Raw genomic sequence first — 57671 nt, 5'->3', positions numbered from 1 at the left:
CCGATTGCGATTGCGCCGCCATTAACATTGACCTTGTCCGGACGGATCCCAAGCTCCTTCAATACCGCAACTGCTTGCGCGGCGAAGGCTTCATTAATTTCAAAAAGATCGATGTCATCGATGGACATTCCCTGGCGTTTAAGAAGCGACGAAATGGCTTTCACCGGTCCCATTCCCATATAGGCGGGATCGACGCCGACCAACGAGTAACCCTTGATATATGCCAGCGGTTTTAACGCAAGCCCTTTACATTTGTCTTCCGATACGACGAGTACGGCCGCCGCACCATCATTGATTCCCGAAGCATTTCCCGCGGTAACCGTTCCGTCCTTCTTAAACGCGGGCTTTAAACTGGAGAGTTTTTCCTTGGTGGTATCTCCTCTTACGTGTTCGTCTTCCGCGAAACTGATCGTTTCTTTTTTGGTTTTGATCGTGACCGGAACGATCTGTTCCGCAAAAACCTTTTTGTTTCTGGCTTCCGCGGCCTTTATCTGGCTTTGGTAGGAAAATCCATCCTGTTCAAGTCTAGAAATTTTATATTTTTCGGCAACATTTTCTGCGGTAATTCCCATATGGTATTTGTTGATCGGGCACGTAAGGCCGTCGTTCACCAAGGAGTCGACCAGTTCGCCGTTGCCCAGTCTGTAGCCGTTTCGGGCATCGCTTAGCAGATAAGGGGCGTTGGACATGCTCTCCATGCCTCCGGCCATGACGATGCTGCTTTGCTCCGCCAATATGGATTCGTAAGCTAATGCAATGGCATGAAGTCCTGAACCGCAAACCGTGTTGATCGTTGATGCGGGCACATCGATGGGGATGTCGGCTTTGAGCGCCGCCTGTCTGGCGGGGTTCTGGCCAACGCCCGCCTGAAGGACATTTCCCAGAAAGACTTGATCAATCTTAGCCGGCTCTAGTTTGCTTTGCTGAAGGCATGCTGTCATCACGTTGGCCCCCAGTTCGGGAGCGCTTAAAGGCGCAAGGGTTTTGTTAAAGGAGCCGACCGCCGTTCTCAATGGGCTTACTAGTGCAACTTTTTTCATAAACACTCACAATCCTTTCGTTGTGTTTAAGACAAAAAAATCCGTGACTGCATTTTATTTCGTGTTTTCCTCAGATTTAAGAACCACACCTGCTTTGAGTTCCATGGCATCGGAAATTACAGCGAAAAAAACACTGAGCATGACGACCTTGCGTTATCCATCATTTTTTGACAGTCTTCCCTTCTTCCTTTAATTGGAATTTTGTAGCGGTTTTAATCTTAGTTCTAATGCCCAATTTGCTCAATGTTTAAATATAAACATAAAATTTAAAAATAATATATATAATGCCAAATAATACAATATATCTCATTATTGCTTATATTTCCTGGATTTTTCTGAATTTTTCTGAATGTTTCTGCAAATAAAGGAACGAATGTTATATAATGGGAGAAAATGATTGCTGATTGCCATGTGGAGAACGATTTTAAGCTTTCCTGAACTTTGAGGGGAATATCTGAAAATAAACAGAATTTATAGATATAACCGAAATATCAATTTGGAGGAGCCGTGATGGATTGGACTAGGGGCAGCGGTTTAATTGAATATGTCGGGGAGGCGAGATTGGTTTTCGACCACCCGGATTTCCGCATGGAAAAAGCGGACCTTAACCAGATTTTCGCAAACTATGACGGCATTGGGTCAATTTTTTTACGGCGCGAGCCTTTGGTTGGGAACGGACACCGTGATTATCCTTCCGGCGGAAGACGAAGAGATGCGCGTTTATTAAGCTAATCGTTGATGGGGACACCTATCAGATACTATCGCTGGAGTTGTCCAGGGAAGAGATCAGGCACCCCGTTCAGTTAACGGAGGTCAATTTATCAGCACCGCGCAGCCCCAAAAAACTGCTTGTATTTACTTGGCGGAGGTTTGGTTCAGGTGACTTATTTGGCCGGACAGGCTTCGGTTCGTTTCTGGCAGGATTTGAAAAAATGCGAGTTCTTCCAACTTGCCGAAAATGAGAGGTTTGCGGATTTCGATCATGAGTGGCGTAACGGGTTCCGAAGGGAGTCAGTATTTTGTTGGACCAGGATTCCATCCAGGCGATGCTTGACGCGGTGAACCGGGTGTTGGGCGAATAGCGGGGTGAAGCCATGTCGTTCAAAAAGATGGGGCGTCCTCCATCTGACAATCCCAAAAGTGAAAAGATTGAAGTACGTGTCGATCAAGAAATGATGAGCAAGCTCGATGCTTCCGCTGAGAAGCTGAATATGACATGTTAAGATATCGTGAGCAGAGGGATTGAGATGGAATATAACGATCTCCAAAAATAAAGAAGGAAGCGGCTCGTAAACGAAGCGAGTTGCTTTCAGGATTTCAAGTAAGATAAGCGAAGAGGAGCTTGCTCGAACTAACGAAAGCTCCTCTTCTCCGTTTTTTTAAATCCGTTGGTACACGGTTGGTACATTCAGCGTTTTTGAGCATAAAAAAGTTGCGGTCAAAAGCCCCGCAACCGTTGATTTTATAATGGTCGAGACGACAGGATTTGAACCTGCGACCTCTTGCTCCCGAAGCAAGCGCTCTACCAAGCTGAGCCACGTCTCGGCAACGAAAAAATAAATGGTGGAAACATTAATAAATTATACTCCTTTCCCTCGAACTGTAAAGGGGGTTTTTCATGTTTTTTGTGGGCTTGCGATTCAGTCCGGCCCCATTGACGGCGGCTGTTTGGTTTTATATAATGGATGGTGATTTAATTGCAAATTGATTAAACTTTGAAGAGGAATATTAGTTTTCGATTCTGCCACCCAGAGAGCCGGTGTTTGGTGCAAGCCGGTTGGAGAATGGAGATGAACTCGCCTCGGAGTTATGATGCAAAACATCATCGTCTTACCCGCGTTAAGGGTGTAAAGGGAGCGAACGACAAAGCATGTCCGACGCTAACTAGGGTGGTACCACGGGAAATTTCCTCTCGTCCCTAGCGATGATACGCTATGGATCGGGAGGTTTTTTTATATTCTGCACAGGATATATTTGACAATGAATGATTTTAGGGAGGATTACATTATGGCGGACAAAAACGTGCCACACGACGTTTACCAAGCCCAAAACATCGAACCGAAATGGCAAGCTTACTGGGAGAACAATAAAACGTTTAAAACGAAAGAAGATGAGGGGAAACCGAAGTTTTACGCGTTGGATATGTTCCCTTACCCTTCCGGCGCGGGGCTGCATGTAGGCCATCCGGAAGGCTATACGGCTACGGATATCGTATCCCGCTTCAAGCGGATGCGCGGCTATAATGTGCTTCATCCGATGGGCTGGGATGCCTTCGGTCTGCCGGCGGAGCAGCACGCCCTGGATACCGGCGAGCACCCGCGGGATATCACGGTCAAGAATATCAACAACTTCCGGCGCCAGATCAAATCGCTCGGTTTCTCGTACGATTGGGACCGGGAGATCAGTACGACCGATCCGGAGTACTATAAATGGACGCAGTGGATTTTCATCCAGCTTTACAAGAAGGGCTTGGCTTACGTGGCCGAAGTGCCGGTGAACTGGTGCCCTGCCCTCGGAACAGTGTTGGCCAACGAGGAAGTCATCGACGGCAAGAGCGAACGCGGCGGACATCCGGTCATCCGGAAGCCGATGCGCCAGTGGGTGTTGAAAATTACGGAGTATGCCGAGCGTTTGCTCGAGGATCTGGAAGAGCTTGATTGGTCCGAAAGCATCAAGGATATGCAGCGCAACTGGATCGGCAAATCCGAAGGCGCGGAAGTGGTATTCTCGATTGAGGGGAATGAGGACTCGCTCACCGTGTTTACGACCCGCCCCGACACCTTGTTTGGCGCAAGCTACGCGGTGCTGGCTCCCGAGCATGAATTGGTGGAGAAGATCACGACCGAAGCGCAGCGCGAAGCCGTAAAGGCTTACCAGGAGCAGGCGGCGCGCAAGAGCGATCTGGAGCGGACCGATTTGGCGAAGGAGAAGACCGGTGTATTCACCGGCGCTTATGCCGTAAACCCGGTGAACGGGGCCAAGCTGCCGATCTGGATTGCGGATTACGTGCTTGCCGGATACGGGACCGGAGCGATAATGGCCGTGCCGGGTCATGATGAGCGCGACTACGAATTCGCCAAGCAGTTCGATCTGCCGATTATCGAAGTGGTGGAAGGCGGCGATTTGTCCAAAGAGGCATATGCCGGGGACGGACCGCATGTGAATTCCGACTTCCTCAACGGATTGCGCAATGAAGAGGCGATCAAGAAAATGATAGCCTGGCTCGAAGAGAACGGTAAGGGGAAAGGCAAAATAACCTACCGTCTGCGCGATTGGCTGTTCAGCCGGCAGCGGTACTGGGGCGAGCCGATTCCGATTCTCCATCTGGAAGACGGCACGATGAAGCCGGTGCCGGAAGATCAGCTTCCGCTCGTTCTGCCGGATGTGGAAGCGATCAAGCCGTCCGGTACGGGAGAATCCCCGCTGGCCAATGTAACCGAGTGGGTGAACACGACCGATCCGGAAACCGGGATGCCGGCCCGCCGGGAAACGAATACGATGCCGCAGTGGGCGGGAAGCTGCTGGTACTACTTGCGGTATATTGATCCGCACAATGACAAGGAGCTTTGCTCCATGGAGAAGCAGCAGGAATGGCTGCCGGTCGATTTGTACATCGGCGGAGCCGAACACGCGGTTCTTCACCTGCTGTATGCGCGGTTCTGGCATAAAGTCCTCTACGATCTCGGCGTCGTGTCGACGAAGGAACCGTTCCACAAGCTGGTCAACCAAGGGATGATTCTCGGTACGAACAATGAGAAGATGAGCAAGTCGCGCGGGAATGTCATCAATCCGGACGAAATTGTGAACGAGTACGGGGCGGATACGCTGCGGGTTTACGAAATGTTCATGGGGCCGCTGGAAGCGACCAAGCCTTGGAACGCCAACGGCGTTGAAGGGACTCACCGCTTCTTGTCCCGCGTTTGGCGCTTGTTTGTGGCCGAGGACGGTGGTCTGAACGCGAAGATTGTGGACGGCGAAGGCAGCGACGAATTCAAGCGGACCTGGCATAAGACGGTCAAAAAGGTAACGGAAGATTTCGAAGCATTGCGTTTCAACACGGCGATCAGCCAACTGATGATTTTTGTCAACGAAGCCTATAAGACTGATGTTGTTCCGAAAGCGGCGGCGGAGAACTTCGTGCAAATGCTGTCCCCGTTGGCGCCGCATCTGGCGGAAGAATTGTGGGAGAGCCTGGGCCACAAAGAGACGGTGACCTATGAACCATGGCCGACTTATGACGAGGCTTGGACGGTGGACGCCGAAGTGGAAATCGTCGTCCAGGTCAACGGCAAAATCGTCGACCGGACGAAGATTTCCAAGGACCTGGACCAAGCGGCCATGCAGGAGCATGCGTTTGCCCTTCCGAACGTGAAGCAGGCGGTGGAAGGCAAGACGGTCCGGAAAGTGATCGCCGTGCCCGGCAAGCTTGTAAACATCGTCGTCGGCTAAGCTTCCTTGTCCGGGGCGATTCCCGGTTCCGTGCCGAACAGAACATCGAGCCGGCCCAGATCCTCGTCGTACTTCCGGTGGGTCGTTTGAATGAGCCGCTGAAAAACATCCTGAAGCCCGTTTTCCAGCACGGCGATGCCTTCCGCGGTCACGCCGCCCGGGACCGCGACCCGCCGTTGCAGTTCCTGCGGTGTGAAGCCGCCCTCGGTCAACAGTTTGCCCGTGCCGTGCAGCATTTCTGCCCCCAGCCTGACCGCCTCGGGGAGGGTGATTCCCGTGAGTCTTGCGGCCTCTTGCGCCCATTGCTGAAGAATAAAAGCGATGAAGGCCGGACCGCAGCTGGCGATGTCCGAGGCGATTCTCGTCTCGCTCTCCCGGATGGCTACCGGCAGGCTGACCGAGGACATGAGCTGCTCCAGCAGCAGCCGGTCCTCGGGCAGGATACGGCTGCCGTAAACGCAGAGCGATGCTCCGGCCAGGGCAGAGTGCGTAATGCTGGGGATGATCTTGGCGACCTTGGAGGGAATGCGTCCCTCCAGCACGGCAATCCCCACAGGGCTGGTAATGGATACGACGATTTGCCCTTCGTTTAATACGCCCGTCAGCTCTGAGACGACGGACGGATAATCGAGCGGCTTCACGCATAAAAAGACGATATGGCTCCCGTTTACGGCGTCCGCATTACAGTCGGTAATGCGAAGTCCGGGATGCCGATTCGCCAGCAGTTCCGCTTTCGGCATGGAACGGTTGCTGGCGCAAATATGATGCGGGTGCAGTGCACCGGAACGCAGGAAAGCTTCGATCAGCAAGCTTCCCATTGATCCTGTTCCGATGAAAGCTACTTTCATCCCGGTTCCCCCTTCCGTGCGCAACCTGTTTTTATGCACAACCTATTTATATATATGCATCTTGATGGGATTTTCATGACCATGACCTCGGTGTGAATGTGAATAATATAAGAAGCAGAAAGGTGTGTACAGGTTGAAGAGGGGATATGTGATGACGGCGATCGTATCGGCGGTGATCGGAGCGGGTCTGATGCTCTTGGCGCTTGGCGCGGGCCAACCATCCGGGATCGAAGGATGGACGCCGTTAAACGAGAGCGTCGCCGATGCGGTGGCAAGAGTGGGAATCGACGGCGAGGGGCCTGCCGGGAAGGCGCCTTCCGGCGGTCTGAGTGCGGACAAACCTGAGACGAATGCGGGCTCCCTACAAAAGAATGCCGCCGCTTCAAGTCAGGATGCTCCGGTTGCAGCAGGAGGGCAGGCCCTCGGGAACAAATCCGATACCGAACCAAGCACGCTTGGGCAAAGCGGCTTGATCAGCATCAATACCGCCGGAACGGACCAATTGCAGGAAATTCCCGGTATCGGCGAGAAGAAGGCGAAGGCAATCGTGGACTACAGGAACGAACACGGGCCGTTTAAATCGGTGAATGAGTTGACGAATGTCAAGGGAATCGGCGAGAAAATGCTGGAAAAAATGAAGCCTCATATCGGGCTGTAAGAACAGGGGTTATGGCAGGGATGATACCGGATCATCGTAAAGATTGGGATACGTATTTCATGGATATCGCTTATATGGTGTCGACGCGTTCCCAGTGCAGCCGCCGCCATGTCGGCGCTGTGCTGGTCCAGGGTAAAAAGCTGCTGGGCACCGCCTATAACGGAGCTCCGTCGGGCGTCCCCGATTGCTCCGAGGCCGGCTGCATGATTGCCGAGGAATATGAACTTTCCGTGGTGGATGGCAAGGAGACCATGATCAAGAAGCAGCGCTGTGTCCGTACAATTCATGCGGAACAGAATCTGCTGTTGTTTACGGATCGGATCGACCGCGAAGGATCGAGCGTCTACGTGACGGACGAGCCTTGTTGGACCTGCGCCAACATGCTGGCCAACAGCGGGATCACGGAAGTGGTGTTCCATCGGCCTTACCCGAAGGATACGGGGAAAGTCACGGCAATGATGGGACAGAAGGGCATCACGTTCCGGCGCCTCGAATCGTATGAGCCGCCGCGCGAAACCGCGACTCAAATTGAAAACTGAATCACTTCGGATTTCGGTCAATGGATGCAGGAAGAACCTCATCTGCTTGGGAGCAGAGGGGGTTCTTTTTTGTGGCAAACTTTTTTGACGGACAGGAGCGAGGACGATGGAGCGCAGACCTCTAGCGGCAATCGCCTGCTGTTGGATTGCCGGCAGCGGCTTGCTTTACTGCTTTGGAGGCTATACATTTTTGCTGTTATGGGGCGGATTGACTTTGATCGTTCCGCTGCCGGCGGCACTGGGGCGGGTGCCTTGGAAGCGGGTGGTGTTAATGTGGGCGGCCTTTTCACTCGGTGCGGCCTATTGGATTTACAATGATGCCGGAAACGTCAGTCATATAGAAGAGAGGCCGACACAGCCGGGGAATGATCTCCTGGCGGAAAAAGCGGTGGGCAGCGTGGAGGGAACCATTGTGTCCGCGGTCAAAGTGGACGGGGATCGGGCCGATTTCATTCTGCGCCTTAGCCGGTATTCCTGGTCGGATAAACCGGACAGTACTCCGAATGCAGGGCAAAAACGGTCGCCATGGGTTAACAGCCCCCGGGAAAAGGTGGCCGTTCAGGTCCGCTTGTCCTCGAAGGAGGAAGCCAAGGAGGCATCCGCCTGGAAGCGGGGACAGCGGATCTCGATGCACGGTACGTTCGAACGTCCGGGGAACGCCCGGAACTACGGAGGTTTTGATTACTGCAACTATTTGCACAACCAGCGGATTCATTGGCTATTCAAGGTGAAGGGGGCCTCCGGGATCAACTTCCTTCCGCCGGACAATTTCGACATCCCCGTTTGGCTAGGCAAGGTCGACGGCCTTCGGGAAGCGCTCGGCAGGCGGGTACAAGAGCTGTTTCCGGGGTGGCAGGCCGGCTACATGCAAGGGCTGATCATCGGTCTGGAAGATGAGCTCGAGCCCGAGAAGTATGCTCAATTTACCAATCTGGGTCTCACACACATTTTGGCGATTTCCGGGAGCCATGTCGCGATTAACGTGGGACTTATTTTTGGCTTGCTCCGCTTATGCCGCGTCAGCCGTGAAACCTCACTGTTGATCGTGATGGCCTTTGTTCCGGCCTATGTGCTGTTAACCGGCTTCTCTCCATCCGTCATCCGGTCGGGAGTGATGACCCTGCTGGGTCTATATCTGCTGCGAAAGCGGCTGATCAAGGACGGCATGAACATGCTGTCGGCCGCGGCGCTGCTGATGCTGGTGTGGGAGCCGTATTTTTTATTGAACGTCAGCTTCCAGTTGTCCTTTGCCGTCACGGCCGGGCTGATGCTTTATGTACCGCTTTTGACCTCTCATCTCCATTGGCTTCCCGAGCGGATCCGGGGGGCTGTCGCTATAACGGTGGCGGCCCAGCTCGTTTCTTTTCCGCCCACCATTTTTTACTTTAATCAGTTTTCCTTGCTTTCATTGGCGGCCAATCTGCTGATCGTCCCGCTGGTAAGTCTGGTGGCTCTGCCGCTCGGCACCTTTGCCCTGCTGTTGAGCGGGGTATGGCTCCGTTTGGGGCAATGGCTGGCCTATCCGGTGCGTTGCGTTAATGCGCTGACCTTTGTAGCCGCGGAATGGCTGGATGCGCGAAGCGGATTTATGACTTTCTGGAAATCGCCATCCTTGCTATGGATCGCTTTCTTCTATATAGTGACATATTGGCTATTAAAAAGAACTATCCCGGACATCCGGCGGGGCGGTCCGTTTGCGGCAGCATCATGCCTGCAGGATACCGCTCCCCTTCCGGCAAAGCCGGAGGCAGCGCATCCGGCCGTTCCGTTTTTGTCCAACCATCCCCGCGACCGCGTCCGGAAAAGGGCGGCTTTCAACGGCTGCCTTGCGCTCTGCCTGCTCGCTCTTCTTATCCTGGGGTACCAGCCGGATTTCAAGCGGGGGATCGGCTATATTCAATTCATCGATGTGGGGCAAGGAGATTGCGCTTTAATCACGACACCCGGCGGTTTGCACCTCCTGGTCGACGGCGGGGGCACCGTATCTTTTCGCAGACCGAAGGAGGCGTGGCGGGACCGGAGGGTTCCGTTTGAGGTCGGCGCCAAGACGGTAGTTCCTTTGTTGAAGAAGCGGGGGGTCCACCGGCTGGACGCCATAATTCTAACGCATGGGGACCAGGATCATATCGGCGGCCTGCAAGCGGTCGTTGACCAATTCCCGGTTGAAGCTCTAATCACGAACGGATCGCTTGCGGAATCCGCCACCATGAACAAGCTGATGAAGACGGCGCTATCCAAGGAAATTCCCATATATGCCGCATATAAAGGCATGAGGCTTACCCCCGACGCGCGCACGACCCTTGAGTTTTTATCGCCCTCCCCGGATCGCGTTTCGCCGGGAGCGGGCATTCCTTACGTAAAAGACCAGAACCGGAGATCGGTGGTGTTTCGGTTGAAGATGGATGGCAGGACTTTTATGTTTACCGGTGATATGGATGAGGCGGCCGAGCGGGAAGTGCTGGAAATCAAGGAACTGGCGACAGGAAAAGAAACCACCGATGTGCTGAAAGTGGCGCATCACGGCAGCAAAACCTCCACCTCGGCCGATTGGCTTCAGGCGATCCGACCCGGAGCATCCGTCATTTCAGTCGGGGCCGCCAATACATACGGACATCCCAATGGGGATGTGCTGAAGCGCCTTACGGAAGGCGGGAGCGCGGTTTACCGGACGGATCGGATGGGGGAGGTTCAGATAGTCATCAACAAAGGTGAGATTTTTGTAAGAACAAAGCTCGTCGCTCCCGCCCCCTAGCATAAATTATAGAGAGCAGTTAAGAATGGCGCGGATGACGCGTCCCCTTTTTTTTGGTATTCTTAGGTGAGGTTAATGAAGAAACCTAGCTATCGTACTTATTTCCTATATGTAATTAAAAAATAGTAACATAATTGCAACATCTTGAAGGGCGATCACGTCTGTAATGTTGCAAGGAAGGGGGAGCCTTAGTGGTAGAGCAGGGACTCATCAGAGCCGCTCAAACGGGCGATCGCGACGCTCTAATCACCCTATTGCGAGAAATAGAGACACACGTTTACAGGACAGCCTATTATATTTTGAATAATGAGCAGGATGCGTTGGATGCGGCGCAAGAAGCATTGATTCGGATTTATACCAAAATCGATTCTTATGAGGAAAAAGCCCAGTTCAAAACCTGGGTGCAACGGATTGTTACCAACATCTGCATCGATAAATTCCGCAGGAAGAAGCCAACCGTTTCCATTGAAGAGCATGAACTGGTTTTCCAGGGAAAGGAAAGCGTGGAACGTGAGGTCATGAGCGGATATTTGGCGCAGGATATCCGCGAAGCGATCGACCAGTTGCCTGAGCATCACCGGACGGTTGTAGTTTTGAGATATTTGCAGGATTTTTCTTATAACGAAATTGCGGATAGCCTGAATTTGCCGCTGAATACGGTGAAATCCTATTTATTCAGGGCGAGGCAGCAGCTTCAACACTTACTCCAAGATTATCAGAAAGGTGGTGTATCGGGATGAATTGCTCGGAGGCGGTGGAATGGATGCATCGTTATATCGATCATGATCTGGACGAAGAACAAAGTTCAGTTCTGTTTGAACATATGGAGGGCTGCCCGGAATGCGCGGAGAAATTTGCTCTGCTGCAGGAGCTTTCGGCCAAGCTGGAAGATCTTCCTAAAGTGACCCCTCCCTTTAGTCTTGTCGATGCGATTCTGCCTCAGTTGGATGAGATCGACAGAGCACGCCGGGAAGGCGGAGCCGGATTTGAGGTTCTTCCTGCTTCCATGGTCGCGGAAGGGACGGCGAGCGAGCTTAGCCGGAATGAACGGCGCCGGGAATCCGGCCAGCGGCGCGGGCGAATTTACCGGGCGGGTGCTCTTGGCGTGGCGGCTGCGGCCATTTTGGGCATATTCATTTATCAATACGAGCCGCAGAGCGTGCCTGAAGCCGAAATTACTTCCCAGACCGCGCAGGATAACAGCGCGAATGGCACCGCTTCGTCCATGAATGATTCCGGCGATAAAGCGAACGACGCGGGGGAAAGCGCTCCTTCGGAGCAAGCCGGTCGCGGTTCCGAGTCCGGTACGGGGCCGCAAGGAGACGGTTCCGCGCCGTCCGCTCAATTAGCACCTCCATCCTCGGAAACTCCGGTTCCTTCTTCCGGGGAATCCAAAGAGGCCGATTCGCAGCGAGGGGGCAAAGACGCCGCTCCTCCCCGGGAAACGGGGAATGCGGATGCTCCTAAGCAGAAGGCCCTTATCCCTCCGGCACGGAGTAAAGACGAAGGCACCGCGGACGGCACGAAGTCAGGCCAAGCCGGGAATAGCCAGCCCGCGGGCCAGCGGGGAGCAACGGATGGCAACGGTGAAGCGGCTAATCCGGATGAGGGCGTGGCCGATTCCATGATGGCCCAGGAGCTTCTTCCCCCGCAATCCGATTTAGATCAGGGCAAGATGTACGGGATTACCCAGGCTCCGCCGACGTCGGAATGGACCTCTTCGGACGGCAAGTATACGGCAGAGCTTCGCGATAACCGCTTGTATGTTTACCAGAATGTGGAAGGAGAACGTCAGCTTCTCACCGAGCAGTCTGTGGACGGCAAATGGTTGAGCGGAGAATGGTCAGATGACGGCAAAACATTTACCTTCGAAACGGAAAAAGATGGCGCTTCGTCCTCGCATCAGATTGAGCCGTCTCCGCAGGAGCCAACACCGGACAGCGGTTCAAACGGAAGCGAGCCCTAATCGCCAGAATCAAGAGAGATAAAATTTGACAAAATCCGCAACATGCTTTTTTTAACGGATAGTCACCTTTTCGGGAGATATGGAATAGGTTATATAGATAATAGAGAGCAAGATGAAGTGCCCCTGATCGTCGTATGACCGCCGGCGGGAAAGTTTCTAGAGCTTTTCCGCCCGCGTTTATATAGATGCTCCGGGACAAAGGGACCTTTCGCCGCGTGCAGAGGTCCCTTTGTTGCCTTATCGGCCTCTTGGACGAATCGGGATTTTCACAGTATCATAAGAAGGAGAACATGGATAATCATATGTTGAAGTAAGGGAGTTGCGGAAATGGATATTAAAGCCGCAGTCAAGCAATTGAAACAGGGGCAGGTCTCCCCTTTATACTTATGCTATGGCACGGAGAAATACCAGATTCAAGAGTTCGTCGCTCTTCTGGAAGAACAAGTGGTGGACCGAGAACAGCGAGATTTTTCGCTCGCTGCGTTTGATCTGGCGGAAACCCCCATTGAAGCGGTGATTGAAGAAGCGGAAACCTTGCCTTTCCTGGCAGAGCGCAAGCTGATCGTCGTCCGCGACTCCGCGCTTTTTACCGCGGCGGCCAAGGAGGGCGGGAAAGTTGAACATAAAGTGGAAGCTTTGCTGGACTACATGGACAACCCGGCGGAGCATAGCGTCATCGTCTTCGTGGCTCATCATGAGAAATTGGATGAGCGGAAAAAAATCGTCAAAGCGATAAAGTCGGCGGGGACCGTCCTTTCCTTTATGCCGCTGGGCGGGAACGAGCTGACCCTTTGGGTTGTGCGCGAGGTGGAGAAGCGCGGCTGCCGTATCGGCCGGGATGCCGCCGAGGCGTTGATCGCGGCCTGCGGCGTGCAGATGTCGGCGCTATCGGTCGAGGTGGACAAGCTTTGCTTGTATGCCGGAGCGAACGGCATGATCGATACTGCCGCCGTCGACCAACTCGTAGCCCGCACCACCGAGCAAAACGTATTCGCGATGGTGGAGCACATCGCCGGACTTAAACTGGAACGGGCACTAGGCATTTTCTATGAACTGCTCAAGCAGCGCGAGGAACCGATCAAAATTGCGGCGCTGATCGCCAGGCAGTTCCGGATCATGCTGCAGGTGAAGGATCTGGCGCGCCAGAGCTATTCCCAGCAACAGATTGCTTCCCAATTGGGACTGCACCCGTACGCGGTTAAAATTGCCGGAGAGCAGGCGCGAAAGTTCGAGCAGGCCCGTTTAAAGCAAATCCTTGCCGATTTGGCGCAGCTCGACTATCAGATGAAAAGCGGCGGCATTGACAAGGTGCTGGGGCTGGAGCTGTTTCTTTTGAAGCTGGGCGCAGCTTAGCAGATGTGCTGGTTCCGATGCGAAATGCAGTGTTGCAAAGTTACAAATCGAGCTGCGGGATTTGACGCACCGGCTAGCCGCACCCTCAAATTCCAACAGAAAGACCGGGCTGAAGAAGTTACGATAACTTCTTCAGCCCGGTCTTTCGCTACTTACTTCACCGCATAGATCCCTTCCTTGTACACCAAGCTATATACGATTCCTTTATCTTTATCGGCCTGCACAGTCTCATACACGTCATCCCGAACCAGGGGAACATTCCGGCCGTTCCGATCCACCTTGTAGATCCCCGGTTTATAACCTTTGGCCACATAATAAACATCGGAACCGCCGTTCACAATATAGGAAGCGGTGATTTGATCGCTAAGCTTGACTTCCTTTCCGAGCTTTATATCGTATCGGTAAAGAACGCCCATTCCCACAGGGGCATTACCTTCGTTCGCCAGGTAATAAATAAACCCGTCATGGAACGATACTTGAAAGACAGCTTTTTTCGCCACGGCCTGAGGGTTTTCTCCGTTCAGATCGCTTCGATAGAGGAACCCTGTCTGTGCATCGATATAATAAATCCGGTCATTCTTCACCCAAAAGTTTCTGGCGGGGGAGGTCAGCTTGACCTGGGTTTGGTCCGCCAGGGAAATTTTATATACGGCGCTTTGGTCCGTGGGATCCTCATTCTTGTAACCTAACGCATACAGGTATCCGTCTTTGAGGTGCAGTGTTTCATCGGACGAATAACCGATTCCACCGTCGCTGATATCCCGGTGAATTCCGTAAGCAAAACCGGGCTCGCCCAAGGGAACTTCTTTGCCTGTCATCATGTCCATGCGGTAGAGGTTATTCAGCGGGTCGCCTATGGACATAAAGTCAGTGTAATAAAGTTCTTTGCCCGATTTCACGAACTGAATGAGGCTCTTGGCGCCGAGCACTTCCTTTAGCGAACCTTTTTCCACCCTATATAAGGTATCGGAACCCATCGTGTTATCACCGGAATGCAGGTTTACGTATAGTTCGCCATCGATCAGCCGGATGTCACTTAGCCAACCATCCGACGGACGCCACGAGCCAAGCGAGCAGACTTTCCGGGATTGGTTCTTGGCAAAATGATAAGCATGGAGTTCCGCCGAATCCTTTACCGTTGAAACGTAATAGAGTTCGTCTCCGATGATTCTCGTCGTATTTAAAGAAGGCTTTCCGGGAAGTTGAACCTTCGTTTCTTTCTGATCGTCCGCTTTTCTGTAAAGCACATCCGTAATTTTGACATCGCCATAAATACTTTTGTAATAATAAATATAGTTTCCGTGTTTCGTGATCGGCGTGAGGTGTTTTGTATAAAGATTTACAGGCTTCCGGGAATCGGCCAGTTCCGCTTTGACCGCGTCCTTAACGGACAGCGTCCGGGCATGCTTCACATCCACGGGGGTGTCACCGATCACAACCAAGCCGTCCAGCCAACTGATCCGCTTCTCAAGCGCCACGGCGGCATCACGCAGTGGAAGAACGACCCGGCCGTTTATTTTTTGCGGCGGAACCTCCAATTCCACCGGTTTTTTGTTGACCAGCATCGTTTTGCTGTTCACTGTAAACTTGATGGATTTAGCCTTTGCGCTGTTGTTGATGAGCACGACGTCCGGCGTTTTCTGATTCCAGATCACATCCCACGTTCCCTCACCCCGCTTGCCGGATTGCCCGGCCAGATATCCCATCAGGCGAATGGGAACCAACACCCTGCCGTTCCTTTGCTCCACTTTATAATCTTCGTACAGGTCGGTCTTGTCCCCTTGAATAAACACCTTCCCTTGATAGTCGTAGGGGAGGATCACGCTTTGATAAAAGATGTCTTCCAAAGGTTTACTGCTGTTTTCTCCTTCGGCATAGGCCGGCAAGCCTTCGGCTCCCGCAAACAGGCACATGACCAGAAGCAAGGCGATAAATTGCTTTCTCATAAAAAATCCCCTCTCGCTAAAGCCCAAAATTTACCTTATGTAAAGTAGACGCTGTTATCAAACGGAAAGTTTCGGTCCGGCGTTAATCAAAGAGACCTGAACGGTATCGTTCAGGTCTCTTTGAGCTTAAGTTTATAAATAGCGACGCTTACGCTTGGGACGTAAGGGCGTTCAATTTTTTAGCCAAGCGGGATTTCTTACGGGCAGCTGCATTTTTGTGGATCAAACCTTTAGTAACGGCTTTGTCCAATTTTTTGGTTGCAGCGGCGAAAGCGGCTTTAGCTACTTCCACTTCGTTGTTCGCCAGAGCGGTGTCGGCTGTTTTAACAACCGTACGCAAAGCGGACTTTTGCGAAGCGTTCAGCGCGCGGCGCTTGTCACTAGTTTTCACACGTTTGATTGCGGATTTAATGTTTGGCATTGCATTCACCTCCTGTAAAGCATATATAAACCCAGATGATTCACAACTTAAAATATTTTATCATGCACCTCGTTAAAATGCAATCTATTCCTTAAAACAAAAGCTCCCCGTGCATAATCGCATTCTTATTCCCGCAAACTACAGGTAACTGAGGAAAAGGAGGTCTTCATTTTATGAATTTGGATCTGCGGGATTACTCCGTTCGCACCGATCTGGCCCTGGAATCGAAAGAAATGGCGGAAACGGCTTACGGCGGTCCGGTGCCGGGCCTGAACGAGCAGACCGAGGAACAGGACGGCATCCGAATAACCCGCCTGGATATTGCGAATGAAACGGCGTCCCGGCATATCGGAAAAATGATCGGCCATTATATCACGTTGGAAGTCCCGGAGCTGCGCAGTCAGGATACCGAGCTGCAGGAGCGGGTAGCCGCTGCGTTTGCCCAGGAATTTACCCATTTTCTATCCAAAATCCATATCGGAAAAAATGCCAAGGTGCTGATTGTCGGACTTGGCAACTGGAATGTTACGCCGGACGCGCTCGGCCCTTTGGTCGTGGAAAACGTGCTGGTAACGCGCCACTTTTTTGAGCTGACGCCGGATCAGGTGGCTCCGGGATATCGGGACGTGAGCGCCGTCGCTCCCGGCGTGTTGGGAATTACCGGAATCGAGTCGAGTGAAATCGTGCAGGGAATCGTCGACCGGACCAAGCCGGATCTGATCATCGCCATCGACGCCCTGGCTTCCCGGTCGCTCGAGCGGGTCAATACGACGATTCAAATCGCGGATATCGGCATTCATCCGGGGTCGGGGATCGGCAATAAGCGGCGGGGCATCACCCGGGAAGTCCTCGGCGTGCCGTGCATCGCGATCGGTGTGCCGACGGTGTGCTATGCCTCAACGATCGTCAACAATGCGTTCGACCTGATGAAAACGCATTTTAGCCAGGAGAGCGGAGGCGCAACGGGCCGGCAAGGGCAGACCCGGCAAATCATGGGACTGCTCTCGGAGCTGAGCGAAAACGAACGGCTTGGCCTGGTGAAAGAGGTGCTGCAGCCGCTCGGCCATGATCTGATCGTAACGCCGAAGGAAATCGATGAGTTCATTGAGGATATCGCCAACGTGATCGCCAGCGGGCTTAATATAGCTCTGCATGAAGCGGTGAATCCCGACAACGTCGCCGCTTACACGCATTAGTTCCTACCCTTCTATGAAGTTCGCAATCTAGCGGACTTCTTTTTTTTGTGAGAATTCCAGGTTCTAACCCCTCCGCTAGGTTCATAGATTTGGAGTATACAAGATCGAGCCACGGGAAGACCGGCTGGAGGAGGAAAGACTAAATGAAATTCAGAGCCTGGAATATCGGGAAAATGAAAAGAAACCTGCTGCATGTGCTGGCGATGGGCCAAACCTTTTTGTTGCTGTCGGTGCTGTCGGTCGTATTTTTTATTTTGCTGGGAACGTTGGGAATTGCCGAAAAGAACTTGAACACCTCGCCCGTTTCATCCATGAAAGGGCTGGCCGCCTCGCTGTCGAGCCGCTTCTTCATCGATATGGTCGGAATGGAGCTGCCGCATTCGGTCAACAAGGATCAGCCGCCCGCCTTTTCCGGCAGGCAAATGTCAGAGTTTGTGTTCCAGTTGCTGACGGACGTAAATCCGGCGGATCCGAAAAGCCTGGTCGCCCGGGAGGTGCCGGGGCTGGGGAAGGACAGTCCAATCCTGCTTCGCACCGGTTCCGGCAACACGACGGTGCAGGCGCCGGAGGATTACCGGCCGGGTACCGGGGGAAGCTCAGCGAACAATGGCGGTAAGGATTCGACGCCGGGGCAGCAACCGCCGGCGGAGAACCCGGGGAAGGATGCGTCCGGCTCCAAAGACATGGCGTCCGGCAACCACGGGCCCGGTCAGGAAGCCGGGCAGCCGGTCAAGCCGGGGTACAAAAACATTGTGATGATCTATCATTCCCATCCGCAAGAAGCCTATAACCCGCTCCTCGGAGCGAACGGAACCAATCCGAGCTCGACCGATAAGAACAAAAACGTCGGGCTGGTCGGGACCTTTTTGGCCAAGGAGCTGGAGCGAAAAGGCGTGGCTACGCTGCACTCTTTTGAGAACTACGCCGCTACCGTCAGCAATTACAATTACAATTATTCCTATAAATACTCCAGGGAGACCGTCAAAACGGCCATGGCGGAAAACGGCCAACTCCAGTATTTCATCGATATTCACCGGGACTCGCAGCGGCACGCCAAGACAACGACGACGATTGACGGCAAAAAGTACGCCCAGGTCTATTTCATCATCGGACACGCCAACGCGAATTGGAGAAAGAACGAGGCGTTTGCCAGTATGATCCATGACCGGCTGGAGCAAAATTATCCCGGCATCTCCCGGGGAATCTGGGGGAAGACGAGCTCTCAAGGCAACGGAGAGTACAATCAGTCCCTGTCCCCGCAGAGTATCCTGATCGAGGTTGGCGGGATCGACAACTCGGCCGAGGAACTGGAGCGCACGTCCAAATTGCTGGCCGGCATCATTGCCGATCTTTATTGGGAAGGCCAGGAAGTCAAAAAAGCCGGCGCCGTGGCCAAAGCGGAGTATCCGAAGAAATCGGAAAGGGCGAATAACGCGGCCCCTCAGGCGAATAAGAAATCCTAAGCGGCGGAAGGATGGGTTTCATGGCTAAACCGTTAAAAAAAGGAATGCTGTACGGCTTATTGCTGATCGCTGGAGTTACTTTTGGCATGCAGATGGCGGAGCCGGGGTCCGAGGTGAACGGATGGGTCCAAAACGGGGGGATGACTGCCGGGGGCGGGGGGGGGCAGCCTGGTGCCGCAGGCTGGCCACAGGGGACATGGCCCCAAAGCTCCGGTTATAACGGGAATACTCAAGTCCCCGGTTACGGAAATACAAGCGCCGGCAGCGGCGGAAATTATGGGGCAGGGGCGGGGACGTTGCCCGGGGGGACAGGTTCGTCCATGCCAGCAGCCGGAGGGATTCAGGGAACGCAAGCGGGGGATCGCGTTCTTGAGACGCCGGCCGATTTGCTGCTTCCCGCTCCTGAAGCCCCGGCGGTGGACCGCTTTGCGGATAAAGCGGCCCACCTGCTTCAGCAGGTTTCGCGCAAAAGCATTCACTGGTTTGCCTCCTGGTTCGGGCCTTCCCCGGAATAAGTTCGGGAATTCTGTCGAATTTCATTTATCCCTGGCACCTCCTTTGTTATAATGTTATGAGATAAATCTTCAAACAGTTATGGTATCCGGGGGTATTTTGAAGTTGAAGAAAATTACGATGCAGCAAATCGCCGATCATTTGGGCGTATCCAAATTTGTCGTTTCCAAAGCATTGTCGGGAAAAGGCGGGGTGAACGAAGTTACCAGAAACCGGGTCATCCAGGCAGCGTCCCAGCTTGGTTATTTCGCGCAGAAGAACGCCTATATCAAAAACCAGGCGCTTCCCCAGCAAACCGCTCCTACGCCGGGGAAGCAATCGGTCATCGTCCTGATGCCGAATATTCGTTTTCAGACGAAGGACTCACTCTATTGGGGGAAGATCCTGGAAGGCATTTCCACAGAGCTGGAAAGCCGGGGATTCGGCATGGTCATCGTGTCGGATTCCAGGATGGACCAGTTTATTCATGTGCTCAATCCGGACGGCATACTGGGAATGATCGGAGTCGGCCAGATCGATTCCGCTTTGTTGCTTGAGGTGCATCGGCTCGGCATATCGATGGTGCTGGTCGACCATGAGGACGCACTGATTCCGACGGATACCATTTTCGCCAATAATGGAGACAGCATGATGAGACTGTGCAATCATTTGATCGGGCTTGGACATAAAGAGCTTTATTTTCTTAGCAATTTGTCCTTTTCACGCAGTTTCCGGGACAGGTGGACAGGTTTCCGCGAAGCGATGGAGCTTAACGGTCTGAAGACGCAGCCGGCAAATGATCCTTTGCTGTGGTTGGAAGGCATTGATACTGGAGGATATCGAGAGGAATTGGCGGGGTGGTTGGAGATGAAGAAGAGGGAGCAAATGCTGCCTACGGCTCTGGTTTGCGCCAACGATTCTATTGCGGTTCAGACGATTTCCATTCTGCAGGAACTTGGGGTGTCCGTGCCAGAGCAAATCTCCGTAACGGGGTTCGACAATATTGATGATGCCTATCACAGCAATCCGGCGCTTACGACAGTTAATGTCCCCAAGGAAGCGATCGGGCGAAGAGCGGTAAAGAAGCTGATGGAGCGGATCGAACATCCGGATTTTAAGATTGAGAAAGTTCTGGTAACAGCAGAGCTGGTGCATCGCGGTTCTACGGCTGTACCGAAGAAATAGGCGGAGCAAGTCTTACTAAAAAACACCTTCAAGCAGAATCCGCTTGAAGGTGTTTTTAATAGATTCAACCAAATAGATAAGCTTACTTCAGGGACAAGTTACGGTTGATCAGTTCGATTCTTTGCTCGACGCAAGCGTAAGAGCGCATGGCGTCTTCCGGCGTGTTTATGACATAGTCCAGCAGGCGGTCCACCGTAGAAGTAGCGACATGGACGCGCGTATCGGAGGAAGCGTAGTAGATAAACACGTCGCCGCTGTCCGTCGCGATGACGCCGTTGCAGAACACGACGTTGGATACGTCTCCGACCCGTTCTTCGCCTTCCGGTGCAATCAGATGTCCGCCAGGACGGTGTGTGACTTCGTAAGGCTTCTCCAGGTCCGAAAGGAAAGCATAGAGTACATATCTGAGCCCGGCCGCCGTGTTGCGTACTCCGTGGGCGATGTGGAGCCATCCCCGGTCGGTTTTGATCGGAGCGGGGCCCTGGCCGTTCTTGACTTCCTTAATCGTATGGTAATAGCGCTCATCGATAATAATCTCCTTATCGATCACCGCGTTCTCGATCGATTCGGACAACCCCCAGCCGATGCCGCCGCCGGAGCCGGTATCGATGAAGCCGTCCTGCGGACGCGTATAGAACGCATATTTGCCGTCGACAAACTCGGGATGCAGAACGACGTTGCGTTGCTGTGCCGAGCCGGTTCTCAGATCGGCCAACCGTTCCCAGGTAACAAGGTCTTTGGTGCGGGCGATCCCGCACTGGGCGATGGCGCTGGAAAGATCGCCGCGCGGAGCGTCGGGATCCTTGCGTTCGGTGCAGAAGAGGCCGTAAATCCAGCCGTCTTCATGCTGGACGAGGCGCATATCATACACGTTCGTATCCGGCTCATCCGTCTCCGGCAGCACAACCGGCCGATTCCAGAAGCGGAAGCCGTCCACGCCGTTATCGCTCTCCGCTACGGCGAAGAAGGACTTCCGGTCAACCCCCTCGACCCGGGCCACCAGATAGAACTTGCCGTTCAGTTGAATTGCCCCGGGATTAAACACACCGTTCACGCCGAGCCGTTCGGAGAAATAAGGGTTCGTCTCCGGGTTGAAATCGTATTTCCAGACCAGCGGAGCATGCTCGGCCGTAAGCACCGGATATTTATGACGGTCATAAACTCCGTTTCCGTACGGGACAACCTCGTTTGGCCGTTGAATCAGCGTTTCGTAGCGTTCGGTGAGCTGTTTTTTTCTTTCTTCGAATAAGTTCATAATAATTCCCTCCATGATTTTGATTTCTTATTTGAACAACATTTGCTTTAAGGCAGACGCTCCAGCATTTCCATACAAGCCCGGCCATTGTGGTAAGGGCATTTCCATGGACTTACTTTCGGTTCATGCGGCAGCGGTTGACCATTCCGGTCGACGCCCCAGTGCCATTCGCCGCCCTCGCGATCCACGATGTAGTTCTGAATAAAATCCCAGGACGTAAGAGCGGCCCTTTGGAACTTATCGTCCTTTGTCATTTGATAGGCATTGTAGAAACCGACCATCGCTTCGGCTTGCGGCCACCAGTCTTTGTTCGCATCGGTCAACCCACCGGCATCCGCCTCGTTCCAAATTCCGCCGTCCTTGTCGATGCCTTTGGCATGTACGGCTTCCGCCATGGCGGAAGCCACGTCTTTGACTCTGCCCAACACTTCCGGATTGCCCAGCACCTCCGCCGCTTCGACAAGCAGCCAGCTCCCCTCGATGTCGTGACCATAGGAGATATGATCGCTTTTGACCTGCCAGGTCTCATCGAAGAACAGCCAAAAGTGGGCGCTGTCGGGATTAATGATGTGATCAAGTGTCACATCGATCAACCCGCGCAAGCTGCTCTCCAGCTCAGGGTCCTTCCAGACCCGATACAGGTTCGTGTATGCCTCAAGGACATGGAGATGGGTGTTCATGGACTTTTTCTCGTTTAAATCCTTGTCGCTGAGGCTGAGTTCCCCGGTAGGCTGCCAGTCGCGGGAGAGAGCCTCGAAATACCCCTTATACTCGTGGTCATAGCTGTGTTTTTCGAGCAAACGGTACAAGTCGATGGCCCAATCGAGCGCTTCCTGCCGGCCGTTCGCCCGGTAGTATTCGGCTAACGCGTAGATGGCGAAGGCCTGGCCGTAAACCTGCTTTTTATCCTGTGACGGCCGTCCCAAGTAATCGACCATCCAGTAAAGCCCGCCGTATTCCCGGTCCACAAAATGATCTCGTAGGTAATCATATGCCCGCCCGGCCATTTCAAGATAAGCCGGATCGGGGTACAGACGATAGGCGGAGGAATACGTCCACAAAATCCGGGCGTTCAGCACCAGACCTTTGTCGGCTTGGCGGTTCACCCGGAGTTGATGGTCGATCTCTCCGATAAACCCGCCGTGTTCGGTGTCGATCGTGTGATCGATCCAGTATTGCAAAATGTTGTCCTGCAGCTCACGCCGGAGCTGCTCTTTCCAAATTTTAGCATCCATAATGGAATTTCCTCCTATGCTTTGGTTACCGCCAGCTTGGCGGAAAAAGCGGCCTTAATCACCTCGGCGGCCTCTTTGCCGTAAACGCAATAACCGTCATGGACCGCCGTTTCTTCGCGGGCGTATAGCTTGGCGGGCCAATCCCACAGCATGAAGCCGCTCACCCAGTCGCGTTCTCCGCATTTTTGGAACATCGTGCGGTAATATTCCGCTTGTTCGCTATGATTGATATCGCCCTGATGCATCCAGTCGTTTGGCATCGCGGCGGAACCCGTGCGGTTCGGACAGCCGGCCTCCATAAACAAGAAGGGTTTTCCGAAGCGCTTTACAACGCTTTCAATGCGATCCAGTTGACGATCCCAGTCATCGATCGGGTAATATCCGCTGGAGCTGATAAGATCCAAATCGTCCCACCATGTCACGTTGTCTTCCTGGTATTTGTCGCAGTTGTAGGTAACCAGCCCGCCGTAAATCTTTCTGACGTCGGAAATCAGTTTCCGCCATTCGCTCTCCCGCCGATCGGTCTGGACCATTTCGCAGCCGATGCAAAACATTTCGCAGCCGGTGTCCTCGGCGATTTTTGCATAGTGCAGAATGAACTCCCCGTAAGAAGCAAACCAATCCGACCATTTGGGCTCACAGGGAACATCCTTGTCGAAGAAATTGATATGTGCGCGCCATGTCCCGTCCGCACAGTTCACGATCGGCTTCAGGCAAACTTGAAGGCCCAGGGACTTGGCTTTCCGGATCGCCCAGTGCACTTCCTCATCGGTTACGGTAGGCTCTTCCCAGTAAGGGATTTCCGTGGAAAAGGCGGTTGCCTGAAACGCGGAGACGGCGAGTGTCGCCCAATTGACTCCGGTCGTTTCGACCATCGTTTCCATGGAGTAACCGGCCGCCTCATTGCCCCAGGTACCTCTTTCTCCCATAAAGCCCCATGTCATTCCGGCAGCATACGCTTTACCTTGATTCAAATGATTCACCTCGTTGATTGGTAAAATGTGAATTTGTTATTATTTTGTTATTAAATAATATAACAAAAACGCTACCTACGTTTAATATAAGGCGAAACATTACCGCTTTCAATACTTTATTTTTGCGATTTGTTGAAGTTTTAACGGATATAACAAAAAACCGCCCTTGTCGTCAGGCGGTTTGAGCTTTAAATTTAGTTCGCGATCTCTTTGACCGAGTCTCTGTAAATGATTTTTCCTTGGACCAAGACCCTGCCGTTGCGGCGGTTCGGGCTTGAGATTTGCTCCATGATCGCCTCTACGGCGGTCCGGGCCATTTGGGTGATGTCCACTTCCACGGTAGTAAGCGGGGGATTGGTCAATGTAGCGTAGACATCGTTATCGAATCCAACCACAGAGCAATCGGCCGGTACTTTATAACCTTTGGCCGTAAGACGCTCGTACAGATTATAAGCGACCTGATCGCAGTTGCAGACGAAGGCGGTAGGAATCTTGTTTGGCAGCTCGATATCCAGATACACCCCCTTTTCATCGCGATCGTTCAGGAGCAGCCGATCCTCAAAAGCAAGACCATGCTCAAGAAGGGACTTGTAGTATCCGAGGAAACGATCCTGAATGCTGCTGGTGGAATAGATGTTGCCGACGTAGGCTATTTCCCGGTGTCCCATGCGAATCAGGTAATTTGTGATTTCATAGGCCCCGTAAAAATTGTCCGTGACAATGGAATCAATATCGGCGTGCTCATCGTAGAAATCAAGGAAAAGCTTGGGCAGGTCCATATTTTGCACAATTTCTATATATGGCTTGCTGATTTGCCCGAGAATTATAATCCCGTCTACCTTGTTCTCGCTATAAACCCTCGGAAAGTTCAACTGCTCCTCATCTTCGCTGCTTAATATATTCAGAATTCCGAAGTATCCGTATTGATCCAGATGGATGGCGATTTGTTGATACACTCTCAAGTAAAAAGAATCATTCATTCCCGTAAACCGCTGAGGGACCATGACGCCGATGTTATAGGAGTAGCCGTGTTTGATCGACTTGGCCGCAGAATTAAAACGGTATCCCATCTCGCTGGCCACCATTCTGATTTTCTGCTTCAGGCTTTCGCTGACCCCTTCTTTGTTATTAAGCGCTTTGGATACGGTTACACTGCTGACTCCCAATTTATCAGCGATATCTTTCATGGTTATGTTGCTTTTCATAAATTTAAATTCACCGTCCTATAAAAACTTCACCGGAATCAGCGTAAACATCAAAGTTAGTATACCTTTATAGCTTATAAATATAAAGATGTTTATGAAGTAGGGTGAAGTTAACAAATTGTTAACTTGATAATTACTTAATATAAATTAATGGATTGACTAGTAAACGCTTTAAATATAGAATATGAAATTAGTTTATCGATAACTTAATTTATAAACTTGAAAGGGGTTAATGTTCGTGAGTAAAAACAAAGCGCTTATGGGATTTCTGGCACTGCTGCTAGTGTTAACGACGCTGGCCGGCTGCTCCAAAAGCGGTAATGCAAACGAAGGTGCAGGGGATACTTCAGGCAATACGGGGGGCGGGTCCTCCGGAGAAATTACGGTTATTACGCAAAGAACCGATATCGTGGATACGGTATTTAAAGAATACGCCGCCGAATTCAACAAAGAGCATCCTGACATTAAAGTAAATTTCCAGGCGTTGTCCGACTATGAAGGCCAGATTACCGTACGTATGAACTCCGATGATTACGGTGATGTGCTGTTGATACCTACCAGCATTCCGCTTGTCGACACGCCGGAGTTCTTTGAACCCCTAGGCGATTTGGCCGAATTGAAAAAACAATACATCGGGCTGGATGAGCGAGCGATTGACGGAAAGGCTTACGGAATTCCGGTCGCGGTTAACTTCTCCGGGTTGATTTACAACAAAAAGGTGTTTGCGGATGCCGGCGTGACAACCGCTCCGAAAACGCCGGAGGAATTTATCGCCGCCTTGAAAGCGATTAAAGCTAAGGGTGACGCTATTCCGCTCTACACGAACTATGCCGACGGCTGGCCGCTGACGCAATGGGAATCGGTATTGACGACCGTAGCCGGCAGCGTGGATTACGTCAATGTGGATCAGCCGAACACGGATGAGAATTTCGTTCCCGGCAAACCTCACTATGAGCTGTACAAAGTGCTCTACGATGCGGCGAAAGAAGGCCTCATCGAACCGGATCCTACGACCACGAACTGGGAAGCTTCCAAAGCGGATTTGGCCAACGGCAAAATCGGCGCGATGGTCGTAGGTTCCTGGGCGATCGGACAAGTACAGGCTTTGGCTCCGAATAAGGAGGATATCGCCTACATGCCGTTCCCGACCAACGCCAGCGAAGTTATCATGCCGTTGGCCGGCGACTACAACATCGGGATAAACAAGTACAGCAAAAACAAAGAAGCGGCCCGGGCGTGGATCGATTGGTTTCTTAACAAATCCGATTACGCCACAGTACAGGCTGGCGGGATGAGCCCCGTTGTGGGTGCTCCGCTTCCTGAAACGTTAAAGGCATTCGAAGGAACCGCGGTGAAATTCGAATTGCAATCCCCGGCCAAGCAAGGTCAAGAGGGCCTCGTCGACAAAATCGACAAGGATGCCGAAATCGGCTTGTGGCAGCCTGAATTCAAAAAACGGATTATCGAAGCAGGCATCGGTAACCTGAATGAGTCTTTTGACGACATTATGAAAGACCTCAATGAAGCATGGGTGAAATCCCGTGCGAAAGTGATGAAATAATCGGCGAGGACGGATACGCAGTTTTTTTGCACCGGAAAAAAGGGGAGGCTTGCCTTCGCACGCTTCCCCGCTTAACTTTCACAGATAGATAAAAAGAGAGCAATACAGCAGGACCTTTGGAGGTGCGAGTGGTGTTTAAGAACCTAAGCTACAAAACTCAGCGGAAAATTATCATCTTCGCCTTTTCGCTGATTCCGGTGGTGTTATTGTTTACTTTTGCGTATTTGCCGGTCTTCAATATGTTTAAATACAGCTTTACGGACTGGAACGGATACAGTAAACATTATGACTTCGTCGGATTTGAGAACTACAAAACGATTTTTACGGATTCCAAATATTTCAGCGTCTTTAAAGTCAGCTTGTATTACTTTGTGGCTACCTTTGTACAAATGGGGCTGGCTTTGTACTTTGCCACGATTCTTAGTTTTAACGTCCGCTTTAAAAATTTTTTTAAAGGGGTTTTGTTTTTTCCGTACCTATTGAATGGTGTCGCCATCGGCTTTATCTTTCTGTTCTTCTTTAGACCGGACGGCACGCTGGACACGATTATGCAAGCCTTGGGCCTTGGAGCTTATACGCAAGGTTGGCTCCTGAACCCCAATATCATTAACATTTCGCTTGCCGGAGCCTCTCTTTGGAGATACATGGGCTTTAACTTCATTATCTTTCTGGGAGCGATTTCCTCCATCGGACGAGATGTCTATGAAGCTGCGGACATTGACGGGGCCAACCGCTGGCATCAGTTTCGTCATATCATTTTGCCGAGCATTAAAAGTATCGTGCAGCTCAATCTGATTCTGGCGGTCAGCGGGGCGATCAGCGCGTTTGATATCCCGTACATTATGACCGGCGGTTCCAACGGAAGTAACACCTTTGTCATTCAAACCGTGACGACGGCGTTCAAATACAACAAGCTGGGCCTGGCCTCCGCCATGGCGGTCGTTCTGCTCTTTATCGTGATCATTGTGACTTTACTGCAACGTTTGCTGATTAAGGAGGAGAAGTGACTATGTACAGAGTCAAGTATGCCACCGCCAATTTGATCAAGTATGCCAGTTTGCTGTTAGGCACGTTAGCCGCACTCATACCGATTTTCGTCGTTTTCTTTGCTTCATTTAAAACAAATAAGGAATACGGCACAAGCAGTCCATTGACACCTCCGGACAACTGGCTGAATTTTGCGAACTACACCAAAGCTTTTACCAACGGGAAAATGCTGCTCGGTTTCGGGAATACCGTCATTATTCTGGTGATTTCAATCATTGGCGCTACCTTGATCGGTTCGATGATCGCCTATGTACTGAATCGTTTCAAGTTCCGTGGCAGCAAGTTACTTATGGGGGCTTTTTTGTTGGCTACCCTGATTCCAAGCGTAACGACCCAGGTCGCCACGTTCCGGATCATTAACTTCTTGCATCTGGTGGATACCCGTTTTGCGCCGATCCTGTTGTATCTGGGAACGGACATCATTGCCGTTTATATCTTTATGCAATTTTTGGACTCGATCTCGGAATCGCTCGACGAATCGGCGATGCTTGATGGAGCTTCCTATTTTACGATTTATTGGAAGATCATTTTGCCGCTTCTCGCTCCGGCCATCGTCACGGTCATTATCGTTAAGGGTGTAAATATCTATAACGATTTCTATACGCCTTTTCTGTACATGCCGAGTGAAGATTTGCAGGTGCTGTCCACGGCGCTCTTCAAGTTCAAAGGGCCTTACGGTTCTCAATGGGAAGTCATTTGTGCGGGAATCATGATTACCATTGTGCCGATTTTGATCGTATTTTTGTCGCTGCAAAAATATATTTATAACGGTTTTGCCCAAGGTTCCGTTAAATAAAATTAATTTCGTAAAGTTAGAGAGGAGAACTTCTAATGACTAAAGTTCAAATTATCGGAGAAAATCTGTCCAACCTGCCTTGGCAGGACAAACCTGAAGGGGCCGTGGGCCCGGTTTGGAGACATAGCGAAAACCCGGTAATTCAGAGAAACCCGGCAAAGGGCATTGCCCGAATCTTCAACAGCGCCGTAGTCCCTTACGAAGGAAAGTATGTCGGCGTATTCCGTGCGGAAACGATCAACGGACGCCCGCATTTGCATTTGGGACATAGTGAGGATGGGCTAAACTGGAAGATCGACGAGGAGCGCATTCCGTTCGTCAATGAGGCGGGGGAGCCGTTTCAGCCGAATTATGCCTACGATCCCCGGCTGGTGAAGGTAGAGGACACGTACTACATTATTTGGTGCACCGATTTTTACGGCGCTTCCATCGGGGTGGCGAAGACGAAGGACTTCAAGTCTTTCATTCGTCTGGAGAATCCGTTCCTTCCTTTCAACCGCAACGGGGTGTTGTTCCCGAGAAAAATCAACGGCAATTTCATGATGCTTTCCCGTCCCAGCGACAGCGGCCACACCCCGTTCGGCGACGTATTCCTGAGCGAAAGCCCGGATTTCGTATACTGGGGCAAGCACCGTCACGTCATGAGCAAGGGCGGCCAAGGCTGGTGGCAATCCGTTAAAATCGGGGGCGGACCTGCTCCGATCGAGACGAGCGAAGGCTGGCTAATGTTCTACCATGGCGTAACGGGAACCTGCAATGGTCTCGTATACAGCATGGGAGCGGTGATTTTGGATCGGGATGAACCGTCCAAAGTGAAATACCGGTCCAGTACCTATGTGCTGACACCCGAGGAATGGTATGAGGAACGCGGGTTCGTTCCGAACGTTGTGTTCCCGTGCGCTACGCTGACCGATGCGGAAACGGGCAGAATCGCGATTTATTACGGCGCAGCCGATACTTATGTCGGCGTCGCTTATACAACCGTTCAGGAGATCGTGGATTATGTGAAAGCGACCCATGAAGCAGTGGGCGACGACGCGGAAATCGGCGTGATGTAATTAATGAAGAAAACGGATAATCCCATCCTTGCGGATGGGATTATCCGTTTATGGGAATAGGGAGGTAAACCGAATGGCCAACGATAAAATAGAGGACCTGTTACAGTACAATGGGATCAGTCCGAAACCCCGGGACTTTGATGCGTATTGGGAGAGAGCGGTAGCGGAACTGGACGCCCAGCCGCTAAAGTTTCAACTGGTTCCGGCGGATTTTCAAACTCCGCATGCGGAATGCTACCATTTATATTTTACCGGGGTAGGAGGAGCCAGGGTCCATGCGAAATATGTGAAACCCAGACACCAGGAGGGGAAGGGGCCGGGATTGGCCCTGTTTCACGGCTATCACGGCGGCAGCGGGGATTGGTTTGACAAGGCGGCTTACGCGGCTCACGGCGTCACCGTCATCGCGCTGGACTGCCGCGGCCAAGGCGGGCTTTCCGAAGATCGTTCCGTTGTCAAAGGGACAACCTTGAAAGGCCATATTATCCGGGGGATCGAGGAAGCGGACCCCGACAAGCTGTATTACCGCAACTGTTTTCTGGACCTCGCGCAAACGGTCCGTATCCTGAAATCGATGGAGCAGGTCGATGCGGACAAAATCGCCGTTCACGGCTGCTCCCAGGGCGGGGCCCTGACGGTAGCTTGCGCCGCCCTGGAACCTTCGGTCAAGCTTGCGATCCCGGTCTATCCGTTCCTGAGCGATTACAAAAAAGCCTGGGAACTGGAAGTGATGTCCTCGGCTTATGAGGAAATCGCTTATTACTTCCGCTTCATGGACCCGCTGCATACGCGGGAAGCCGAAGTGTTCGACAAACTGGGGTACATCGATATTCAGAATTTGGCGGACCGCATCCGGGCCCGGGTGATCTTCGTGACGGCCCTAGCCGATCCGATTTGCCCTCCGATTACGCAGTTTGCCGTGTATAATAAGATCAGAGCGGACAAAGAACTCGTGGTTTACCACGAATATGGGCACGAATATTTGCCGAATTTGAGCGACCGGGTGCTGCAGGAGGTACTGAAACTGTAAAATCGTCGTCTTTTACCGGCACCCGGATTGATGCCGCCCTTTGCAACTGATATAATAAATTGATTGTACTTCAAGGATTTGTGGTGGGGGTAAGGATGACAGATATTCGGGCAAGACAAGAAAAGATACGTAATTTCAGTATTATCGCTCATATAGACCATGGCAAATCGACGTTGGCCGACCGGATTCTCGAATATACCGGGGCGCTGACCTCCCGCGAAATGCAGGAGCAAGTGCTGGACCAGATGGAACTGGAACGGGAGCGCGGAATCACGATCAAACTGCAGGCGGTCCGCTTGTCCTATCGTGCCGATGACGGGGAAGAGTACCTGTTGAATTTGATCGACACGCCGGGGCACGTCGACTTTACCTATGAGGTTTCCCGCAGCCTTGCCGCGTGCGAAGGGGCTCTGCTTGTCGTGGACGCCGCGCAGGGGATCGAAGCGCAAACCCTGGCCAATGTTTATCTGGCGCTGGACAATAACCTTGAAATTTTGCCGGTGATCAACAAAATCGATCTGCCGAGCGCCGATCCCGATCGCGTAAAGCAGGAGGTCGAGGATGTGATCGGACTTGACGCCAGCGAGGCCGTGCTGGCTTCGGCCAAAGCGGGCATCGGCATCAAAGAGATTTTGGAGCAGGTCGTGCAGAAGGTGCCGGCTCCGACCGGAGATCCCGATCAACCGCTGAAGGCGCTTATTTTCGATTCGCACTATGATCCCTATAAAGGTGTAATCGTTTATGTCCGGGTTATTGACGGCCATATCAAGGCGGGCTCGAAGATCAAAATGATGGCCACGGAGAAGACGTTCGAGGTCATCGAGGTCGGAGCTTTCAAGCCGAGAATGACGATTGTGGACGAGCTGAATGTCGGCGATGTCGGCTTTATCGTGGCCGGGATCAAGAACGTCGGCGACACCCGGGTCGGGGATACGGTGACGGATGCCAAGAAACCGACCGCCGAACCGCTTCCAGGCTACCGCAAAATTAACCCGATGGTTTACTGCGGACTTTATCCGATCGAAACATCGGATTACAACGACCTTAGGGAAGCGCTGGAGAAGCTGCAGCTCAACGACGCTTCGCTCAGCTTCGAGCCGGAGACGTCGAGCGCGCTCGGCTTCGGTTTCCGCTGCGGCTTCCTTGGCCTGCTGCATATGGATGTCATTCAAGAGCGGATTGAGCGCGAATTTAACATTCCGCTCATCACGACGGCGCCGAGCGTAATTTACCATGTAACGCTGACGAACGGCGAGACGATCTCGATCGACAACCCTTCCAACTATCCGGAAGTCGGGAAGATCGAGTACGTGGAGGAGCCGTACGTGAAGGCCGCGATTATCGTTCCGAACGATTATGTCGGGACCGTAATGGAACTTTGCCAGAGCAAGCGCGGCGAATTCGTGAACATGGAGTATCTCGATACGACGCGCGTCACGATTACGTACCAGATTCCGCTGTCGGAAATCGTCTACGATTTCTTCGATCAGCTGAAATCGAGCACGAAGGGCTACGCCTCCTTCGATTACGAACTGTCTGGCTACCGCCAGTCCAATCTGGTGAAAATGGACATCCTGCTTAACGGGGAACAGGTCGATGCGCTGTCCTTTATCGTGCACCGGGAGCGGGCCTATCACCGCGGCCGGATCATCTGCGAGAAGCTGCGCGAGCTGATTCCGCGTCAGATGTTCGAGGTGCCGATTCAGGCTTCCATCGGCACGAAGGTCATCGCCCGCGAAACGGTCAAGGCGATGCGCAAGAACGTGCTTGCCAAGTGCTACGGCGGTGACATTTCGCGGAAGCGGAAGCTGCTGGAGAAGCAGAAGGAAGGCAAGAAGCGGATGAAGCAAGTCGGTAATGTGGAAGTGCCGCAGGAAGCGTTTATGGCGGTTCTGAAGATTGACGATAAATAATCCAGTGCCCATCAGACAACGTTGACTAACAAATTTGTCAGTCAATTTTGAGGTAGTTAAGTGCATAAGAGCCTAAAACGGCGTTATTTTTGTCGAAACTGCCGCCAGAAGGCGGGGGATAGCGGACTTTGGGACCTTATTCGGGGGAGAAAGCGGCCCAAATCCCCGCTTGGGAACCGGCAACAGGGGAATAAGCCTCTTCTTTTGGGCCGCTATATTGCTACCGAATATGAATCGGGCCGAAATAGGAGCGCTGACGGTCGTTATTCCCGCTGAAGGGGCACCAAGTCCGCTAATTATGATGATAAGAGCCTAATTAAAGGAAAGCCCGCGGGCTTTCCTTTAATTGTTACGCCAAAAGAATGATTTAACGGGAAAACTTCCCGCTAAATTTCGCTCCAGGCGCCTGCCTCCTGATTTAACTGGAAAATCTCCAGTTATTTCTCGATTCAGCCGCTGTTTCAAGCGAATTCAGGTAAATTAGCGGGAGGTTTTCCAGGTAATTGTCGCCCGCAGCCGCACAGGACCTAAAATAACAGGAAGAATTCCCGTTAGTCATAAAGCTTGAACCGATGAATGAATTACAAGTAAGAATTGGAGGCATCGCCCATGAACGAAATGACCAATCCGCATCATCAGGGAATGCCTGAGACCGCGAATCATCACGCCAGCGCCCCGAAGGCGGTTTATATACACATCCCGTTTTGCACGAACAAGTGCTTTTACTGCGATTTCAATTCCTATGTGCTGAAAGATCAGCCGGTGATGGATTACCTTCGAGCGCTCGACCGCGAAATGGAGCTGACCGTGCAGGCGACTCCGGCGGAGGAGATCAAGACGATCTTTGTGGGCGGAGGGACGCCGACCGTGCTGAATCCGCAGGAAATGGAATATTTCCTGAATTCCGTCCGCCGCCACTTTCCGAACTGGGCGGAGGATATCGAATTCACGATGGAGGCCAATCCGGGGACGACGGATGCCGAGAAGCTGGCCGTCATGAAAGCCGGCGGTGTCAACCGCGTGAGCTTCGGCGTGCAAGCCTTCCAAAACGAGCTGCTCTCCGGCATTGGGCGCATCCATAATACGGATGATGTGTACCGTAGTCTGGAGAACGCGCGCAGCGCGGGGCTGCATAATTTATCGATCGACCTGATGTTCGGCTTGCCGAATCAGACGGTCGAGATGCTGGATTACAGCGTTAGCCGGGCGCTGGAACTGGGGCTGCCGCATTATTCGATCTACAGTCTTAAGATTGAGGAGAATACGTTGTTCCATACCCTGTATCAAAAAAATCAGCTCCCATTGCCGGGGGAAGAGGATGAGCTGAACATGTACCTCCTGTTGATGGACCGCATGAAGGCGGCCGGATTCAAGCAGTATGAAATCAGCAACTTCGCCAAACCGGGCCACGAAAGCCGCCATAACATTACCTACTGGCGGAATGAAGATTACTATGGCCTGGGAGCCGGGGCCCACGGTTACGCAAAACGCCGCCGCCACATCAACATCAAGGGGGTCAATCCCTATGTCGAGGCTTGCAAGCAAGGGCTGCCGCGCTTGGAGCAGTTCGAGGTGACGAAAGCGGAGGCCATGGAGGATTTCGTCATGGTCGGCCTTCGGATGCTGGACGGAATCCGGTTCTCCGATTTTGCCGAACAGTTCGGGGCTTCTCTGGAGGAAACGTTTCACGCTCCGCTGCATAAAATGACCTCGGCAGGTTTGCTTGAAATGCATGAGGATCATGGCGGTTATCGTCTCAGTGAAAAAGGAGTGCTCTTCGGCAACGAAGTGTTCGCCGAGTTTATCGGGGCTCTGACTTCTTAAACGAGGCGGGTTTCGGCTCTCCAGAATTTCGCTCGAAAACGGCTTCTTGAAAAGCTCACTTTCTCTCTTGAACTTTTATGCGACATACTGTATATTTATTCATATTATAAGTGCACAGTTTAAGGGGGAAAGAGGATGCAGGCCGTAGCCGTATGCAGACAAGCGAGACTTGAAGATGTGGAGCCGTTATTTACGATGATTGAAGGCTATGCCCGCCAAGGGATTATGCTCCCCCGTTCCCGAGCCGTATTGGAGCGGCAAATTTCCGATTTTGTCGTCGCCGAGATGGATGGGCGGATCGTCGGCTGCGGATCGCTGTGCAGACTAGGAGAAGAGCTGGTGGAGATCCGCTCACTGGGCATCGCCGAAGGTTACAAAGGCCGGGGATTAGGCTCCATGCTTGTAGAAGAGCTCGTCTCGCAAGCGAAAAGCCTCGGTATTCCCAAGGTCATGGCTCTGACCTATGAGGTATCCTTCTTTTTGAAAAACGGATTTACCGTGGTGGAGAAAGAGATTTTTCCCGAGAAAGTTTGGACGGATTGCGTGAATTGCGCCAAGCAGCATTGCTGCGACGAGATCGCCGTACTCAAGATACTGGACTGACTTGACAATCGTCGGGTCGGTTTGGTATTTTTGTAATATAGTTTAGCACTCGACGATCTAGAGTGCTAACGAGCAAGTCTCAAATTTGTTACCAGGAGGGATTTCCATGTTGACGGAACGCCAAAGAATGATTTTAACGGCTATAGTGGATGATTACATTCGCTCGGCGGAACCGGTGGGATCCCGAAGCATCTCCAAGCGCGGCGACGTCGGGTACAGTCCGGCGACCATTCGCAACGAGATGGCCGATCTGGAGGACCTGGGTTTTCTGGAGCAGCCCCATACATCGGCTGGCCGTATCCCTTCTCATAAAGGCTACCGGTACTATGTGGATCATCTGGCACCTTTAAATCTGATTTCGCCCGATGAATTCAAAATTATGAGAGCTTTTTTTGCGGAAAAATTGAATGCGATTGAACAGGTCATCCAGCATGCCGCGACGATCCTGTCCCATATGACGAACTACACTTCCATCCTGCTTGGGCCGGAAGTTTTTCACACGTCTTTACGGCATTTTCAACTGCTGCCCCTAAATGAGAATACGGCGGTGGCGATCATCGTGACGAGCACGGGACAGGTCGAGAACAAAACGGTTACGATCCCTGCCGGGCTTTCCGTGTCGGAGATGGAGAAAGTCGTGAACCTGCTGAACCGCAAGCTGACGGGCGTGCCGATCTATAAATTGAAGACGGCTTTGTACAATGAAATCGGACGGGAAATGCAGCGGCATGTGGAGCATTTCGAGGAGTTGATGAGCGTATTGGAAGAAGCGCTGGACAAGGATCAAGACGGGCAGCGTCTGTTCCTCAGCGGTACGACCAATATGCTGAACCAGCCCGAATTTCGCGATGTGGACAAAGTGAAAAGTATTCTCGACCTGTTTGAAGAGACGCCGACTTTGTTGAAAATGATGACATCGGCGGGCTCCGGCATTCAAGTCCGGATCGGAACCGAGAACGATCATGAGGCTTTCGCCAATTGCAGTCTGATTACGGCGACTTATGCCATCGAAGGCGAAGCGGTCGGCACGATCGGCATTTTGGGACCTACCCGGATGGAGTATGCCCGGGTTATCGGCATTCTTGATATTTTGTCCAAGGACCTGTCCCGGTTTTTGTCCCGGATGCACTGATCCATTAGGATGACGTATCAACGGAAACACTAGGGAACATGGCTTTAGTTACTGTTAAGGAGGTGACATCTTGAAGGAACAAGAACCGATTCAAGACAACATCCAGACGGGTGTGGAAGAGGAATTGAAGGAGAACGCCGGGAACAACCAGGAGCCTGCTCCGGTTGAAGAGCCGGAGGTTCAAGAGGAAACGGCACGGGGGAACTCGGAGGAAGAGCAAGCCGAGCTTGAAAAGTTGCGGGCTGAAGCGGAGGAGCACAAACAGCGTCTGTTCCGTACTCAGGCTGATTTCGATAATTTCCGTCGGCGTACGCTGAAGGAAAAGGAGGAGCTGGGGAAATACGCCTCAGCCAAGCTGATCACCGAGCTGCTGCCGGTAATCGACAACTTCGAACGCGCTTTGAGCACGACGGCCGAGAATGCGGATCTTTCCTCTTATGCCAAAGGGGTGGATATGATTTTCCGCCAACTGGAGGGCATTTTGAAAACGGAGGGATTGACGGCGATGGAACCCGTCGGAACACCGTTCAATCCGGAATTCCACCAGGCGATCATGCAGGTGGAAAGCGATGAGTATGAGGAAGGCACCGTCGTGGAAGTCGTTCAGAAGGGCTATCTTCTGAAGGATAAGGTGCTTCGCCCGGCTATGGTCAAAGTAAGCGGCTAACAGATCTGTCAGAGCGACTATTTAAGGAGGATATTTTCCTATGAGCAAAGTTATCGGTATTGACCTTGGAACCACCAACTCTTGCGTTGCGGTTATGGAAGGCGGCGAAGCCGTCGTTATTCCTAACCCGGAAGGCGCTCGTACAACCCCTTCGGTTGTAGGCTTCAAGAAGGACGGCGAACGGATCGTCGGTGAAACGGCAAAACGCCAGGCTATTACCAATCCGGACCGCACAATTATTTCGATTAAGAGACATATGGGTACGAACCACAAGGAATCGATTGACGGTAAAGATTTTACGCCGCAAGAAATTTCCGCGATTATTTTGCAAAAATTGAAATCGGACGCCGAAGCATATCTCGGCCAGCCGGTTACACAGGCCGTTATCACGGTACCTGCCTACTTTAACGACAGCCAGCGTCAAGCGACCAAGGATGCGGGCAAAATCGCCGGTCTCGAAGTATTGCGGATCGTCAACGAGCCTACCGCGGCCGCTTTGGCTTACGGTTTGGAGAAAGCCGAGGACCAAACGATTCTCGTTTATGACCTTGGCGGCGGTACATTCGACGTTTCGATCCTGGAGCTGGGCGACGGCTTCTTCGAAGTTAAAGCGACCAGCGGGGACAACCATCTCGGCGGTGACGATTTTGACCAAGTGATCATCGATTACCTCGTAGCCGAATTCAAGAAAGATCAAGGCATTGACTTGGGCAAAGACAAAGCGGCTGTACAGCGTTTGAAAGATGCTGCGGAAAAAGCGAAGAAGGAATTGTCCGGCGTCCTGACGACGACGATCTCCCTTCCATTTATCACCGTGGTGGACGGCGTGCCTCAGCACTTGGAAGTTAACCTGACCCGTGCGAAATTCGAGGAATTGTCCGCGGATCTCGTAGAACGCACTTTGGGACCGACTCGCCGCGCGCTCAGCGATGCGGGCATGACGCCGGCCGACATTGACAAAGTCGTTCTGGTCGGCGGTTCCACCCGGATTCCGGCCGTGCAGGAAGCGATCAAGAAATTGACCGGCAAGGAGCCGCACAAGGGCGTGAACCCGGACGAAGTGGTGGCGCTTGGGGCAGCCGTTCAAGCGGGCGTGCTGACCGGCGACGTGAAAGACGTCGTTCTGCTCGACGTTACTCCGCTTTCGCTCGGTATTGAAACCGCCGGAGGCGTGTTCACCAAAATGATCGAGCGGAACACGACGATCCCGACAAGCAAGTCGCAGGTCTTCTCGACTTATGCCGATAACCAGCCTAGCGTGGAAATTCACGTTCTTCAAGGGGAACGCGAAATGGCGGCCGGCAACAAGACGCTCGGCAAATTCATGCTTGGCGACATTCCGCCGGCACCGCGCGGCGTGCCGCAAATCGAGGTTACGTTTGACATCGATGCGAACGGGATCGTTAACGTTTCGGCGACCGATAAAGGCACCGGGAAGAGCCAAAATATCACGATCACTTCCTCCAGCGGTCTGAGCGATGAAGAAGTGGATCGCATGATGAAAGACGCCGAGCTTCACGCTGAGGAAGACAAGAAGCGCAAAGAGCTGGTTGAAGTGAAAAACACCGGCGACCAACTGATCTATAGCGTTGACAAGACGCTGAAGGATCTTGGCGATAAAGTCGATGCGGCTGAGGCGGAGAAAGCGAACGCGGCCAAAGACGAGCTGAAGAAGGCGCTGGAAAGCGACAATGTGGAAACGATCAAAGCGGCTACCGAGAAATTGACCGAGATCGCTCAGCAGTTGTCCGTGAAGTTGTATGAGCAAGCCGCTCAACAACAGCAAGCCGGCGGCGCGGAAGGCGCATCGGCTGGCGGCGGCAAGGAGAATGTCGTCGACGCCGATTACGAAGTCGTGGACGAAGACAAGAAGCAAGGCTAACAAAATCACAGGCTGATATAACGGTGCATAGACTTAGGTGAACTGGGAAGGTCAAAGTGCGGGCTGTTTCCGTGCTTTGACTTTCCTTTTGCCGGATTGGGGAGAAATGTACCCGGCGCACCAATCAAGTCATAAAGGGGTGGAAGGATGGCTGAGAAACGAGATTACTACGAGGTCCTGGGCCTCGGCAAGAACGCTTCGGACGAAGAGATCAAGAAAGCTTACCGCAAACTGGCGCGTCAATATCACCCTGACGTCAACAAGGCGCCGGATGCGGAGGCCAAATTCAAGGAAGTCAAGGAAGCCTATGATGTACTGAGCGATTCCGGCAAACGCGCCCGGTATGACCAGTACGGTCATATCGATCCGAACCAGGGAATGGGCGGCGGCTTTGGCGGCGGCGCTGATTTCGGCGGCTTCGGCGATATCTTCGACATGTTCTTCGGAGGCGGCGGACGCCGCGATCCGAATGCCCCGCAGCGCGGAAATGACCTCCAGTATGCGATGACCATCGAATTTAAAGAAGCGGTGTTCGGCAAAGAGACGGATATCACCATTCCGCGGACGGAAAATTGCGACACCTGCTTTGGCTCCGGAGCGAAACCGGGCACGAAGCCCGAAACCTGTTCGGTCTGTCACGGATCGGGACAGCAGGAAGTCGTGCAGAACACGCCGTTCGGCCGGATGGTCAATCGCCGTTCCTGCAGCAACTGCGGCGGACGGGGGCAAATTATCCGGGAGAAGTGTCCGACGTGCGCCGGCAGCGGCAAGGTGAAGAAGCAGCGGAAAATCCACGTCCGCATCCCTGCGGGGGTCGACGATGGCGCTCAACTGCGGATGTCCGGAGAGGGCGAAGGCGGCTTGCGCGGGGGACCGGCGGGCGACCTGTATATCGTCATCCGCGTCAAGCCGGATGAGTTTTTCGATCGCGAAGGCGACGACATCTACTGCGAGTTTCCTTTAACGTTCGCGCAAGCGGCTCTTGGCGATGAAATCGAAGTGCCGACGCTGACCGGTAAAGTCAAAGTGAAAATTCCGGCCGGTACCCAGACAGGCAGGTACTTCCGCTTGAAAGGCCAAGGGGTGCCGAAGCTGCGCGGCATCGGGAATGGCGACCAGCATATCAAAGTGGTGGTCGTTACCCCAAGCCAACTGAGCGATGAGCAGAAGGAGCTGCTGCGCCAGTTCGCGGCATTGGACGGAGAGCACACCCATGAGCATGAGCAATCGTTTTTTGATCGCATGAAACGGGCGTTTCGCGGAGACTAAACCTTCGACATCGGCAGGACGATAGCAAGAAAGCGGGGGTGTCTTTAGAATCATCGGCCGATGGTTTTAAGGACACTCCTTTTTTTTGTGACATGGGGCTTCTTTTTTAACAACCAACGGTTTTACTCTGAGGATCATAGCGGATTTCCGGGGCCGGACAGGTGAAAAAACGGTACAAGGCAGCTTGCCTTGTACCGTTCTTTGTTAGTCGAAATTTATGACCGGATATGAGCGATAATCTCCTCGTCCAAATCCAGGGTGATATCTTCACGGAACGCCCTGACACCGTATTCTTTATATACATACTGCATAATCGCTTCCATGATGTTCGCTTCCACAATGTACCAGCTTCTGCCGTTCGCCCAGACTTCGCCGGTATACCCGGTGTCCTCGTCCCAGCTCAGTTCCACCTGGACGTCCGTCGGTCTTGTGCCGGTTCGGTGCGCGGTGTGAAGGCAAATCGCATTAATAATTTCATCCATGCTTAAAACCATACTTTAATATCTTCCTCCACGGTAATGGTCGTCACTAGGCTGCGGCCGTCTCTTAAACCGGCGGTAGAGCGCGACCCCGATGGCGATAATAACATAGATGGCCAGAAGGTTTACCGCAAGGCCGAGCAGGTTGCCCAGGAAGCCCATGCCCCCGAACAATCCGCCGAACAGCATACCGGCGAGACCGCCGATCATCAAGCCTTTCATGAAACTGCCGCCGCTAAAAAATCCGCGTTTTGCTGTGGTGCCGGCCGTCGTACCGGATTTGTTGGTTCCGGCAGTATCGCCGGATCTTTGATAGTTGTCCGTCGATTTTTTCGGTGCCGGCGTATAGGAACGAGGGCCGGATTTAAATCCGCCGCCGCGTTTGGCATCAACGAGGCCGGGCGAAGTGACGGCGAAAATCAAAGTAAACGCCATCATAATCATCATCATTTTCTTTAGCATTAAAGTAATAACCCTCCTAATAAATTTAATTTAGTATGTTCTAATGCTATACCTGTAATACGGGCAAGAAGAGAGGACGTTTCAATTTTTAATCAATATTTTTTACAATAAAAAAATCGCATAAACCCCTCCGAAACACCGCATCCTAATATCCCAAGGAACGGGGATTCCCGGTTCCTTACAGCAGCAACGAGAAAGGCAGGTCCTGCACATGGCGGAGAAGAATATTCTAGCCTATTTCAAAAGCCCCGAGGAAGCGGAAGGCGTGGTCAGAAAACTGAGCGCCTTGCGCGTAATTGACCTATCCATCGACCGGTTCAGCCGTTACCCCGGCGAGGGTTACGATCCTTTTAACCCCATCACCGGCAAGGTGAGCAGTTTATCCGCCATCACCCAGGATGCCGCGATTACCAATCAATCCGCAGGCATTTTGAGTGCGGCGGACCCCGCCGCCAGCGGGTTGAGCCATGGTGGCCAAGGCGGGCCGACCGGACGGGATATTTTGCTTACGGCGGTCGTCGATGAGTCGGTACATCATCAGGCACTGCGGATTATAGAAGAAGCCGGCGGGCAGATGTAACTAATTTTCGATATATAGAAGGAGGGTTATGCCATGAACAAATCGAACCCGGACCGGATAACTAGAAGAGTTCCGGCCAGCGGAAAGCAGTTGGAGATCGGATATAACCGGGATATCGAGTTTTCCGAGGAACTTGCGGACCAGGAAGATTGGGAAGCGATCGAACGCAGTGAGCGGGCGGACAACCGGCAGAAAGGGCAGCACGACTGGACTTAGATAAAGGATGGAGAAACCGCCGGAGCAGCTTCGGCGGTTTCTTCGGCATGCCGATTGATTGCGAATAGAAAATGCGATTTTGTCACTCTTTTCAATCTATAGTACAATAGATTTCATGCACGAATTTCAAGGAGGAAATCTTACGATGATCTGGAAAGAGCTGACTATACATACAACCGAGGAAGCGGTGGAGATGATTTCCAACTTCCTGCATGAAGCGGGGGCCGGCGGCGTTACGATTGAGGAATATGTCGATAACGATAAACCGCGCGATACATCCCTGGGCCAATGGTTCGAAATTCCGCCGAACGATATTCCTGAGGGAGAAGCCAAGATCAGCGGCTATTTCCCCGAAGGCGTCGATATCGAGGAAGTGATCCGCGAGGTGCGTGAACGGATTGAAGAGCTACGGACTTACGACATTGACCCGGGGACGCCGGAGCTTACGATCCGGGAGGTCAGTGAAGACGACTGGGCCAACAACTGGAAGCAGTATTTCAAGCCGCTTCGCGTGTCAGACCGGCTGACGATCAAGCCGACCTGGGAGGCGTACGAACCGGCGTCCGCCGATGAGAGAATCATTGAACTAGATCCGGGGATGGCTTTCGGAACGGGGACGCACCCGACGACCTCGCTCTGTTTGCGGACACTGGAAGGCATTATTCGGGAAGGGGACGAAGTCATCGATGTCGGCACCGGCTCCGGCATTCTGGCGATTGGCGCTTGCCGTTTGGGCGCTTCCCGCGTGCTTGCGCTGGATCTGGATCCCGTAGCGGTGTCGAGCGCTCTGGAGAACACGAGACTGAACCAACTGGAGAGCCGGATTCAGGTGGTGGAGAGCGATCTGTTGTCCGTCTTGAAAAAAGGCAACGAGGCCACGGTAAACGTACAGCTTCCGGTCCGGGTAGTGGTCGCCAATATTTTGGCCGAGATCATTCTGCTCTTTATTGAGGATGTGTATGAAGCGTTGCAGCAGGGCGGCTATTATATTGCCTCCGGCATCTATAAGAATAAGGAACGGGTCGTTGAGGAGGCCTTGACGGCCGCGGGCTTCGTGATTGAACAAACGGCCCGCGAAGAAGATTGGGTCGCTTTTGTGGCGAGAAAGAGGTAAAGATGGGGCTTCTGGATCAAATATTGCGCGGTCAGTTTAGCGAGTTACCTTTTTATTTACTTACCATCGTGATCGCTTTTTCAGTACATGAATTTTCCCACGCTTACGTTGCCAATAAATTCGGCGATCCTACCGCCAAGCTGCTGGGCCGGGTGACGCTAAATCCGGCGGTGCATTTCGATTTGTTGGGGACTATCCTGCTCGTGATCGCGGGCTTCGGCTGGGCACGGCCGGTCCCCGTCAACCGGGATAACTTTTCCAAACCTCGGGTCATGGGAGCCATCGTATCCATCGCCGGCCCGCTGAGCAACCTGCTTCTGGCTATCGCCGGTGCGGCGATCTACGCGGCGCTTATCCGGTTTGGCGTGGTTTCCCCGTTCGGACCGCAGGACAAATTGTCATTGGCCCTGGATACTTTTTTAAATCTGTTCGTTCTTATGAACTTTTTCTTGTTCCTGTTTAACCTGATTCCTTTGCCGCCGCTGGACGGATACCGGATTTTGGAGGACGTTGCGCCGCGGCGGATTTCGGGCAAGCTTCAGCAATATGAACAATGGTCAGTGCTTATTTTTCTGATTATACTGATGGTCCCGGTACTCCGTCAGTATACGATAATGCCGCTTTATGGTGCGTCTTATTTCCTTTCAAAGCACTTCTTGGTCTTTTTCCATACGATATTCGGCGGCTAGGTAAGACTTTACCGCGAACTAGCACTGGAAAGCTGAAAACAAAAGTTGTATGATGTATTTTGGCGATTTTGAAGGCAAGGAATGATGAGATGCAGCGTTATTTTATAGATCCCGGGCAGTTCCACGACACGTCGGTGGAGATTACGGGCGATGACGCCCGCCATATCGGCAAAGTTATGCGATCGAAACCGGGCGATAAGCTGATCGTCAGCGACGGCGTAAACCGCGTGGCGCTGGCCGAGATCGTGACATTGGATCCGCAGGAAGTGACAGCGGAGATTATAGAGGTTTTGGAACCGGCCGGAGAGCCGTCGGTTGAGGTTACCGTGGCGCAGAGTTTGCCGAAGGGCGACAAGATGGAAACCGTGATCCAGAAATGCACGGAGATCGGCGCTTCCGCGTTTTTGCCGTTTATTTCCGAGCGGACGGTCGTGCAGTACGACGGAAAAAAAGAAGAGAAGCGGACCGCACGCTGGCGCAAAATTGCGAAGGAAGCGGCCGAACAGGCGCATCGCAGCCGAATTCCGGCGATCGAGGCGCCGGTTTCCTGGCGCGATATGTTAGCCGAGCTGTCCGGCTTCGATCTGGTATGCATTTGCTACGAGAAGGAGCACGGTCAGCAACTGCGCGATGTGCTGAAGCCTTTCTCGACGCGCCTCGCATCCGGACATAACTGTCGCGTAGCGGTTATTGTCGGTCCCGAAGGCGGATTCTCCGAGCGGGAGGTGGCGGAGGCCGAGAAGGCCGGGGCGCTTTCCGCCGGTTTGGGACGACGCATCTTACGCACGGAGACGGCCGCCATGGCCGCCCTGACCTGCATCATGTATGAATCCGGAGAAATGGGGGGAATTTAGTATGCCATCCGTTGCTTTTTACACGCTGGGCTGTAAAGTGAATTTTTATGACACTGAAGCGATTTGGCAGCTGTTTAAAAATGAAGGCTACGAACAGGTGGATTTCGAACAGACGGCCGATGTCTATCTGATCAATACCTGCACCGTAACCAATACGGGGGACAAGAAGAGCCGGCAAATTATCCGCCGGGCCGTACGGCGCAACCCCGACGCGATTGTAGCCGTAACCGGCTGCTACGCACAAACGTCGCCGGCGGAAATCCTGGATATTCCCGGCGTGGATCTCGTTATCGGGACGCAGGACCGCGACAAGATTATGCCGTATGTGAAAGAAATCCAGGCGCAGCGCCGACCGATCAACGCGGTACGGAACATTATGAAGACGCGGGAGTTCGAGGAGCTTGATGTTCCCGATTTCGCGGATCATACGCGCGCTTTTTTGAAAATCCAAGAGGGTTGCAACAACTTCTGCACGTTCTGCATCATTCCTTGGTCGCGCGGGCTGTCCCGCAGCCGGGATCCGCAGAGCGTGGTCGCCCAGGCCCGGCAGCTTGTGGCCGCGGGATATAACGAAATCGTATTGACGGGTATCCATACCGGCGGGTACGGAGACGATCTGGAGAATTACCGGTTATCCGATCTGCTGTGGGATCTTGACAAGGTGGAGGGGCTGGGCCGCATCCGCATCAGTTCCATCGAAGCGAGCCAGATCGACGACCGCATGCTGGAGGTGCTGAAAGGTTCCTCCAAAATGTGCCGTCACTTCCATATACCGCTGCAAGCCGGAAGCAATGAAGTGCTCAAGCGGATGAGACGTAAATATACGATCGAGGAATTCGAAGAGAAGATCAAGAAGATCCGCAACTTCATGCCGGATGTGGCGATTACGACCGACATCATCGTCGGCTTCCCCGGAGAAACCGAGGAATTGTACCGCGAGGGCTACGAGGCGATCAAGCGGATCGGCTTCTCGGAAATGCACGTGTTCCCTTATTCCAAACGGACAGGCACGCCTGCGGCCCGGATGGAAGATCAAGTGGACGAAGAAATCAAGCATGCCCGTGTACAGGAACTGATCGATCTGTCCGAGCAGATGCAACTGGCTTATGCCGAGAAGTTCGTCGGGCAAGTACTGGACGTTATTCCCGAGCGCGACGAAAAAGGCGTTTGGGGAGAAGGCTTCGTAACCGGGTTCAGCGACAACTACCTGCAAATCCGGTTTGACGGAACGCCCGATCTTGCCGGCAAGATGTGCCGGGTCAAGCTGACCAAGGCGGACGCCAATACGAGCGAGGGACAATTGGTCCGTGTCCTGGACGGGGCGGAAAGCGCCAAAGCGTTGGCCTGACCGGCCAGCCCTCGTGTGTTGGACCTGCAATTGCATAGAGCCGATTCAACAGGGATTTCACCCGTCAGGGTTGAAGTCCTTGTTGCCGATTGGGGTAATACGACAGTAAGGGGGCGAGGAAAATGCCGGACAAGGAAATATCCGCCGGAGGCGTTGTGTACCGCAGGACCGCCGGGCGGTTGCAGATACAGCTCATCACGGACCGGTACGGCAGGTTTTCTTTTGCCAAGGGGAAAAGAGAGCCCGGGGAGACGGTCGAGCAAACCGCACTAAGGGAAATACGGGAAGAGACCGGCTTGATCGGGCAAATTGACGGACTGATCGATATTATCGCTTATACCTACCGCCATCCTGTTCACGGGGCCGTGGACAAGGAAGTGCATTACTACCTCGTCGAAAGCCGGGGCGGACAGCTTCGTCCCCAAGTGGAAGAAATTCGGGGCGTGGCCTGGTACGATCCGAAAGAGGCCTGGGAGAAACAGCTGAAATCGGGATACGACAATAATGATTTTATTCTGGAAAAAGCTCTGAAAATGCTGAATCTGGAGTTTTAACGGAGGGCTGCCGATCGCCGGTCCGGTTACGCTTCCTTCGGATGCTCCAGGCGGCTCCAAATCGGCAAATAGCAAAAAGGCAGGGCGAGCAAGGAGCAAACGACGTTGAATATCGTTTGGGAATGGGCGATTTGGGCGGCCGGGTCTCCGGATATCCAGGCCGAGGCGGCGCCCAAAGGCTCCGTGAGCGGGAGAAACAACGCCGCGCCGAGCACGTTGAGCGCAACGTGCGACCAAGCGACAAAGCTGCCGGAACGCGAGCCGCCGAGCGAGGCGATCACGGCGGTGACGCAGGTGCCGACGTTGGAGCCGATCACCATGGCGATGCCGAGCGGGAGCGGCAGCGTCCCGGCGGCGACCAGGCCCATGGTCATCGCGATGGTGGCGGCGCTGCTGTGAACGAGCGCTGTCAGCGCCGCTCCGGCGGCCGCGCCCCAAAGCAGGCTGTCGCCAGCGTGATCAAGCAGCCAGCCGATGACGCCGTAGGCTTCCAGCGCGGGCCCGGCCGACTGCATCCAGCGGATCGCGATCATGATCAGGCTGAAGCCGGCGGCAGCCAGGGAGCCGAATTGCAGCGGCGTCAGCAGCCGGAACCACTTGGATGCCCGGTAGCCGCCGGGAAGCATCTCCTGGGCGGTGACGGCCGCGGCCCAAAGAAGCACGGATAGAATCAGCAGCGGGACGCCGATACTGGAAATATTCAAGGCGATCAGTTCCGTCGTCAGGCAGGTGCCGATGTTCCCGCCGAGGATAATGCCGAGCGTCCGCGCGTAGGACAGGAGCCCGGCGTTGACCAGACCGATGGTCATGACCGTAACCGCCGTGCTGCTTTGGAGCGCCGCCGTCACGAACGTGCTGGAGACCATGCCGGTCCAGGGCGTCCGCGTTGTGGCTTGCAGGGCCCGGATCAACCCGGGGCCCGCCCAGGCGTGAAGCGAGGCTTCCATCAGCTTCATGCCGAACAGGAACAGGGCCAGTCCGAAGGTTACGGGGAAAATGAGCTCATGGAACAATCGTGACGCCTCCTGTCCTACCAAAGTGTACAAGTTACATATATGCTTGGCCGCAGCGGTCCATGCTGCGTAATTTTGCATCGTTGGTTTGTGGCTTCAGGACCGCAAGCGGAGCTTGGGTTCTATCATCTTTATGGGGGTTGAATAGCGTGGCATCGGTTATTTTGCAGCGCAGCCGCAAAAAGCGGCTGGAACAAGGTCATCCATGGGTTTATAAAAGTGAGATTGAGCGTGTGGAGGGGGAGCCGGCTCCGGGGAGTCTCGTGGAGATTCTTGACCACCGGGGGCGTTTTCTGGCAACGGGGTATTATAACGCCGCATCGCAAATTACGGTACGCGCGGTGTCTTTCACGCCGCTTGCAGCGATGGACACCGGCTTTTTCGAGCGCCGGTTTCGGGAATGTCTCAAGCATCGGGAGCGTTTTGTCCGTGACGAGAACGCGTACCGGTTCGTTTACGGGGAAGCGGATTTTCTCCCCGGTTTGATCGTGGACCGCTTCGGCGACGTGCTCGTCATCCAGCTGTTGACGCTCGGCATGGACCTATGCCGGGAGGCGATCGTTGAGGCGCTGGTCGCCGTGCTTCAGCCCGCGGGAATTTACGAGCGAAGCGATGTACCGATTCGTGAGATGGAAGGGCTGGAGCAAGTGAAAGGCCCGCTTTACGGCACTCCGCCGCGGCATGTGACCGTGACGGAGAACGGGCTGAAGATTCGCGTCGATATTGAAGAGGGCCAGAAGACCGGCTATTTCTTCGACCAGCGCGAGAACCGCGCTTCCATCCGGCCGCTGATGACCGGCTGGGGAGAGCGGAGCGGGATCGCGCTGCAGGATGTGCCGGACGAAGCCGGGGGAATCCGCCGGGTTCCCGTCAACCGGAACGGCAAGGAAGTCACCTTCCCGTATTGGGACGGGGCCACGGTGCTGGAATGCTTCTCGCATACGGGAAGTTTTACGCTTCATGCCTGCCGGTACGGCGCCAAAAAAGTCACCTGCCTGGACATTTCCGAGCATGCGATCGAAAGCGCCAAGGCGAACGTGGAGCTGAACGGGTTCGGCGACCGCGTCGAGTTCGTCGTGGCCGACGCGTTCGATTATCTCCGCGGCCAGGTTAAGGGGCTTGCCGAGCGGAGCAGCCGGGCGGCGGCAGACGGCAAGGCCGACACGTCGGTGCCGATGACTGCGGGCGGCGGGCGTACCTGGGACGTCGTGATCCTGGATCCGCCGGCCTTCGCCAAAACGCGCAGCGCGGTGAAAGGCGCCTGCAGGGGATACAAGGACATCAACCTGCACGGCATGAAGCTCGTCAACGAGGGCGGCTATTTGGTGACCGCCAGCTGCTCTTACCATATGCGGCCGGATCTGTTCCTGGAGACCATCCAGGAAGCGGCGGCCGATGCCGGCAAGATCCTCCGCCTCGTAGAATGGCGGGCTGCCGGAAAGGACCATCCGCAAATATTGGGCGTGGACGAGGGGCGCTATTTGAAATTTGCAATTTTTGAAGTTCGTAGCAAAAATTTCTAAAGTAGGTCGAATTTATCCTATTCGGCAATGCCCGTTTTCCCTTTGAAAGCAGGGCTGGCGAATCGTGATAAAAGCTTTTTACGCCACGATTTTGTCGAATTCGGCTCATCGGAAGCAAATAGCGGCTTTTTTAGGCGTTTATTTTTGGGATAGAGAGATCCAATCCTTGATTTGGGGCCCGCACAAGGTAAAAAAGTCCCTTTTTGACACTAGCGTTGCATTAACCCGAGGGACTAACGGCTGTAACAGCCTCCCTTTGAAACCGGGCGGGTAGAGTAAGGGCCATTTGCGGCGCTAATTTGTCGAAATCGTCCTTTCCGTGTGAAATAGAGGTCCTTTGGGGCCTTATTTTTGGGAAAAGCGGGCCGAAACCTGATTTTTGTACCCCGCGGCAGGAAATAAGGCCTTTTTTGATCGTTATTTTCTCGACGGAGCCTAGGTCGGATCGAAATAACGGACCAAAAAGCCGCTATCAGTGCCTTTGGAATTGTGGTGGAGTGCATTTTTAATGGTTTGGGTCAAAATAAAGGGAATTCTTCCCGTTAATTTGGGGCGTGCGCGGCTGGAGAGGTGATTTAGCTGGAAGACCTCCCGCTAATTCGCCTGAAACTCTGTATATCGGCTATTGTGCCGCGAAATAGCTGGAGCTTTTCCAGCTAAGTCCGATCCAAGAGCCAAGAGGGGTACATTAACGGGAGGTTTTCCCGTTAGTGTGTAGACTCGCAATTGAAGAACCGGGAACTGATTAAGAGAAGACCGTTCGATGGCAAAATCGAATGGTCTTTTTTTAGATAATCCTATTATGTTAGGTTTGTGTCATATAAAACAAAGTAAACATCAAGTTTTCGGTGATTTTTCAAAGCGTTCATAATTTACACGTAAGCTTTCATGACATAATTTTAAAATGGCACCGCTTTCACTATTGACAGGCAGTTTCGACATGGTATAATTACTTTAAAATTTAGTTTGTTTGTTCTCCGACGAAACTGAAATAAGGAGGGGAGAGGTTGTATAATCGAACCGGAAGTTTGGATCTTATCAAGAAGATCAACCGGAATTTGGTTCTGGACATGATCCGCAGCGAGAAAAAAATCAGCAGAGCGTTAGTAGCCAAGAAATTGGGTTTAAGCCGGTCCACAGTCACCTCCATCGTCAACGAACTGATCAAGAAAAAGTTTGTCGTGGAAACGGGATTTGGCGACTCTACCAAGGAGGGGGGCCGCAGGGGGATCGAGCTGGGCTTTAACCCGAAATCGGGGTACGGCATCGGCGTCGATATCGGGCGGACCCGAACCCTGATCGTACTGACCGACCTCGACGGTGAAATCGAGTATAAAGAAGAATGTAAAACGACGGCAACCGTGGAAGAGACACTGGAACTGATTCAAGCGTTTATTCAAAAATCCGGGATCGAAAAAGATCGTATCCTCGGGATGGGGATCGGGCTTCCGGGGATTGTGGACAGCAGGGAAGGCGTTATCCTCGACGTGCCCGCATTGAACTGGGGAAACATCAATCTGGTTGAGAAGGCGAAAAACTATTTTGCGTTCCCAGTTTATGTAAACAACGATGTCAATTTTGCCGCGCTGGGTGAAAGGTGGCTGGGCAGCGAGGGAATGACAGACAATATGTTCTTCATCGCCATCGGAACCGGGGTAGGTGGCGCTATTATCGCCAACGGTGAATTAATAGAAGGCTATCGGTACTCCGCGGGGGAAATCAACCGCTTTATCGACCGGGAGGACCTGGCCCGGAACAGAAGGAACGGTCCCGGAGAGATGGGTGCTTTCGAACAGCAAATCTCGGCTTTCGCTTTGGAGAGGAGCGGGATATCTCCCGAAGAGCTTTTTGCTCGCTATACACGCGCAGAGCCTGAGGCGGTTCGCATTATTGACGGATTCGTGCAATACCTGTCGATCACCATTGCCAATATCGTAAGCTTGTTGAATCCGCAGCGAGTCATTATCGGCGGGGGCGTATCCGGCTCCATGTCTACCGTCATTGAGGATATCCGCAAGCAGGTATCCGATCTTACGCCGATCCCGACGGAGATTAAGTTGGCCCGTCTGGGCAGGGATGCCGGGGGACTGGGGGCTGTCGCTTACGTGTTCCAGCAGTTGCAGGATGCGGAAGACCTATAAAAATAGAAAAGTTCAAGTTCAGTCAACAAGAGGCTCTGAATGGAGAGCCACACCGTATTTAATTTGTTTGTACTTAGAACAAACTAACATAAATCAATGGGGGTTATTTCATGAAAAAGTCGTTACTCGGTATCATGTCCCTTGTGCTCATTCCGTCCCTGCTTGCCGGATGTTCCGGCGGAAAATCGGCAAATCCGGCCGATGACGGCGGCGTTCAAACGATCCGCATTTTGTCGAGCGATGACTTTGCAGGCTTCCGGGAAAAAGCGGTGGAGGAGTTCAATGCGAAAAACCCGGACATTAAGGTGGTTCTGGATCATGTAGCCTACGATCAACTGCACGACAAAGAACTGGCCTCCTTCAACGCCAGCGGTGAAGCGGCTTACGACATTGTGGACGTCGATGAAATCTGGACCTCGGAGTATGCCAATGCCGGATTCATCCTGCCGGTGACGGATCGTTACACCGATGAGATGAAGCAAGGCATCCTGCCGGCGAGCCTGCAAATCGCAAGCCTGGACGAAGAGATCTACGGCGTACCGATGTTTAACGACGTCGTATTCTTTTACTACAATGAGGAACTGCTGAAGAAAGCCGGTTTTGATCATCCGCCGGTGACTTGGGACGAGTTCACCACGATGTCGCAGGCTCTTCAGGAGAAAGGAATAACCCCCGGTTCGGCCAGCGCTTGGGGATGGAGCGCCAATGAAGGTCTCGTTGCTTACTTTGCCGAATTCCTCGGTTCGTTCGGAGGAAAATTCATGGATGAAACGGGCAAGCCGGTGTTCAATGACGAGAAGGGAGTTCAGGCACTCACGTTCATGGCGGATTCCATGAAGAACGGAGTAATCGACAAGGCGTCGATCAACTACAATGACCGTCAGGTGCTGGACGCATTTAAAAACGGAAAAACGGCGTTTGTTGCCGGCTGGTCCTTTTACTGGGGAGAACTGAACGGCAGCGATTCCAAGGTCAAAGACAAGGTGAAGGTGGGGCTGGTACCTGCGGCCGAGGGAGCTCCGCATACGGCGGCTACCGGATCCATGTACCTGGCGATCACTCCGCAATCGGAACATGAAGACGCCGCTTGGAAGTTTATCGAATATCTGGGCAGCAAGGAAGTCCAAAAGCAGCAATCGCTGGATGCCGGCTCTCTTCCGATTTGGAAGGACCTCTACAGCGACGAGGATCTGAATAAGAACTTTACCGCCTTGAAGGATATGGAGAAACAGCTGGAACAGGTGATTTCCCGCCCTTCGCTGGATGCTTACAATGAGTTTTCCAAAAATATGCAAATTGCTCTTCAGTCGGTCTTGACCGGTCAAAAGGATGCAAAGACCGCGCTGGATGAGCTGGCGGCAACGACGGAAGAACTTCAGGCGAACGGCAATTAACCGGGTCCCGCTTCGGCGGGATATCCCGCCGGGCCTGCGGAGTCTCATTTGGATGTGGAGGTATGTATGATCAAAAAACTTAGACCATTCGGATATTTGCTGCCCAGTTTTCTTGTCATCCTGAGCGTGACCCTGCTTCCATTGCTCTATGCGATCTTTATCAGCTTCATTAACTTGACCAAAAATGTGCATAAGCTGGACAATCCCAAGCTTTGGGATTACGTAGGCTTTGAGAATTTCGCCAAAGTTCTTTCGGACTCGTCCTTTTGGCAGGCCGTCGGTCGAACGATGTATTTTACGGTAACTTCGGTAGGTTTGGAATTCGTTCTCGGCATGGCCTTTGCCTTGATTCTGAATGAGAAATTCGCGGGAAGAGGCTTTGTAAGAGGATTTATGCTTATCCCTTGGGCTTTGCCGACCATTGTTAATGCGGTCTTATGGAAATGGCTTTACGATCCGGACCATGGAACGGTCACCGTGCTGCTGTCCGCCCTCGGTATTACGGATGGTTACTTTAATATTCTGGGTTCCTCCTTCTCGGCAATGAATGCCATCGTTATCGCCGATGTGTGGAAAAATACGGCTTTCGTGACGCTCATTTTATTGGCGGCGATGCAGTCCCTCCCCATGGAGGCCTATGAAGCGGGTAAAATCGATGGAGCCTCGGCGTTCCGAAGATTTTTCAGCATCACGCTTCCGTTGTTAAGCCCGGCCATATTGGTCGCGCTCATCATGCGGACGATGGAAGCCTTCAAGGTATTCGACATCATCTATATCATGACCGGAGGCGGTCCGGCCGGGGGAACGCAAGTGCTCTCCTTCCTGACCTATCAAACCTCCATGATGTTCGGCAAGTTCAGTTACGGCTCGTCCTTGGCGTTCGTGATGTCGATCTTCATTCTGATATTCGCCTTTATTTACATCAAAATTCTATACAAAAAAGCGGAGTGACCTATGGAGAGAACAAGAGCTCAGAAGTTTTGGATATATGTCGGCGTTTGTCTTGTCATGCTGTTCACGGCGCTGCCTCTGCTCCTGCTGGTGACCGCCACCTTCTCTTCCAGCGGGGATCTGAACGCGAAAACCCTGCACTTGTGGCCATCGGAGTGGACGCTTGGCAATTATACGAGGGTGTTCTCGGGTGAAGCGAGCGACGGCAGCCTGCCCCCATTTTTAACGGCGATGAAAAATAGTGTGATCGTCGCGCTCAGCTCCACCTTGCTGACCCTGCTCATCGGGATGTTTGCGGCGTATGCCTGCGCCAGATTCCGATTCCGCGGCAGGGATACCCTGCTCGTTTCGATTCTTGGTTTCCGCATGGTGCCGGAAGTGGTGCTGCTTATCCCTCTGTACGTGATATTCGCCCGGATGGGGATGATCAACCATAAGCCGGCGCTGATCCTGATCTACACGGCGTTTAACCTGCCGTATGTCATTTGGATGATGCAAACGTACTTCCGCTCAATTCCAAGATCCATGGAAGAATCGGCGCAAATCGACGGCGTGTCGCCGCTCGGCATATTGTTCAAGTTTTTGCTGCCGCTGTCGCTTCCGGGGTTGGTGGCAACCGGAATATTCGTTTTGCTGATCGCCTGGGATGAGTTTATGTTCGCCAGCATATTCACTTCGACTTATGACGCCAAGACCATTACGGTGGCGATCTCCGAGTTTTCAAAACGGGGCATGATCGATTTCGGCATGCAGATTACCGGCGGTTTCCTGGCATCTTTGCCGCCGATTGCCTTGGCATTATTCTTACAAAAATATATCATCAGCGGCCTGTCGGAAGGCTCTGAGAAGGGATGAGGATTATGAGTCAATTTTTCAACGAGGTTAAACAACAACCGGAGGCGATCCGGGAGACGATTCGAAACAACGCTTCTTTCAGCGCGGCGGGGGAAAAACCGTTGCTGTTGACCGGCATGGGCAGTTCCCTGGCCGCCTCCGAGCTGCTTGTCTCTTATCTGAACCTGCACGGCATCCAAGCTTCGGCTATCGACAATTCCGAAATTTTATACTATTATCCCGATTCTTTCCTGGACAAGTATCAGCTTTACATCGTTTCGCAGAGTGGGGAGAGCTTTGAGGCCAAGGAATTGGCCAGACGCTATCCCTCGGCATCGGCCATCACCAACTCTCCTGACGGCTCTTTAGCCGGTTTGGCCCGGGAGGTCCTCCTCACGCATGCCGGAAAAGAAAAGGCCATCGCTTCCTCGAAATCTTTTACGACGACGGCGTCTTTGATGCTGTTAATGGGAGCGAAGATGGCGGGGAACGATTTGACGGATTCGCTTTATCAGGCCGCCGACGTCATCGAAGAACATTTGAAGAGAGAAGATGAGTACCGGAAGCTGCTTGTCGATTTTATTAATCCGGAGAAGCCGCTCGTTCTCCTGGGCCGGGGGCCTTCGGTTTACACGGCGCGGCAGGGTTCCTTGACGCTGAAGGAAACTTCGCGCATGTTTGCCGAAGCAGCTTCGGCCCCGCAGTTCCGGCATGGCCCATTCGAATTGATTAAAGAAAACTTGCAAGCTATCTTCTTCAATCCTAAAGGAACAACTTACGATATTAATAAAAAGTATGTGCTGGAAATGGCCGAATTGGGCGCGAAGGTGCTCTATGTCTCCGATGAAGGGCTGCGGCACGAGCGCGTCATGTCGCTCGAAATTCCGTCGGTTCACGAATACGTAAGCCCCATTCCTTACTCGCTGGTCATCCAGTTAGCCGCCATCGAGCTCTCGGCGAAGCGGGGCCTGGTCGCGGGGGAAGCCGAAATCATCACGAAAGTTACAGGGAAGGAATAACCCCGATGATAAATTTGGTAGGTGTGATCACCGCGGATTTGATCCTAGCGCAAGTGAAAGAGCGGCCGGACTTCGGCGAAGAGCATATGGTCGACACAATGATTTTACGGCCCGGCGGCCTGGCCAACACGATTTTTCCGCTGGCCAAGCTCGGCGTCAAACAACGGGTCATCTCCCTTTTGGGCGAAGACGATTACGGTAACAAAATTTACGATGAGATAGCTCCGTTGATCGAAAATGAGCTTGCGCGAAGCGAAAAGGGAACCGTTTTGTCCGTATCGATCGTAAAAGAAGGCGGAGATCGCTATTTCGTGACCTATAAAGGAAATGCCGACGACTTAACCGCGGCTTCGGTCGAAGGGGAAACGGATTTCGAAGCGGCGCGCGCCACGCTTTTGTACGGTTATTTCCTGGCTCCGGGCTTCGGCCCGGATGCGGCCCTTACCTGCTTGAAACGGGCTAAGGCCGCCGGTCAAATCACCTTCTTCGATGCGAATTCGGCCATTGACGGTTGGAGTTTAAAGAGCAGGCAGGAGATCATCTCCTTCCTGCCCTACATCGATTATTTTATGCCGAACGACGAAGAGATCTTGCATTTGACCGGAGCGAGCGACGTGGATCAAGCCGCGAAGCAGTTAATTTCTCTAGGGGCCAACACGATTATCGTCAAGCGGGGAAGCCGGGGGGCAAGCGCTTATACCCGGTCGGGAGCCGTGCATCACGCCGGATTTCCTGTAAAGGCTTACGATACGACGGGGGCCGGAGACAGCTTCAATGCCGGGTTTATCCACAGCGTGCTGGAAGGCAAACCGATGGAGGAAGCATTGAGATACGGGAATATGCTCGCGAGCATCGTCGTTTCCAAAAAAGAAGACCGGTATCCCGCGCCCGCTGAAATTGAGAGGAACATCATGGAAATGCAGGCCGGCAGCGGATCTAAATAGCCGAATCCCGGCAAAAGGGTTTATTCCCAGGACAAGGTCCTGAGGGAATAAACCCTTTTTTTGCTCGGGGAACGTACATTCCTATTTTTATACAGTGTGGTATACTTGTTTGTAACTTAAACACGTTGTCGCAAGATTCAGACAATTTTTGGCGGGGGATTCAGGCCTTCGCAGGTGGGAGGCACCTTCATGTCATTACAATTCATTATCGGCCGCGCGGGAAGCGGCAAGAGCAGCCTGGTGCTTGAGCAGGTTACAACCCGGCTGCGGGAAGATCCGACCGGACCGCCCATGATTCTGCTGGCGCCCGAACAGGGGACCTTCCAGATCGAGCAGGCGCTTGTCCGGGCGCCCGGGCTGCGCGGGACAGTCCGCGTCCAGGTGTTGGGATTTCGCCGCCTTGCCTTGCGCGTAATGCAGGAGTGCGGCGGTTCCGCCCTGATTCCGATCAGCGAAGAAGGCAAAAAAATGCTACTCTACAAAATTCTCAGACGCCATAAGGACGAGTTAAAGCTGTACAGCCACGGCGGGGAACAGCTGGGGCTGATCGACCGGATCAACTCGCTTTATACGGAGCTCAAGAAATACAATGCGGATTTTACCCGTCTGGAAGATCATCTGCAAATGCCGGAATCCGCCGCGGGTCAGTCCCGTCTGCTCCGGGACAAGCTCCATGATTTGAATATTCTTTACCGGGAATTCGACGCTGAGCTTTCGCGCTTATATATCGACGGGGAAGACCATGTCCTCAAGCTGGCCGAGGGAGCGAAGAATTCGGCCTATTTGCGCGGAGCGGATATCTGGATCGACGGTTTTCACACCTTTACACCGCGGGAGTACCGGGCAATCGGTGAGTTGATGCAAACGGCCTCAACCGTTACGGTTGCCCTGACGCTGGACCGTCCGTATGACGACGGCGTGCCGCCGCATGAGCTCAATCTTTTTCATTCGACGGCGACGACCTACATCAAGCTTCGGTCTCTCGCGGAATCGCTCGGCATCGAGGTGAAGCCGAACGTCCGGCTAACGTCGCGCCCTTTTCCGCGCTATCAAGGCAGCGAAACGCTGTCTTATCTGGAGTCGGCCTATGAACGGCGGACTCCCTGGAGCGGGGAAACTCCACCGGCGGATCTGGCAGATTCGCTGTCCCTGCACGCGGCAAGCTGCCGGAGAACCGAGGTCGAAGGTGCGGCCAGGGAAATGGTCCGTTTGGCCAGGGAAGAGGGAGCGCGTTGGCGGGACATGGCGATGTTCGTCCGGAATCTGGATGATTATGAGCATATCGTTACTCCGGTTTTGGAGGACTTCGGGATTCCTTTTTTCATGGACCGGAAGAAAAGCCTCCTGCATCATCCCCTGATCGAAATGATTCGCGGCTCGCTGGACGTGGCGCTTAAATATTGGAAGTACGAGGATGTATTCCGGTGCGTTAAGAGCGAGTTTCTGCTTCCGCTGGACGGGAGCCTGACGCGTAACGATATGGATCTGTTGGAGAATTATGCGCTGGCGAGCGGGATTCAAGGTTACCGTTGGCATGACGGACGACCGTGGAAAGGGGTGCCGAGCCTTTCTTTGGAAGGCGACGAGACCGCACGCCGGGGGGCGGAGAACGAGCGGATGCAGCTCCTTGAACAATGTCGCGAAGCGGTTGTGGCGCCGCTGTCCGCCTTCGAAAAACGGCTGAAGCGGGCCAAGACCGTCCGGGACATGTGCGCGGCGGTTTACCGCCTTCTGGAGGAGATCGAGGCTCCGAGGCGATTGGACTTGCTGGCCCACAAGGCGTTGACGGCAGGTCGG

At 53.1% G+C, this 57671-nt stretch carries 49 protein-coding genes, 1 tRNA gene and 1 other annotated feature (2 of these 51 only partly in view); of the genes, 38 read left to right on the top strand and 12 right to left on the bottom strand.

Translation table 11 applies throughout. The features are described 5' to 3' along the window. On the bottom strand, nucleotides 1–1040 hold the 5' portion of the coding sequence (locus tag V4U84_RS13485) for an acetyl-CoA C-acetyltransferase (protein WP_334077294.1). It extends 145 nt beyond the left edge of the window; only the first 1040 of its 1185 coding nucleotides appear in the window; its start codon is at nucleotides 1038–1040; its stop codon lies off the left edge, out of view. A 1468-nt stretch (nucleotides 1041–2508) separates the two neighbouring features. After that, nucleotides 2509–2585, bottom strand: a tRNA-Pro gene (locus V4U84_RS13480). Between the two features lie 161 nt (nucleotides 2586–2746). Next, nucleotides 2747–2963: a binding site (T-box leader), on the top strand. Between the two features lie 84 nt (nucleotides 2964–3047). Here V4U84_RS13480 and leuS point away from each other — a divergent pair. After that, nucleotides 3048–5489, top strand: coding sequence for a leucine--tRNA ligase (leuS, locus tag V4U84_RS13475; RefSeq protein WP_334072009.1), 2442 nt, complete (start codon nucleotides 3048–3050; stop codon nucleotides 5487–5489). Here leuS and comER read toward each other — a convergent pair. Continuing rightward, nucleotides 5486–6337 carry a late competence protein ComER gene (gene comER / locus V4U84_RS13470; RefSeq protein ID WP_334072008.1) on the bottom strand — a complete coding sequence of 284 codons (852 nt, stop codon included), beginning with the start codon at nucleotides 6335–6337 and terminating at the stop codon, nucleotides 5486–5488. The genes leuS and comER overlap by 4 nt on opposite strands. A 151-nt stretch (nucleotides 6338–6488) precedes the next feature. Between comER and V4U84_RS13465 the strand changes: the two genes are divergently transcribed. The 6 genes from V4U84_RS13465 to holA all read left to right on the top strand — a co-directional run bounded on the left by V4U84_RS13465 (nucleotide 6489) and on the right by holA (nucleotide 13605). Further along, nucleotides 6489–6995 carry a ComEA family DNA-binding protein gene (locus tag V4U84_RS13465; RefSeq protein ID WP_334077293.1) on the top strand — a complete coding sequence of 169 codons (507 nt, stop codon included), beginning with the start codon at nucleotides 6489–6491 and terminating at the stop codon, nucleotides 6993–6995. Between the two features lie 20 nt (nucleotides 6996–7015). Next, entirely contained in the window at nucleotides 7016–7534 is a 519-nt protein-coding gene (locus V4U84_RS13460; RefSeq protein WP_334072006.1) for a deoxycytidylate deaminase, read from the top strand. 106 nt (nucleotides 7535–7640) lie between these two features. Continuing rightward, complete coding sequence (locus tag V4U84_RS13455) at nucleotides 7641–10286, top strand: DNA internalization-related competence protein ComEC/Rec2 (protein WP_334077292.1); 2646 nt, start codon at nucleotides 7641–7643, stop codon at nucleotides 10284–10286. A 191-nt stretch (nucleotides 10287–10477) separates the two neighbouring features. After that, nucleotides 10478–11026: an RNA polymerase sigma factor gene (locus tag V4U84_RS13450; RefSeq protein ID WP_334072004.1), complete on the top strand. Its 549-nt coding sequence runs from the start codon at nucleotides 10478–10480 to the stop codon at nucleotides 11024–11026. Continuing rightward, the gene (locus V4U84_RS13445; RefSeq protein WP_334077291.1) at nucleotides 11023–12252 is read left to right on the top strand and encodes an anti-sigma factor family protein; all 1230 of its coding nucleotides are present in this window, start codon (nucleotides 11023–11025) and stop codon (nucleotides 12250–12252) included. Before V4U84_RS13450 ends, V4U84_RS13445 begins: the two co-directional genes overlap by 4 nt. 327 nt (nucleotides 12253–12579) lie before the next feature. After that, the gene (holA, locus tag V4U84_RS13440) at nucleotides 12580–13605 is read left to right on the top strand and encodes a DNA polymerase III subunit delta (RefSeq protein ID WP_334072002.1); all 1026 of its coding nucleotides are present in this window, start codon (nucleotides 12580–12582) and stop codon (nucleotides 13603–13605) included. Between the two features lie 152 nt (nucleotides 13606–13757). Here holA and V4U84_RS13435 read toward each other — a convergent pair whose 3' ends face one another. After that, on the bottom strand, nucleotides 13758–15551 hold the full coding sequence (locus tag V4U84_RS13435; RefSeq protein WP_334077290.1) for a DUF5050 domain-containing protein: 1794 nt from the start codon (nucleotides 15549–15551) through the stop codon (nucleotides 13758–13760). 148 nt (nucleotides 15552–15699) lie between these two features. Then, nucleotides 15700–15972 carry a 30S ribosomal protein S20 gene (gene rpsT, locus V4U84_RS13430; protein ID WP_334072000.1) on the bottom strand — a complete coding sequence of 91 codons (273 nt, stop codon included), beginning with the start codon at nucleotides 15970–15972 and terminating at the stop codon, nucleotides 15700–15702. A 173-nt stretch (nucleotides 15973–16145) separates the two neighbouring features. On the opposite strand from rpsT, the gene gpr reads away from it, so the two are divergent. From gpr to V4U84_RS13410, 4 genes are all read left to right on the top strand, one after another. Continuing rightward, nucleotides 16146–17168, top strand: a complete 1023-nt coding sequence (gene gpr / locus V4U84_RS13425) for a GPR endopeptidase (protein WP_334071999.1) — start codon at nucleotides 16146–16148, stop codon at nucleotides 17166–17168. Between the two features lie 143 nt (nucleotides 17169–17311). Next, the gene (locus V4U84_RS13420) at nucleotides 17312–18631 is read left to right on the top strand and encodes a stage II sporulation protein P (RefSeq protein WP_334077289.1); all 1320 of its coding nucleotides are present in this window, start codon (nucleotides 17312–17314) and stop codon (nucleotides 18629–18631) included. A gap of 20 nt (nucleotides 18632–18651) precedes the next feature. Next, nucleotides 18652–19146: a hypothetical protein gene (locus V4U84_RS13415; RefSeq protein ID WP_334071997.1), complete on the top strand. Its 495-nt coding sequence runs from the start codon at nucleotides 18652–18654 to the stop codon at nucleotides 19144–19146. Nucleotides 19147–19249: 103 nt separating this feature from the next. After that, nucleotides 19250–20308 carry a LacI family DNA-binding transcriptional regulator gene (locus tag V4U84_RS13410; RefSeq protein WP_334072078.1) on the top strand — a complete coding sequence of 353 codons (1059 nt, stop codon included), beginning with the start codon at nucleotides 19250–19252 and terminating at the stop codon, nucleotides 20306–20308. 82 nt (nucleotides 20309–20390) lie between these two features. On the opposite strand, the gene V4U84_RS13405 is transcribed toward V4U84_RS13410, so the two are convergent. From V4U84_RS13405 to V4U84_RS13390, 4 genes are all read right to left on the bottom strand, one after another. Continuing rightward, entirely contained in the window at nucleotides 20391–21563 is a 1173-nt protein-coding gene (locus V4U84_RS13405; protein ID WP_334071996.1) for a glycoside hydrolase family 130 protein, read from the bottom strand. A gap of 47 nt (nucleotides 21564–21610) precedes the next feature. Next, nucleotides 21611–22798 (bottom strand): AGE family epimerase/isomerase, encoded by a 1188-nt coding sequence (locus V4U84_RS13400; RefSeq protein ID WP_334071995.1) that lies wholly within the window; start codon nucleotides 22796–22798, stop codon nucleotides 21611–21613. A 14-nt stretch (nucleotides 22799–22812) separates the two neighbouring features. Next, on the bottom strand, nucleotides 22813–23742 hold the full coding sequence (locus V4U84_RS13395; protein WP_416367249.1) for a glycoside hydrolase family 113: 930 nt from the start codon (nucleotides 23740–23742) through the stop codon (nucleotides 22813–22815). A 224-nt stretch (nucleotides 23743–23966) separates the two neighbouring features. Beyond that, nucleotides 23967–24977, bottom strand: coding sequence for a LacI family DNA-binding transcriptional regulator (locus tag V4U84_RS13390; RefSeq protein WP_334077288.1), 1011 nt, complete (start codon nucleotides 24975–24977; stop codon nucleotides 23967–23969). 238 nt (nucleotides 24978–25215) lie between these two features. Here V4U84_RS13390 and V4U84_RS13385 point away from each other — a divergent pair, with 238 nt between their 5' ends. From V4U84_RS13385 to dnaJ, 12 genes are all read left to right on the top strand, one after another. Next, nucleotides 25216–26538 (top strand): ABC transporter substrate-binding protein, encoded by a 1323-nt coding sequence (locus tag V4U84_RS13385; RefSeq protein WP_334077287.1) that lies wholly within the window; start codon nucleotides 25216–25218, stop codon nucleotides 26536–26538. Between the two features lie 131 nt (nucleotides 26539–26669). Next, nucleotides 26670–27545 (top strand): carbohydrate ABC transporter permease, encoded by an 876-nt coding sequence (locus V4U84_RS13380; RefSeq protein ID WP_334077286.1) that lies wholly within the window; start codon nucleotides 26670–26672, stop codon nucleotides 27543–27545. Nucleotides 27546–27547: 2 nt separating this feature from the next. Continuing rightward, nucleotides 27548–28381, top strand: a complete 834-nt coding sequence (locus tag V4U84_RS13375) for a carbohydrate ABC transporter permease (protein ID WP_334077285.1) — start codon at nucleotides 27548–27550, stop codon at nucleotides 28379–28381. 35 nt (nucleotides 28382–28416) lie between these two features. After that, entirely contained in the window at nucleotides 28417–29439 is a 1023-nt protein-coding gene (locus tag V4U84_RS13370) for a glycoside hydrolase family 130 protein (protein WP_334077284.1), read from the top strand. Nucleotides 29440–29512: 73 nt separating this feature from the next. Further along, nucleotides 29513–30469: an acetylxylan esterase gene (locus V4U84_RS13365; RefSeq protein ID WP_334077283.1), complete on the top strand. Its 957-nt coding sequence runs from the start codon at nucleotides 29513–29515 to the stop codon at nucleotides 30467–30469. Nucleotides 30470–30564: 95 nt separating this feature from the next. Continuing rightward, nucleotides 30565–32382: a translation elongation factor 4 gene (gene lepA / locus V4U84_RS13360; RefSeq protein ID WP_334071988.1), complete on the top strand. Its 1818-nt coding sequence runs from the start codon at nucleotides 30565–30567 to the stop codon at nucleotides 32380–32382. A gap of 642 nt (nucleotides 32383–33024) precedes the next feature. Beyond that, nucleotides 33025–34206 carry a radical SAM family heme chaperone HemW gene (hemW, locus tag V4U84_RS13355; protein WP_464686145.1) on the top strand — a complete coding sequence of 394 codons (1182 nt, stop codon included), beginning with the start codon at nucleotides 33025–33027 and terminating at the stop codon, nucleotides 34204–34206. Nucleotides 34207–34341: 135 nt separating this feature from the next. Next, nucleotides 34342–34809, top strand: coding sequence for an N-acetyltransferase (locus tag V4U84_RS13350; RefSeq protein WP_334071987.1), 468 nt, complete (start codon nucleotides 34342–34344; stop codon nucleotides 34807–34809). Nucleotides 34810–34915: 106 nt separating this feature from the next. After that, nucleotides 34916–35941, top strand: coding sequence for a heat-inducible transcriptional repressor HrcA (gene hrcA / locus V4U84_RS13345; RefSeq protein WP_334071986.1), 1026 nt, complete (start codon nucleotides 34916–34918; stop codon nucleotides 35939–35941). Between the two features lie 70 nt (nucleotides 35942–36011). Further along, nucleotides 36012–36608: a nucleotide exchange factor GrpE gene (grpE, locus tag V4U84_RS13340; RefSeq protein WP_334077282.1), complete on the top strand. Its 597-nt coding sequence runs from the start codon at nucleotides 36012–36014 to the stop codon at nucleotides 36606–36608. A gap of 40 nt (nucleotides 36609–36648) precedes the next feature. Next, a complete protein-coding gene (dnaK, locus tag V4U84_RS13335) occupies nucleotides 36649–38490 on the top strand; it encodes a molecular chaperone DnaK (RefSeq protein ID WP_334071984.1) in 1842 nt (613 codons plus the stop codon). 147 nt (nucleotides 38491–38637) lie between these two features. Beyond that, a complete protein-coding gene (gene dnaJ, locus V4U84_RS13330) occupies nucleotides 38638–39759 on the top strand; it encodes a molecular chaperone DnaJ (protein WP_334071983.1) in 1122 nt (373 codons plus the stop codon). A 215-nt stretch (nucleotides 39760–39974) separates the two neighbouring features. On the opposite strand, the gene V4U84_RS13325 is transcribed toward dnaJ, so the two are convergent. Next, nucleotides 39975–40253 (bottom strand): YxcD family protein, encoded by a 279-nt coding sequence (locus V4U84_RS13325; RefSeq protein WP_334071982.1) that lies wholly within the window; start codon nucleotides 40251–40253, stop codon nucleotides 39975–39977. Between the two features lie 3 nt (nucleotides 40254–40256). Continuing rightward, nucleotides 40257–40700, bottom strand: coding sequence for a hypothetical protein (locus V4U84_RS13320; RefSeq protein ID WP_334071981.1), 444 nt, complete (start codon nucleotides 40698–40700; stop codon nucleotides 40257–40259). Between the two features lie 211 nt (nucleotides 40701–40911). Between V4U84_RS13320 and V4U84_RS13315 the strand changes: the two genes are divergently transcribed. The 7 genes from V4U84_RS13315 to V4U84_RS13285 all read left to right on the top strand — a co-directional run bounded on the left by V4U84_RS13315 (nucleotide 40912) and on the right by V4U84_RS13285 (nucleotide 46055). Further along, nucleotides 40912–41280, top strand: a complete 369-nt coding sequence (locus tag V4U84_RS13315; RefSeq protein ID WP_334071980.1) for a hypothetical protein — start codon at nucleotides 40912–40914, stop codon at nucleotides 41278–41280. Between the two features lie 33 nt (nucleotides 41281–41313). Next, nucleotides 41314–41496, top strand: a complete 183-nt coding sequence (locus V4U84_RS13310; RefSeq protein WP_334071979.1) for a YfhD family protein — start codon at nucleotides 41314–41316, stop codon at nucleotides 41494–41496. Between the two features lie 145 nt (nucleotides 41497–41641). Then, a complete protein-coding gene (gene prmA, locus V4U84_RS13305; protein ID WP_334071978.1) occupies nucleotides 41642–42610 on the top strand; it encodes a 50S ribosomal protein L11 methyltransferase in 969 nt (322 codons plus the stop codon). Nucleotides 42611–42612: 2 nt separating this feature from the next. Then, nucleotides 42613–43299 (top strand): site-2 protease family protein, encoded by a 687-nt coding sequence (locus tag V4U84_RS13300; protein WP_334071977.1) that lies wholly within the window; start codon nucleotides 42613–42615, stop codon nucleotides 43297–43299. Nucleotides 43300–43388: 89 nt separating this feature from the next. Next, entirely contained in the window at nucleotides 43389–44153 is a 765-nt protein-coding gene (locus V4U84_RS13295) for a 16S rRNA (uracil(1498)-N(3))-methyltransferase (protein WP_334072075.1), read from the top strand. Nucleotide 44154: 1 nt separating this feature from the next. Further along, the gene (gene mtaB / locus V4U84_RS13290) at nucleotides 44155–45501 is read left to right on the top strand and encodes a tRNA (N(6)-L-threonylcarbamoyladenosine(37)-C(2))-methylthiotransferase MtaB (RefSeq protein ID WP_334072074.1); all 1347 of its coding nucleotides are present in this window, start codon (nucleotides 44155–44157) and stop codon (nucleotides 45499–45501) included. Nucleotides 45502–45623: 122 nt separating this feature from the next. Beyond that, on the top strand, nucleotides 45624–46055 hold the full coding sequence (locus V4U84_RS13285) for an NUDIX hydrolase (RefSeq protein WP_334071976.1): 432 nt from the start codon (nucleotides 45624–45626) through the stop codon (nucleotides 46053–46055). A gap of 26 nt (nucleotides 46056–46081) precedes the next feature. Here the strand turns inward: V4U84_RS13285 and V4U84_RS13280 are convergent, their stop codons facing one another. After that, the gene (locus V4U84_RS13280) at nucleotides 46082–47068 is read right to left on the bottom strand and encodes a Na/Pi cotransporter family protein (RefSeq protein ID WP_334071975.1); all 987 of its coding nucleotides are present in this window, start codon (nucleotides 47066–47068) and stop codon (nucleotides 46082–46084) included. 149 nt (nucleotides 47069–47217) lie between these two features. Between V4U84_RS13280 and V4U84_RS13275 the strand changes: the two genes are divergently transcribed. The 8 genes from V4U84_RS13275 to addB form a co-directional block, all read left to right on the top strand. Beyond that, nucleotides 47218–48591 (top strand): class I SAM-dependent rRNA methyltransferase, encoded by a 1374-nt coding sequence (locus tag V4U84_RS13275; RefSeq protein ID WP_334071974.1) that lies wholly within the window; start codon nucleotides 47218–47220, stop codon nucleotides 48589–48591. 1007 nt (nucleotides 48592–49598) lie between these two features. Continuing rightward, the gene (locus tag V4U84_RS13270) at nucleotides 49599–50732 is read left to right on the top strand and encodes an ROK family transcriptional regulator (protein WP_334071973.1); all 1134 of its coding nucleotides are present in this window, start codon (nucleotides 49599–49601) and stop codon (nucleotides 50730–50732) included. Nucleotides 50733–50842: 110 nt separating this feature from the next. Next, complete coding sequence (locus V4U84_RS13265; protein ID WP_334071972.1) at nucleotides 50843–52126, top strand: extracellular solute-binding protein; 1284 nt, start codon at nucleotides 50843–50845, stop codon at nucleotides 52124–52126. 66 nt (nucleotides 52127–52192) lie between these two features. Continuing rightward, nucleotides 52193–53077: a carbohydrate ABC transporter permease gene (locus tag V4U84_RS13260; protein ID WP_334071971.1), complete on the top strand. Its 885-nt coding sequence runs from the start codon at nucleotides 52193–52195 to the stop codon at nucleotides 53075–53077. Nucleotides 53078–53080: 3 nt separating this feature from the next. Next, complete coding sequence (locus V4U84_RS13255; RefSeq protein ID WP_334071970.1) at nucleotides 53081–53932, top strand: carbohydrate ABC transporter permease; 852 nt, start codon at nucleotides 53081–53083, stop codon at nucleotides 53930–53932. A gap of 5 nt (nucleotides 53933–53937) precedes the next feature. Further along, complete coding sequence (locus V4U84_RS13250) at nucleotides 53938–54930, top strand: SIS domain-containing protein (protein ID WP_334071969.1); 993 nt, start codon at nucleotides 53938–53940, stop codon at nucleotides 54928–54930. Nucleotides 54931–54935: 5 nt separating this feature from the next. Beyond that, nucleotides 54936–55874: a carbohydrate kinase family protein gene (locus V4U84_RS13245; RefSeq protein WP_334071968.1), complete on the top strand. Its 939-nt coding sequence runs from the start codon at nucleotides 54936–54938 to the stop codon at nucleotides 55872–55874. 189 nt (nucleotides 55875–56063) lie between these two features. After that, nucleotides 56064–57671, top strand: partial view of a helicase-exonuclease AddAB subunit AddB gene (gene addB, locus V4U84_RS13240; protein WP_334071967.1) — the 5' end (the start) only. Its footprint extends 1917 nt past the window's final position; the window shows 1608 of its 3525 coding nt (coding positions 1–1608); its start codon is at nucleotides 56064–56066; its stop codon lies beyond the right edge, outside the window.

It is taken from the genome of Paenibacillus sanfengchensis, from assembly GCF_036864765.1.
Lineage (GTDB): Bacteria > Bacillota > Bacilli > Paenibacillales > Paenibacillaceae > Fontibacillus > Fontibacillus sanfengchensis.
Note: the sequence above shows the minus strand (reverse complement) of the source record. Positions and strands in the feature narration are given on the sequence as shown.

Excerpts from the sequence above, each read along its gene's own strand:
- leuS (WP_334072009.1), top strand. The coding sequence starts at position 3,048 with ATGGCGGACAAAAACGTGCCACACGACGTTTACCAAGCCCAAAACATC.
- comER (WP_334072008.1), bottom strand. The coding sequence starts at position 6,337 with ATGAAAGTAGCTTTCATCGGAACAGGATCAATGGGAAGCTTGCTGATC.
- V4U84_RS13465 (WP_334077293.1), top strand. The coding sequence starts at position 6,489 with ATGACGGCGATCGTATCGGCGGTGATCGGAGCGGGTCTGATGCTCTTG.
- V4U84_RS13460 (WP_334072006.1), top strand. The coding sequence starts at position 7,016 with ATGATACCGGATCATCGTAAAGATTGGGATACGTATTTCATGGATATC.
- V4U84_RS13455 (WP_334077292.1), top strand. The coding sequence starts at position 7,641 with ATGGAGCGCAGACCTCTAGCGGCAATCGCCTGCTGTTGGATTGCCGGC.
- V4U84_RS13445 (WP_334077291.1), top strand. The coding sequence starts at position 11,023 with ATGAATTGCTCGGAGGCGGTGGAATGGATGCATCGTTATATCGATCAT.
- holA (WP_334072002.1), top strand. The coding sequence starts at position 12,580 with ATGGATATTAAAGCCGCAGTCAAGCAATTGAAACAGGGGCAGGTCTCC.
- V4U84_RS13435 (WP_334077290.1), bottom strand. The coding sequence starts at position 15,551 with ATGAGAAAGCAATTTATCGCCTTGCTTCTGGTCATGTGCCTGTTTGCG.
- rpsT (WP_334072000.1), bottom strand. The coding sequence starts at position 15,972 with ATGCCAAACATTAAATCCGCAATCAAACGTGTGAAAACTAGTGACAAG.
- gpr (WP_334071999.1), top strand. The coding sequence starts at position 16,146 with ATGAATTTGGATCTGCGGGATTACTCCGTTCGCACCGATCTGGCCCTG.
- V4U84_RS13420 (WP_334077289.1), top strand. The coding sequence starts at position 17,312 with ATGAAATTCAGAGCCTGGAATATCGGGAAAATGAAAAGAAACCTGCTG.
- V4U84_RS13415 (WP_334071997.1), top strand. The coding sequence starts at position 18,652 with ATGGCTAAACCGTTAAAAAAAGGAATGCTGTACGGCTTATTGCTGATC.
- V4U84_RS13405 (WP_334071996.1), bottom strand. The coding sequence starts at position 21,563 with ATGAACTTATTCGAAGAAAGAAAAAAACAGCTCACCGAACGCTACGAA.
- V4U84_RS13400 (WP_334071995.1), bottom strand. The coding sequence starts at position 22,798 with ATGGATGCTAAAATTTGGAAAGAGCAGCTCCGGCGTGAGCTGCAGGAC.
- V4U84_RS13395 (WP_416367249.1), bottom strand. The coding sequence starts at position 23,742 with ATGACATGGGGCTTTATGGGAGAAAGAGGTACCTGGGGCAATGAGGCG.
- V4U84_RS13390 (WP_334077288.1), bottom strand. The coding sequence starts at position 24,977 with ATGAAAAGCAACATAACCATGAAAGATATCGCTGATAAATTGGGAGTC.
- V4U84_RS13375 (WP_334077285.1), top strand. The coding sequence starts at position 27,548 with ATGTACAGAGTCAAGTATGCCACCGCCAATTTGATCAAGTATGCCAGT.
- V4U84_RS13370 (WP_334077284.1), top strand. The coding sequence starts at position 28,417 with ATGACTAAAGTTCAAATTATCGGAGAAAATCTGTCCAACCTGCCTTGG.
- V4U84_RS13365 (WP_334077283.1), top strand. The coding sequence starts at position 29,513 with ATGGCCAACGATAAAATAGAGGACCTGTTACAGTACAATGGGATCAGT.
- lepA (WP_334071988.1), top strand. The coding sequence starts at position 30,565 with ATGACAGATATTCGGGCAAGACAAGAAAAGATACGTAATTTCAGTATT.
- hemW (WP_464686145.1), top strand. The coding sequence starts at position 33,025 with ATGCCTGAGACCGCGAATCATCACGCCAGCGCCCCGAAGGCGGTTTAT.
- V4U84_RS13350 (WP_334071987.1), top strand. The coding sequence starts at position 34,342 with ATGCAGGCCGTAGCCGTATGCAGACAAGCGAGACTTGAAGATGTGGAG.
- hrcA (WP_334071986.1), top strand. The coding sequence starts at position 34,916 with ATGTTGACGGAACGCCAAAGAATGATTTTAACGGCTATAGTGGATGAT.
- dnaK (WP_334071984.1), top strand. The coding sequence starts at position 36,649 with ATGAGCAAAGTTATCGGTATTGACCTTGGAACCACCAACTCTTGCGTT.
- dnaJ (WP_334071983.1), top strand. The coding sequence starts at position 38,638 with ATGGCTGAGAAACGAGATTACTACGAGGTCCTGGGCCTCGGCAAGAAC.
- V4U84_RS13325 (WP_334071982.1), bottom strand. The coding sequence starts at position 40,253 with ATGGTTTTAAGCATGGATGAAATTATTAATGCGATTTGCCTTCACACC.
- V4U84_RS13320 (WP_334071981.1), bottom strand. The coding sequence starts at position 40,700 with ATGCTAAAGAAAATGATGATGATTATGATGGCGTTTACTTTGATTTTC.
- V4U84_RS13315 (WP_334071980.1), top strand. The coding sequence starts at position 40,912 with ATGGCGGAGAAGAATATTCTAGCCTATTTCAAAAGCCCCGAGGAAGCG.
- V4U84_RS13310 (WP_334071979.1), top strand. The coding sequence starts at position 41,314 with ATGAACAAATCGAACCCGGACCGGATAACTAGAAGAGTTCCGGCCAGC.
- prmA (WP_334071978.1), top strand. The coding sequence starts at position 41,642 with ATGATCTGGAAAGAGCTGACTATACATACAACCGAGGAAGCGGTGGAG.
- V4U84_RS13300 (WP_334071977.1), top strand. The coding sequence starts at position 42,613 with ATGGGGCTTCTGGATCAAATATTGCGCGGTCAGTTTAGCGAGTTACCT.
- V4U84_RS13295 (WP_334072075.1), top strand. The coding sequence starts at position 43,389 with ATGCAGCGTTATTTTATAGATCCCGGGCAGTTCCACGACACGTCGGTG.
- mtaB (WP_334072074.1), top strand. The coding sequence starts at position 44,155 with ATGCCATCCGTTGCTTTTTACACGCTGGGCTGTAAAGTGAATTTTTAT.
- V4U84_RS13285 (WP_334071976.1), top strand. The coding sequence starts at position 45,624 with ATGCCGGACAAGGAAATATCCGCCGGAGGCGTTGTGTACCGCAGGACC.
- V4U84_RS13265 (WP_334071972.1), top strand. The coding sequence starts at position 50,843 with ATGAAAAAGTCGTTACTCGGTATCATGTCCCTTGTGCTCATTCCGTCC.
- V4U84_RS13260 (WP_334071971.1), top strand. The coding sequence starts at position 52,193 with ATGATCAAAAAACTTAGACCATTCGGATATTTGCTGCCCAGTTTTCTT.
- V4U84_RS13255 (WP_334071970.1), top strand. The coding sequence starts at position 53,081 with ATGGAGAGAACAAGAGCTCAGAAGTTTTGGATATATGTCGGCGTTTGT.
- V4U84_RS13250 (WP_334071969.1), top strand. The coding sequence starts at position 53,938 with ATGAGTCAATTTTTCAACGAGGTTAAACAACAACCGGAGGCGATCCGG.
- V4U84_RS13245 (WP_334071968.1), top strand. The coding sequence starts at position 54,936 with ATGATAAATTTGGTAGGTGTGATCACCGCGGATTTGATCCTAGCGCAA.